This is a genomic window from Brevibacillus sp. SYP-B805 (genome assembly GCF_011059135.1).
Taxonomy (GTDB): domain Bacteria; phylum Bacillota; class Bacilli; order Brevibacillales; family Brevibacillaceae; genus Brevibacillus_F.
The window spans coordinates 57,327-114,997 of sequence record NZ_JAALGD010000015.1 but is presented as its reverse complement, the minus strand read 5'-3'; the positions used below and the strand labels follow the sequence as shown (position 1 = coordinate 114,997).

The 57,671-nt window shown below is 58.2% G+C and carries 54 protein-coding genes (2 of these 54 cut by a window edge); 42 read left to right on the top strand and 12 right to left on the bottom strand.

The window, feature by feature from the left end; all coding sequences use genetic code 11:
* From G3578_RS17215 to G3578_RS17165, 11 genes are all read left to right on the top strand, one after another.
* On the top strand, positions 1–1,270 hold the 3' portion of the coding sequence (locus G3578_RS17215; RefSeq protein ID WP_165214207.1) for an IucA/IucC family protein. The gene continues 617 nt to the left of window position 1, outside the view; only the last 1,270 of its 1,887 coding nucleotides appear in the window; its start codon lies off the left edge, out of view; its stop codon occupies positions 1,268–1,270.
* Entirely contained in the window at positions 1,267–2,373 is a 1,107-nt protein-coding gene (locus G3578_RS17210) for an alanine/ornithine racemase family PLP-dependent enzyme (protein WP_165214206.1), read from the top strand. Before G3578_RS17215 ends, G3578_RS17210 begins: the two co-directional genes overlap by 4 nt.
* A 118-nt stretch (positions 2,374–2,491) precedes the next feature.
* On the top strand, positions 2,492–3,520 hold the full coding sequence (locus tag G3578_RS17205; RefSeq protein WP_165214205.1) for an ABC transporter substrate-binding protein: 1,029 nt from the start codon (positions 2,492–2,494) through the stop codon (positions 3,518–3,520).
* Between the two features lie 20 nt (positions 3,521–3,540).
* Complete coding sequence (locus G3578_RS17200; RefSeq protein WP_165214204.1) at positions 3,541–4,578, top strand: FecCD family ABC transporter permease; 1,038 nt, start codon at positions 3,541–3,543, stop codon at positions 4,576–4,578.
* Complete coding sequence (locus tag G3578_RS17195; RefSeq protein WP_165214203.1) at positions 4,575–5,561, top strand: FecCD family ABC transporter permease; 987 nt, start codon at positions 4,575–4,577, stop codon at positions 5,559–5,561. The genes G3578_RS17200 and G3578_RS17195 overlap by 4 nt, the downstream gene beginning before the upstream one ends.
* A 34-nt stretch (positions 5,562–5,595) precedes the next feature.
* A complete protein-coding gene (locus tag G3578_RS17190) occupies positions 5,596–6,165 on the top strand; it encodes a nitroreductase family protein (RefSeq protein WP_165214202.1) in 570 nt (189 codons plus the stop codon).
* Positions 6,153–7,406, top strand: a complete 1,254-nt coding sequence (locus tag G3578_RS17185) for an MFS transporter (RefSeq protein ID WP_346774029.1) — start codon at positions 6,153–6,155, stop codon at positions 7,404–7,406. Before G3578_RS17190 ends, G3578_RS17185 begins: the two co-directional genes overlap by 13 nt.
* A 102-nt stretch (positions 7,407–7,508) precedes the next feature.
* Positions 7,509–8,354: an ABC transporter ATP-binding protein gene (locus G3578_RS17180; protein ID WP_165214201.1), complete on the top strand. Its 846-nt coding sequence runs from the start codon at positions 7,509–7,511 to the stop codon at positions 8,352–8,354.
* A gap of 77 nt (positions 8,355–8,431) precedes the next feature.
* The gene (locus G3578_RS17175) at positions 8,432–8,953 is read left to right on the top strand and encodes a type 1 glutamine amidotransferase domain-containing protein (protein WP_165214200.1); all 522 of its coding nucleotides are present in this window, start codon (positions 8,432–8,434) and stop codon (positions 8,951–8,953) included.
* 150 nt (positions 8,954–9,103) lie between these two features.
* Entirely contained in the window at positions 9,104–10,741 is a 1,638-nt protein-coding gene (locus G3578_RS17170) for a dynamin family protein (RefSeq protein WP_165214199.1), read from the top strand.
* A gap of 6 nt (positions 10,742–10,747) precedes the next feature.
* Positions 10,748–12,718, top strand: coding sequence for a dynamin family protein (locus G3578_RS17165; RefSeq protein WP_165214198.1), 1,971 nt, complete (start codon positions 10,748–10,750; stop codon positions 12,716–12,718).
* A gap of 76 nt (positions 12,719–12,794) precedes the next feature.
* On the opposite strand, the gene G3578_RS17160 is transcribed toward G3578_RS17165, so the two are convergent.
* Positions 12,795–13,253, bottom strand: coding sequence for a hypothetical protein (locus G3578_RS17160; RefSeq protein ID WP_165214197.1), 459 nt, complete (start codon positions 13,251–13,253; stop codon positions 12,795–12,797).
* A 171-nt stretch (positions 13,254–13,424) separates the two neighbouring features.
* Between G3578_RS17160 and G3578_RS17155 the strand changes: the two genes are divergently transcribed.
* On the top strand, positions 13,425–13,625 hold the full coding sequence (locus tag G3578_RS17155; protein WP_165214196.1) for a cold-shock protein: 201 nt from the start codon (positions 13,425–13,427) through the stop codon (positions 13,623–13,625).
* A 23-nt stretch (positions 13,626–13,648) separates the two neighbouring features.
* On the opposite strand, the gene G3578_RS17150 is transcribed toward G3578_RS17155, so the two are convergent.
* Positions 13,649–14,167 carry an NUDIX hydrolase gene (locus tag G3578_RS17150; RefSeq protein ID WP_346774028.1) on the bottom strand — a complete coding sequence of 173 codons (519 nt, stop codon included), beginning with the start codon at positions 14,165–14,167 and terminating at the stop codon, positions 13,649–13,651.
* 229 nt (positions 14,168–14,396) lie between these two features.
* On the opposite strand from G3578_RS17150, the gene G3578_RS17145 reads away from it, so the two are divergent.
* Positions 14,397–15,050, top strand: a complete 654-nt coding sequence (locus tag G3578_RS17145; RefSeq protein ID WP_165214194.1) for a response regulator transcription factor — start codon at positions 14,397–14,399, stop codon at positions 15,048–15,050.
* A 42-nt stretch (positions 15,051–15,092) separates the two neighbouring features.
* On the opposite strand, the gene G3578_RS17140 is transcribed toward G3578_RS17145, so the two are convergent.
* Positions 15,093–15,581 (bottom strand): MarR family winged helix-turn-helix transcriptional regulator, encoded by a 489-nt coding sequence (locus G3578_RS17140; RefSeq protein WP_165214193.1) that lies wholly within the window; start codon positions 15,579–15,581, stop codon positions 15,093–15,095.
* A gap of 261 nt (positions 15,582–15,842) precedes the next feature.
* On the opposite strand from G3578_RS17140, the gene G3578_RS17135 reads away from it, so the two are divergent.
* The 8 genes from G3578_RS17135 to G3578_RS17100 all read left to right on the top strand — a co-directional run bounded on the left by G3578_RS17135 (position 15,843) and on the right by G3578_RS17100 (position 25,559).
* Entirely contained in the window at positions 15,843–17,066 is a 1,224-nt protein-coding gene (locus G3578_RS17135; protein WP_165214192.1) for an FAD-dependent oxidoreductase, read from the top strand.
* Positions 17,050–19,119, top strand: coding sequence for a multicopper oxidase family protein (locus tag G3578_RS17130; protein WP_165214191.1), 2,070 nt, complete (start codon positions 17,050–17,052; stop codon positions 19,117–19,119). The genes G3578_RS17135 and G3578_RS17130 overlap by 17 nt, the downstream gene beginning before the upstream one ends.
* Positions 19,120–19,223: 104 nt before the next feature.
* Positions 19,224–19,901 carry an FCD domain-containing protein gene (locus G3578_RS17125; RefSeq protein WP_165214190.1) on the top strand — a complete coding sequence of 226 codons (678 nt, stop codon included), beginning with the start codon at positions 19,224–19,226 and terminating at the stop codon, positions 19,899–19,901.
* A gap of 47 nt (positions 19,902–19,948) precedes the next feature.
* The gene (locus G3578_RS17120; RefSeq protein WP_165214189.1) at positions 19,949–20,692 is read left to right on the top strand and encodes a (Fe-S)-binding protein; all 744 of its coding nucleotides are present in this window, start codon (positions 19,949–19,951) and stop codon (positions 20,690–20,692) included.
* Positions 20,679–22,184, top strand: a complete 1,506-nt coding sequence (locus tag G3578_RS17115) for a LutB/LldF family L-lactate oxidation iron-sulfur protein (RefSeq protein ID WP_165214188.1) — start codon at positions 20,679–20,681, stop codon at positions 22,182–22,184. Before G3578_RS17120 ends, G3578_RS17115 begins: the two co-directional genes overlap by 14 nt.
* Positions 22,174–22,911 (top strand): LutC/YkgG family protein, encoded by a 738-nt coding sequence (locus G3578_RS17110; protein ID WP_165214187.1) that lies wholly within the window; start codon positions 22,174–22,176, stop codon positions 22,909–22,911. Before G3578_RS17115 ends, G3578_RS17110 begins: the two co-directional genes overlap by 11 nt.
* A 206-nt stretch (positions 22,912–23,117) precedes the next feature.
* Positions 23,118–24,260: a M20 family metallopeptidase gene (locus G3578_RS17105; RefSeq protein ID WP_165214215.1), complete on the top strand. Its 1,143-nt coding sequence runs from the start codon at positions 23,118–23,120 to the stop codon at positions 24,258–24,260.
* 105 nt (positions 24,261–24,365) lie between these two features.
* A complete protein-coding gene (locus G3578_RS17100) occupies positions 24,366–25,559 on the top strand; it encodes a YheC/YheD family protein (RefSeq protein ID WP_165214186.1) in 1,194 nt (397 codons plus the stop codon).
* 11 nt (positions 25,560–25,570) lie between these two features.
* On the opposite strand, the gene G3578_RS20735 is transcribed toward G3578_RS17100, so the two are convergent.
* A complete protein-coding gene (locus G3578_RS20735) occupies positions 25,571–26,875 on the bottom strand; it encodes an HD-GYP domain-containing protein (RefSeq protein ID WP_206529782.1) in 1,305 nt (434 codons plus the stop codon).
* Positions 26,876–26,950: 75 nt separating this feature from the next.
* Between G3578_RS20735 and G3578_RS17090 the strand changes: the two genes are divergently transcribed.
* The 4 genes from G3578_RS17090 (at position 26,951) to G3578_RS17075 (ending at position 30,627) form a co-directional block, all read left to right on the top strand.
* Complete coding sequence (locus G3578_RS17090) at positions 26,951–27,787, top strand: alpha/beta hydrolase (RefSeq protein ID WP_165214185.1); 837 nt, start codon at positions 26,951–26,953, stop codon at positions 27,785–27,787.
* Between the two features lie 143 nt (positions 27,788–27,930).
* Positions 27,931–29,556, top strand: a complete 1,626-nt coding sequence (gene cimA / locus G3578_RS17085; protein ID WP_165214184.1) for a citramalate synthase — start codon at positions 27,931–27,933, stop codon at positions 29,554–29,556.
* A gap of 89 nt (positions 29,557–29,645) precedes the next feature.
* Positions 29,646–29,885 (top strand): hypothetical protein, encoded by a 240-nt coding sequence (locus G3578_RS17080; protein ID WP_165214183.1) that lies wholly within the window; start codon positions 29,646–29,648, stop codon positions 29,883–29,885.
* A 151-nt stretch (positions 29,886–30,036) separates the two neighbouring features.
* Positions 30,037–30,627, top strand: a complete 591-nt coding sequence (locus G3578_RS17075) for a hypothetical protein (protein ID WP_165214182.1) — start codon at positions 30,037–30,039, stop codon at positions 30,625–30,627.
* Between the two features lie 131 nt (positions 30,628–30,758).
* Here the strand turns inward: G3578_RS17075 and G3578_RS17070 are convergent, their stop codons facing one another.
* A complete protein-coding gene (locus tag G3578_RS17070) occupies positions 30,759–31,178 on the bottom strand; it encodes an Hsp20/alpha crystallin family protein (protein ID WP_165214181.1) in 420 nt (139 codons plus the stop codon).
* Positions 31,179–31,338: 160 nt separating this feature from the next.
* Here G3578_RS17070 and G3578_RS17065 point away from each other — a divergent pair, with 160 nt between their 5' ends.
* Together G3578_RS17065 and G3578_RS17060 are read left to right on the top strand one after the other, a co-directional pair.
* Positions 31,339–32,598, top strand: coding sequence for an MFS transporter (locus G3578_RS17065; RefSeq protein ID WP_165214180.1), 1,260 nt, complete (start codon positions 31,339–31,341; stop codon positions 32,596–32,598).
* A 304-nt stretch (positions 32,599–32,902) separates the two neighbouring features.
* On the top strand, positions 32,903–35,686 hold the full coding sequence (locus G3578_RS17060; protein ID WP_165214179.1) for a WG repeat-containing protein: 2,784 nt from the start codon (positions 32,903–32,905) through the stop codon (positions 35,684–35,686).
* Between the two features lie 47 nt (positions 35,687–35,733).
* Here the strand turns inward: G3578_RS17060 and G3578_RS17055 are convergent, their stop codons facing one another.
* Together G3578_RS17055 and G3578_RS17050 are read right to left on the bottom strand one after the other, a co-directional pair.
* Complete coding sequence (locus G3578_RS17055) at positions 35,734–35,964, bottom strand: DUF1128 domain-containing protein (RefSeq protein ID WP_165214178.1); 231 nt, start codon at positions 35,962–35,964, stop codon at positions 35,734–35,736.
* Between the two features lie 20 nt (positions 35,965–35,984).
* A complete protein-coding gene (locus tag G3578_RS17050; RefSeq protein ID WP_165214177.1) occupies positions 35,985–38,477 on the bottom strand; it encodes a U32 family peptidase in 2,493 nt (830 codons plus the stop codon).
* Between the two features lie 162 nt (positions 38,478–38,639).
* On the opposite strand from G3578_RS17050, the gene G3578_RS17045 reads away from it, so the two are divergent.
* Positions 38,640–39,920: an ATP-binding protein gene (locus G3578_RS17045; protein ID WP_165214176.1), complete on the top strand. Its 1,281-nt coding sequence runs from the start codon at positions 38,640–38,642 to the stop codon at positions 39,918–39,920.
* A gap of 44 nt (positions 39,921–39,964) precedes the next feature.
* On the opposite strand, the gene G3578_RS17040 is transcribed toward G3578_RS17045, so the two are convergent.
* Positions 39,965–40,558: a TetR/AcrR family transcriptional regulator gene (locus G3578_RS17040; RefSeq protein WP_165214175.1), complete on the bottom strand. Its 594-nt coding sequence runs from the start codon at positions 40,556–40,558 to the stop codon at positions 39,965–39,967.
* 149 nt (positions 40,559–40,707) lie between these two features.
* Here G3578_RS17040 and G3578_RS17035 point away from each other — a divergent pair, with 149 nt between their 5' ends.
* From G3578_RS17035 to G3578_RS17010, 6 genes are all read left to right on the top strand, one after another.
* The gene (locus tag G3578_RS17035) at positions 40,708–41,181 is read left to right on the top strand and encodes an N-acetyltransferase (RefSeq protein ID WP_165214174.1); all 474 of its coding nucleotides are present in this window, start codon (positions 40,708–40,710) and stop codon (positions 41,179–41,181) included.
* A 222-nt stretch (positions 41,182–41,403) separates the two neighbouring features.
* On the top strand, positions 41,404–42,135 hold the full coding sequence (locus tag G3578_RS17030) for a GTP pyrophosphokinase family protein (RefSeq protein WP_165214173.1): 732 nt from the start codon (positions 41,404–41,406) through the stop codon (positions 42,133–42,135).
* A gap of 3 nt (positions 42,136–42,138) precedes the next feature.
* Positions 42,139–43,581 carry a dipeptidase PepV gene (pepV, locus tag G3578_RS17025; protein WP_165214172.1) on the top strand — a complete coding sequence of 481 codons (1,443 nt, stop codon included), beginning with the start codon at positions 42,139–42,141 and terminating at the stop codon, positions 43,579–43,581.
* A gap of 126 nt (positions 43,582–43,707) precedes the next feature.
* Positions 43,708–45,117, top strand: coding sequence for a DEAD/DEAH box helicase (locus G3578_RS17020; protein WP_165214171.1), 1,410 nt, complete (start codon positions 43,708–43,710; stop codon positions 45,115–45,117).
* A 200-nt stretch (positions 45,118–45,317) separates the two neighbouring features.
* Positions 45,318–45,560 (top strand): hypothetical protein, encoded by a 243-nt coding sequence (locus G3578_RS17015; protein WP_165214170.1) that lies wholly within the window; start codon positions 45,318–45,320, stop codon positions 45,558–45,560.
* 89 nt (positions 45,561–45,649) lie between these two features.
* Positions 45,650–46,414 (top strand): EcsC family protein, encoded by a 765-nt coding sequence (locus G3578_RS17010; RefSeq protein ID WP_241254683.1) that lies wholly within the window; start codon positions 45,650–45,652, stop codon positions 46,412–46,414.
* On the opposite strand, the gene G3578_RS17005 is transcribed toward G3578_RS17010, so the two are convergent.
* Positions 46,387–47,802, bottom strand: coding sequence for an RsmF rRNA methyltransferase first C-terminal domain-containing protein (locus G3578_RS17005; RefSeq protein WP_165214168.1), 1,416 nt, complete (start codon positions 47,800–47,802; stop codon positions 46,387–46,389). The genes G3578_RS17010 and G3578_RS17005 overlap by 28 nt on opposite strands.
* Before the next feature lie 87 nt (positions 47,803–47,889).
* Between G3578_RS17005 and G3578_RS17000 the strand changes: the two genes are divergently transcribed.
* The 3 genes from G3578_RS17000 to G3578_RS16990 all read left to right on the top strand — a co-directional run bounded on the left by G3578_RS17000 (position 47,890) and on the right by G3578_RS16990 (position 50,328).
* Positions 47,890–48,651: a hypothetical protein gene (locus G3578_RS17000; protein ID WP_165214167.1), complete on the top strand. Its 762-nt coding sequence runs from the start codon at positions 47,890–47,892 to the stop codon at positions 48,649–48,651.
* A gap of 20 nt (positions 48,652–48,671) precedes the next feature.
* Positions 48,672–49,616 carry a methyl-accepting chemotaxis protein gene (locus tag G3578_RS21190; RefSeq protein ID WP_165214166.1) on the top strand — a complete coding sequence of 315 codons (945 nt, stop codon included), beginning with the start codon at positions 48,672–48,674 and terminating at the stop codon, positions 49,614–49,616.
* An 88-nt stretch (positions 49,617–49,704) separates the two neighbouring features.
* Positions 49,705–50,328: a LysE family translocator gene (locus tag G3578_RS16990; RefSeq protein ID WP_165214165.1), complete on the top strand. Its 624-nt coding sequence runs from the start codon at positions 49,705–49,707 to the stop codon at positions 50,326–50,328.
* Positions 50,329–50,393: 65 nt separating this feature from the next.
* Here the strand turns inward: G3578_RS16990 and G3578_RS16985 are convergent, their stop codons facing one another.
* Positions 50,394–51,083: a class I SAM-dependent methyltransferase gene (locus G3578_RS16985; RefSeq protein WP_165214164.1), complete on the bottom strand. Its 690-nt coding sequence runs from the start codon at positions 51,081–51,083 to the stop codon at positions 50,394–50,396.
* A gap of 41 nt (positions 51,084–51,124) precedes the next feature.
* On the bottom strand, positions 51,125–52,054 hold the full coding sequence (locus G3578_RS16980; protein WP_165214163.1) for a bifunctional helix-turn-helix transcriptional regulator/GNAT family N-acetyltransferase: 930 nt from the start codon (positions 52,052–52,054) through the stop codon (positions 51,125–51,127).
* Positions 52,055–52,245: 191 nt separating this feature from the next.
* Here G3578_RS16980 and G3578_RS16975 point away from each other — a divergent pair, with 191 nt between their 5' ends.
* The gene (locus tag G3578_RS16975; RefSeq protein ID WP_165214162.1) at positions 52,246–52,608 is read left to right on the top strand and encodes a hypothetical protein; all 363 of its coding nucleotides are present in this window, start codon (positions 52,246–52,248) and stop codon (positions 52,606–52,608) included.
* Between the two features lie 139 nt (positions 52,609–52,747).
* On the opposite strand, the gene G3578_RS16970 is transcribed toward G3578_RS16975, so the two are convergent.
* A complete protein-coding gene (locus tag G3578_RS16970; RefSeq protein WP_165214161.1) occupies positions 52,748–53,113 on the bottom strand; it encodes a hypothetical protein in 366 nt (121 codons plus the stop codon).
* A gap of 209 nt (positions 53,114–53,322) precedes the next feature.
* On the opposite strand from G3578_RS16970, the gene hppD reads away from it, so the two are divergent.
* The 4 genes from hppD to G3578_RS16950 form a co-directional block, all read left to right on the top strand.
* Positions 53,323–54,411 carry a 4-hydroxyphenylpyruvate dioxygenase gene (gene hppD, locus G3578_RS16965; protein ID WP_165214160.1) on the top strand — a complete coding sequence of 363 codons (1,089 nt, stop codon included), beginning with the start codon at positions 53,323–53,325 and terminating at the stop codon, positions 54,409–54,411.
* A gap of 139 nt (positions 54,412–54,550) precedes the next feature.
* Positions 54,551–56,281, top strand: a complete 1,731-nt coding sequence (locus G3578_RS16960) for a sensor histidine kinase (RefSeq protein WP_165214159.1) — start codon at positions 54,551–54,553, stop codon at positions 56,279–56,281.
* Positions 56,256–57,038 (top strand): LytR/AlgR family response regulator transcription factor, encoded by a 783-nt coding sequence (locus G3578_RS16955; RefSeq protein ID WP_165214158.1) that lies wholly within the window; start codon positions 56,256–56,258, stop codon positions 57,036–57,038. Before G3578_RS16960 ends, G3578_RS16955 begins: the two co-directional genes overlap by 26 nt.
* Before the next feature lie 187 nt (positions 57,039–57,225).
* Positions 57,226–57,671, top strand: the beginning of a protein-coding gene (locus G3578_RS16950; protein ID WP_165214157.1) for a carbon starvation CstA family protein. The gene runs 1,642 nt beyond the window's last position; only the first 446 of its 2,088 coding nucleotides appear in the window; its start codon is at positions 57,226–57,228; its stop codon lies beyond the right edge, outside the window.

The window sequence follows — 57,671 nt, the reverse complement described above, 5'->3', positions numbered from 1 at the left end:
GAAGCTCGGCATGTCCCCGTCCGATGTGCGGCGGTATGCACCCGAATTCGAACAGCGGATTTTCCTGAAAACGGTGTTGGTTCGCAAAGAGCGGGTGAAAGCGACGCTGTTGCAGCCAACTGATTGGGAAAAAACGCTTTTTGCGGACGCGGACGCGTTTCTGCAGCACAGAGAGGCGCTTTGCCGGCACTATCGCGTGGATCCGGCGGATTACATACCTTTTCCGGTACATCCGTGGCAATATGACCATGTACTGCCGGAGCTGTTTCAACAACATGTGCAAAACCGCGATCTGATCCCGCTTCCTTGTCTGGTGGACTCCCGGGCAACCCTGTCGTTTCGCACCCTGGCTGTCACAGGGGCGGATGTTCACGTGAAGCTTCCGGTTCGCGTGCGGGCAACGAGCGCGATCCGAACCGTTTCCCCTGCCATTACGGTAAACGGACCGCTGCTATCCCACGTGATAAAAACCTTGTGGCAGGATGAACGCCTGGTGATTGTGGGCGAACTGGGCGGGGCTTACTTTTCTTCAGAAGATTCTCTTCACGAGGAAAAGGCCCGGAATCTGTCGTTTGTTGTGCGGCAAAACCCGGCCCGTTTGCTTCGCCCGGGCGAAACGGCTTTGGTGGCGGCCAGTTTAACCGCGCAAAGTCCGCTCAGGGAACGCCCCGTCTTTGTGGATGCGATGGAACAGTTTTTTGGCACCTCCCAATTGGGGGAACAGCATGCGCTTGCATATATCAGGCATTATGCCGGTGTTCTGCTGCCGCCGCTTGTGCGATTGCTGCAGAAGTACGGGATCGCTTTGGAGGCGCATATGCAAAATACGATTGTGTGCCTCGAAGAAGGAGCCGTCACCCGTTTTCTGGTGCGCGATCTGGGCGGCGCCCGCATCAGTTTGCCCCGATTGCAGCGGCATCTCCATGATCAGAACGTCGTGGACCGGCTGGCGGGCTCATCCATTTTTGCAGACGACGAAAACGAACTCTACCATAAATTCATCCATGCCGTCATGCAAAATCATGTGGGTGAACTGATTTATCAGATGTCTCTGTACTTTGATGCTGACGAAGCCGGGTTGTGGCGAGCGGTGAAGGACGTGCTTCAATCCTCGCTTTGCCCCTCTTTTCCGCAATACGCAGAGGATTGTCGGGCGCTGTTTCAGCGTGAGGTATTGACGAAAGCGCTGTTCACGATGCGGCTTCAGGATGCTTCGGGGTCCTATTTATACACCCGCCTGCCCAACCCTTTGGCGGTGGAGCCGTCATGAAATTCCCGGCGATGTATATCGATCTCGCCAAAATCCGTCATAATGCGCAGTTGCTCAACCGATACTGCGGGTTGCGCGGCGTGCGCATCGCCGTTGTAACCAAGGGGATTTCCGCGCAGGAACGGATTGTGCGCACGCTCTATGACGCGGGGATTCGGGAGTATGCCGATTCCCGCCTCTCCCAATTGCGCAGGATGCGGCATTGGTTTGGCAAGGAGTGCAGGCTGATGCTGCTGCGCATTCCGTCTCCGAGCGAAGTGCATGAAGTTTTGCAGTACTGCGACGTCAGCCTCAATTCTGATATCGAAACGATCGCACGGCTGGATCAGGCCGCCCGGGCGTATGGCATATTTCATGAAATTCTCCTTATGGTAGAAATGGGCGATCTTCGGGAAGGGATTCTTCCGCATAAACTTGACGCTGTCCTGAAGCAGCTCACGTCCTTCCCGAGAATCCGTCTCGCCGGGATCGGGGCCAATTTTACGTGTTATGGCGGGGTGATTCCCACGGCGGAAACCATGGGGGAACTCTCCCGCTTGGCTCAGCATACGGAGCGGATCGTCGGCTATCCGCTGACCTGCGTTTCCGGAGGCAATTCCAGCAGCCTGCCTTTGATAATGCAGCGGTGCGAGCTGGGAAGAGTCAATCACCTTCGCATCGGGGAGGCGGTTTTCCTGGGCCGGGAGACTGCATATGGACAACGCATCAGCGGTTTGTATCAGGACGCGTTTGAGTTTGCTGCGGAAATCGTGGAGCTGCATGAAAAACCCTCCGTGCCGCAAGGGCCAATTTCCCGGAACGCTTTCGGTCAAATTCCCCGCTTCGAAGACAGGGGCATCCGGTTGAAAGCGATTTTGTCAGCAGGGCGGCTGGACGTGTGCGCGGAGGATTTGAAGCCCTCTGATGCGGAATATGCCATCCTGGGTTCCAGCAGCGATCATCTGATCGTGGACGTGACGGACGGGCCGCCCGTGAAAGTGGGGGAGAGCATAAGGTTTCAACTGACGTACGGAGCCTTGGCCCGTTTGATGAACGGCCGGGGCATTCATAAATATTTTCGATGCGATCCGCTGCTGGAGCTGCTGAGCGCCGTTGAGGCATAAGGCGGAGGGAGTTTGCAGGGCTGCTGGACAAAGGACTTGCAAATTTTGGAGACAGAAGATATTATATTGTTGAAAATGAATATCATTATCGATTATACCAGTCGTTGGGGGGATTTCCATGTCAATACCGTTTTTGGGGGTTCACAGGAGGAAGCGAGCAGCTGGATGGCTGGTCGTTCTTGCCATGATGCTGTTGCTGGCTGGCTGCGGGCAGTCCGCTCCCGGCCCATCCGCTTCGGCCGATACGTCCGCAGGTGCATCAGCCGCTTCCTCCACGTCGGCTTCCGCGCCTTCTTCGTCGGACGCCGCGAATGACGGGAAGAAAACCGTGAAACACGTCTGGGGGGAAACCCCGATTCAAGGCATTCCGCAAAAGGTCGTGGCGCTTGATTTTTACATTGTCGACACGCTGGTCTCCCTGGGCGTTCAGCCTGCAGGGATTGCCGGCACGGGCGATACCCGCGTACCGGCGTACATCAAAGATCAGGTCGGAACATTTACCGATTTGGGGGAACGGAAAGAACCCAATCTGGAAGTGATCCGTTCGCTTGGGCCGGATCTGATCATCGCCAATCCGGAACGCGCCAAAATGATTCGGGGAGAATTGGAGAAAATTGGCCCCACCATTGCGCTAAGCGACGTCAGTTACCAAACGATTCTGGAAAATGTTGATCTGCTGGCTGACGTGTTTGGAAAACCGGATCAGGCGAAGAAAGTCAGAGCGGATCTGGAAGCGAAAATCAAGCAGGCGAAGGAAAAGATCGGCAAACCTTCATCGGTGCTGGTCGTGGGCGTGTTTGAGGATGACATGAGCGTATGGGTGAAAAACTCGTTTATTGCCAGCCTGATGACCGATATCGGCCTGAACTACGTGTTCGAAGGGGAAAAGGAAAAAACGGAAGGCAACGCGGATATTGCTACCTTGACGGTGGAACGGCTGGCCGAACTGAATCCCGATGTGCTGTTCCTGTATGGGGACGGCATCGCCAAACTGAAAGAAAACCCGCTGTTTGCCCAACTGAAGGCGGCGAAGGAACAGCATGTGTACGAAGTGGACCGGGATCTTTGGTCGCGTTCGCGCGGCCCGATTGCGGCAGGGCTGATTGTGGAGGAAGCCGAAGCGCTTCTGAACGGCAAGGGGAAATAGGGAAGGGAGTATAAGCGAAGATGATCATGTCGGGAGCAACAAGACCGAACGGACAAAGGGAAACGCGCTCCCTTCCCTTCCTTCTTTTATATGGCGGTCTCTTCGCATTATTGATTGCGGCGGCAGCAGCGGCCCTGTTTTGGCGGGTCAAGGGGTTGACGTTCGAGCATTGGCTTCGGTTATTCGAGGGCGAAACCGACAGTTTGGTGGCCTATACCGTATGGAGCGTCCGTCTGCCGCGGGTGCTGCTGGCGCTGTTCCTCGGCGCAGTTCTTGCCGTTGCCGGATGCCTGCTGCAGGGAATGACGCGCAACGATATGGCGGACCCCGAGGTGATCGGGGTGAACCAGGGGGCCTCCCTGTTTGTGGTGCTTGGTCTCCTTTTTTTCGATACGGAAAACGTTTCGTTGCTGATCCTGCTGTGCGCGTTCTTCGGAGCTCTCCTGGGAGGCGGCGTCGTCTATATCCTCTCTTTGCAGGGGCGATATACACCCGCTCGCCTGGTATTGGCGGGGCTTGCCGTCTCTTTCTTTTTCGGTTCGCTGACCACAGGGCTGCTGCTGATGTATGACACCACCTTGTCCGACCTTCTTTTCTGGATGGCGGGGAAATTGTCCGGCGCCAGCTGGACGGACGTTCGCGTCGCGCTGTGCGTGTTGTTCCCGGCCGTGCTGTGCAGCTGGGGGTTCGGGCCGCAGCTGAATGTGCTGGCATTGGGCGATGAGGTGGCGGGCGGTCTCGGGCAGCGGATCGTGTTCATCCGCCGGATGTCGATGCTGCTGGCGTCCGTATTGGTGGGCGGCTCTGTCGCCCTGGCGGGACCAATCGGTTATGTGGGATTGATGGTGCCGCATATGGCGCGTCTGCTGACAGGGCCTGATTACCGCGTGCTGATTCCGCTGTCCGCCTTGTTGGGAGCCGATGTGCTGCTGTTGGCGGATTTGGCGGGACAGATGTTGTTTTATCCCGTGGAAATACCGGTCGGGATCATGACGGCCTTGACGGGAACCCCGTTTTTTCTGTTCCTTCTGCAGCGGAAAAGGGGGGAGAGCGCATGAGGCCGCGTCGACAAAGCAGGCGATGCCGTTTTCTGTTCCTGTTGCTGACCGGATGCGGGCTTTTGCTCGTTTGCGCGGCGCTCAGCCTGCGGTTCGGGGCGGTTTCCGTCTCCTGGAACCAGCTCATTGAACAGTGGCGCACGGGACAAGGCATCGTGGTTGAATATCGCCTGCCTAGGCTGTTGGCGGCGATGCTGGTGGGGATGAACATGGCCGTGGCCGGTTCTGTCATCCAGGGGGTGAGCCGCAATCCGATGGCGGCTCCCGATTTGATCGGCCTCAATGCGGGCGGCGGTCTGGCCATCGCCGTCCTGCTGCTTATGATTCCGGATTTTCCGGCCTACACCCTGCCTGTAGCGGCGTTTTGCGGCGCGGCGGCTGCCGGGGGACTGGTGTTTCTGCTGGCGTACCGGAAAGGGGGCATCGCTCCCGTCCGGCTGGTGCTGAGCGGAGTGGCTGTAGGCAGCGGACTGCAGGCGCTCATTACGCTGCTGTTGGTCAAATATGCGCCCAATGCCGCGCAAGCCCTGGTTTTTCTGAAGGGAAGCCTCTACGCCCGCACGTGGCAGCATGTGGAAATGATTGCGCCATGGGCGCTGATCGGCATCCCGCTGGCCTTTTTCGCTTGCCGGTATTTGTCGATTTTGCAGCTGGACGAAGAAAGTATCAAAGGGTTGGGGCTGCGCGTGAATCTCGTCCGCCTGCTTCTGCTCGTCCTGGTCGTCGCTTTGGCCGGCAGCGCGGTAGCCGTGGCGGGCACGATCGGCTTTGTCGGATTGATGGTGCCGCATCTGGTGAAATACCGGATCGGTCCGGATTTTCGCTTCGTGATCCCGCTGTCCGCCCTGTTCGGGGCGCTGCTGGTCGTGATTGCGGATCTGCTAGGACGCGTGATCATGCCGCCTGCGGAAATTCCTGCGGGGATCATTACAGCCCTGCTTGGCGCACCGTATTTTTTGTATTTGCTGGTCATGCGGAAATAAGCCCGTTTCCGTCCGTCGAAGGAGTGATGTTTTCATGGACGTGTGGCAAGCCATTCGCACCCGGAGAAGCATCGGCAAAGTAAAACCGGATCCCGTTGAGCGCCATTTGATCGAACAATTGCTGGATGCGGCCGTGCGGGCTCCCGATCATTTCGGCTCCGAGCCGTGGCGCTTTTTTGTCATAACCGGGGAGGGGCGCAGGGTGCTCGGCAACGTTTTGGCGGAGATCGTTTTGGAAAAAGCGGGGGACCTGGCGGAAGAGGAAAAAGAGCGGCTTCGCAGGCAGCAGGAGGCCAGGGCATTGCGGGCTCCGGTCGTGATTGCCGTGGCGGCGGTGTTGTCGGAGGAGCCGCCCATCAAACGGAAAGAGGAGCTGGCGGCGACCCATGCCGCCGTACAAAATATGCTGCTTGCAGCCCACGGGTTGGGGCTGGGCACCATCTGGCGAACCGGCGAACCCCTCTATCACCCAAGGATGCTGGAAGCCTTCGGATTGCGCCCGCCTGCCGAAATGGTCGCCCTCGTATATGTGGGCTATCCCGATATGCCGCCGCCTTCGTTCAAGCGGATCTCTTACGCGGAAAAGACGGTGTGGTTGAGTTGAAAGCCAGAGCGGATTGTGCCTCACAACACCTTTTGCCTCGTTCGGCCTTCTTGAACGCCTGGCGCAGCAAGCCGTTTCTCCATTTCATGTGGGGATCGCTGATTTCCCGCGTCGGCGACTGGATGGATCTCACGGCGATGAATTGGGCGATTCTCCAATGGACCCATTCCCCCCTTGCCCTGGGAGCCGTCAACGCCTGCCGATTGCTTCCCGCTTTGCTCTGCGGCCTTCCGGCGGGTGTGCTGGCAGACCGCATGAATCGCCGCCAACTGCTGCTCCTGCTGCAGACGGGGATCATGCTGCTTTCCCTGCTCCTTTTTTTCCTGTTCCTGCAGCAGGTTCATCTGGGGGCTGTTCTGGTGGGGATTGCGGCCCGATCCGCCCTGCAGACGATGGAGCCGATTGTCCGCAACGCGCTGTTTCCCAACCTGGTGACGAAGGAAGCGGTACCCAGCGCCATCGCTGCCAACGTGGCTGTCCTGAACCTGTCGCGCATCATCGGGCCCGCCGTGGCCGGAACGCTGATGCTGTACATGGAGCCCGAGATGCTGATCCTGCTGAACGGCCTGAGTACACCGGTTGTCCTCTGGTCGCTCTTGCTTCTCCCCCGGACCGCGGATGCATCCGCGAGCCGCATGGCGCAAGAAACATCGTCCGGGCTCGGGGAAGCGTTTCGTTATATCCGGTCTCATCCCGTCGTATTATCGTTATTATGGCTTGCGGTGGTTCCGATGGTTTTTCTCTTTCCATACACTTCCATGCTGCCGGTCTTTGCGCGCGACTTGCTGAAAGTGGGGCCGGAATCGTTCGGGGCGCTGCTTTCCATGTCTGCCGCAGGGGCGCTGACGGGGTCGTTGTGGCTGTCTTTCGGTAGACCGATCCGCCGCACCGGCCTGTGGCTGCTTGGCTCCATTGTGATGTGCGGATTGGGTTTGCTTTGCTTTTTGTTTTCCTCCTTCTTTTGGCAGGCTTTGGCTTCCATGTATGCCGTAGGATTGTTCAGCCAAATTTACCGCACCATGAGCCGCATCACGCTGCAGATGCAGGTGGATGACCGATTGCGCGGCAGACTTTTAAGCATTGCGCTGATGGACAGAGGATTCATCCCCTTGGGAGCCCTGTTGTTCGGCGCGGTTGCCGAATGGGCCAACGCCCTCGCTGCCGGCCTGGCCATGGCCGCAGGATGCATTGTGGTTACGCTTTTGGTTGGGGGGGTTCATCGGGAAATCCGAACGATGTAGCGATACCTGATCGGCACGCCTTTTATTCCGCACCCGCTTGGCAAACCGAGCGGCTGTGCCAATCCATGGTTTCCATTACGCCAGAAAGGAAAGTGAACACGAATGGAACGTCTGTACACCCGCCAGCTCGATATTGGCTATACGGATGCCGTGATTGTCCAAAATCTGAATTTGTCCGTCCCTACCGGCAAAATCACCGCCCTCGTCGGCGCGAACGGTTCGGGAAAATCCACGATCCTGAAAACCATGGCGCGGATCATGAAGCCAAAGGCGGGGGGCGTCATCTTGGACGGCAAAGCGATTCACGAGCAGCCAACCAAGGCCGTCGCCAAGCAGTTGGCCATTTTGCCGCAAAATCCGACGGCGCCGGCCGGATTGACCGTATCCGAGCTAATCAGCTATGGCCGCTTCCCGCATCAGAAAGGATTCAGCGCTTTCACCCGGGAAGACAAGGAAGTCGTCCGGTGGGCACTTCACGTGACCGGCATGGAACCGTTTGCCGAACGGCCGGTTGATCAGCTGTCCGGCGGGCAGCGTCAGCGGGCGTGGATCGCCATGACGCTTGCCCAGCAGACGGATATCTTGTTTCTGGATGAGCCCACCACCTTTCTGGACATGGCACATCAATTGGAAGTGCTGCATCTGCTGCAAAGGTTGAACCGCGAAGAGGGGCGAACGATCGTGATGGTGGTCCACGATCTGAACCATGCCTCCCGGTACGCCCATTACATCGTCGCGATCAAATCGGGAACCGTCGTCAGCGAAGGAGCGCCCCGGGACGTGATCACCAAGGAAGTGCTTCGCGAGGTATTTGCCATCGAGGCAGACATCCTGTACGATCCGCGAACGGGAGTGCCCTTGTGTCTGCCTTACGCATTGTTCACGGGTGAGGCAGACCATGAGTGGGAATGGGCAAAAGAGGGTGTCCTGGCGGCTGCCGAAACATGAGCCGGCTCCTGCAACCGCGAAGTGCTGGAAGTGGTGAAAGCGATCCTGCTACAATAAAGGATAAGGAGGGATCGGAGATGCGTTTGCAAGGCAAGCGAGTCCTTTGTTTCGTCGAACACGAATTTGAAGATCTGGAACTGTGGTACCCGGTGCTGAGGCTGCGGGAGGAAGGCGCCACCGTGGAGCTTGCCGGACCGGAGGCTCGCACCAAATATATCGGAAAATACGGCGTGCCCTGCGAGACGGACAAGTCGCTGGATGAGATCCGGCCGCAGGATTACGACGGGGTGCTGGTGCCGGGAGGATGGGCACCGGATAAACTGCGCCGCTACCCGCAGGTTCTTTCGTTCATCCAGGCGATGGATCAAGCCAAAAAGCCGATCGGCCATATCTGCCATGCGGGATGGGTATTGATTTCGGCCAGAATCCTGCAGGGCGTAAAAACCACCTCCACCCCGGGCATCAAGGACGACATGGAGAACGCCGGGGCGATTTGGGTGGATGAAGAGGTGGTCGTGGACGGCCACATCGTCGGATCGCGCCGCCCGCCGGATCTGCCGGCCTATGCCAAGGCCTTTGCCGATCTGTTGGCGCAATAAAATAATGGGAAGACAGCCTTCAGTCACATGGGACTGAAGGTTGCTTTTTTCCTGATGGAAATCATACCATTGTAGCAAGCTTTTCAATTCTGTTACAATTGCGAAGTGAGACTGTATACGAGCGTGAGGAAAAGATGGAGATGATTGACCATGAGTGCGATTGACATACACCAGCAAGAGGAGAGCCTGACTGCGCGGGCGGCCCGCATGGAAGAGGCGGCGCAGACCATGGCGGCTGCCGGGGACGGGAAGAATGCGGCCAAGCTGCAGCAGCTGGCGGAGAAAGTGCGCCGGGGCGAGATGAACATCGCCTTCTGCGGCCACTTCTCGGCCGGGAAATCGACGATGATCAACACCTTGTTGGGGGTGAATCTTCTCCCTTCCAATCCGATTCCCACCAGCGCCAATGTGGTGAAGATTCGCGGCGGGGAGAAGGCGGCCCGCGTCTACACCCGCAATGGCTCCGTACTTGCCTTTGATCCGGATACGCAGATGGACGAACTGAAAAAGTGTGCGGTTGACGGCGATGCGGTCGAGTGGGTGGAGATCGCGTATCCCGGCACCTTTTTGACCGCAGAGACAAGCTTGCTGGATACGCCGGGCATCGACTCGACCGACGCGGCCCACAAGATCGCCACCGAGTCGGCGCTGCACCTGGCTGACGCGGTCATCTACATGATGGACTACAATCATGTGCAGGCGGAGGAGAACTTCCACTTCACCAAGATGCTGAAGGATCGGGGCAAGCCGGTCTATCTGGTGATCAACATGATCGACAAGCATATCGACTTCGAGCTGGACTTCGACAGCTACAAGGAGAGCGTGGAAGAGGCGTTTGCCACCTGGCACATCAAGCCGGACGGCATCTTCTACACGTCCCTGGCCGAACCGGATCACCCGGAGAACCAGTATGACGCGTTCCGGGACCGGCTGATGCAGCTCATGGCCCAACGGGAAACGGTGATCCGGGAGAGCGCGGTCCATGCCGCCCATACGCTTATCGAGGAGCATGTGCGCCATCTGTCCCGGCAGCATGCCGACGAGCGGCAGGCGCTGGAGGAGAAGCGGGACTCTCTCGGGGAGGAAGTCGGGTGCAGCGATCGGGATCAGGTGATGGCGGCCCTGCAGGAAACGAAGGCGCAGCTTGAAGCGGCAGCCGCCCAGACCCGGACGGCCCAAGCGCACATGGAAAAAGAACTGAACCAGCTGCTCGAAAATGCGCGGCTTACCTACTACACCACGAATGAAGCGGCGGAACGCTACCTGGAGAGCCGCAAGCCCGGCTTCAAGGTAGGCTTGCTGTTCACCGCCAGGAAGACGGAAGAAGAACGGGCGCAGCGTCTGGCTGCCCTTCTCGCCGATTTCCGGGAGAAGGTCTCCGCCAATCTCGATTTCCACTTCAAGGAGCTGATGGCCCGCCTGCCGCAGGAATACGGGATTCGCGATGAAGCCTACCATGCCGATGTGCATGCCTGCGAGATCCCGGTCACGGGTGAGTTTCTCGCCGCCCAGGTGAAGGAAGGGGCGGGGACGCGCGAGTACGTGCTCAATTACTGTCAGGATATCTCCAACGGGATCAAGACCGAATACCGGCGGGCGGGGCTCGCCTTTATCGAGCGCGTCTGCGGGCAGCTGCGGCAGCGCGCGGAGGCCGAACAAACCGGGCTGACGGAGCGGCAGAACCGGCTCCAGGCCTTGGCTGCCGTGTACGAAGAGCTTGAGCGGCTGGACAAACGGGAACAGGAAGCGGCCAACCGGCTGCAGGCGATTTTAGGAGAAGGGGTTTAACGACGGATGAACCAACTGAAGCAAACGCTGCTTGCAGCGGCAGAGAAACTGATCAAAACAAGCGAGGCGATCAGCGGCGTCCCCGGGATGCAGGGGCAGGCGAAAGCCTTGCGGGAGCGGGCGGAACGGCTGCGGGAGAACCGTTTCACGGTCGCGCTGTTCGGCGCATTCAGCGCGGGCAAGTCATCCTTCGCCAATGCGCTGATGGGGGATCTGGTGCTGCCGGTCTCTCCCAACCCGACGACGGCGGCGATCAACAAGATCATGCCGCCGGACGAGCAGCATGCCCACGGGACGGTGCGCGTGGTCTTGAAATCGCGCGAGGTGCTGGAACAGGACGTCCTGCGCTCGCTGGCGGTGTTCGAAATCGAGGCCGCAGACATGGAGAGCGCGCTCGCGGCGGTGGACCAGATCGATGTCGCCCAGATCGCAGCCACGGTCAAACCGCATTACACGTTTATCAGAGCGGTGAAAAAGGGGATGCCGGAGATGGCTCCCCATATCGGCGGCGAGCTGGTCGTCGACATGCAGGCATTCAAAGGCTTCGTCGCCAAGGAAGAGAAAGCCTGCTTTGCCGAATTCATCGAACTTTACTACGCCTGTCCGCTGACCGATCAGGGCATCGTGCTGGTGGATACGCCTGGGGCGGACTCCATCAACGCCCGCCACACCGGAGTCGCCTTTGAATACATGAAAAATGCGGATGCGGTGCTGTTCGTTACCTATTACAACCATGCGTTCGCCCAGGCCGACCGCGAATTTCTGCTGCAAATGGGGCGCGTGAAAGAGACCTTTGAGCTGGACAAGATGTTTTTCCTGGTGAATGCCGCCGACCTGGCCGCCTCTCCCGAAGAGCTGGCGGGGGTCGTCGCCCACGTGGAGAAAAACCTGCTCGCCTGCGGCATCCGGTTCCCCCGCATTTATCCGGTATCCAGCCAGACCGCCCTGCTGGCAAGGATGCACGGGGCGGGCAAATTGAGCGCCTCGGCGGAAAAACTGTACCGGGAGCGCACCCATCGTACCGCCGGCGAAGCGCTGATGCCGGAGGAAGAGGCGTTGGAGTTGTCCGGTCTGTCGGCGTTTGAGAGAGACTTCCGGCGTTTTACGCTGGAGGAGCTGACCCAAATGGCCGTGGATGCGGCTCTGGGCGAGATCAGGCGGGCCCACGATACGTTGGGCGAGTGGATCGCGCTTGCGGAAGAAGGGGAAAGCGTCCGGCAGGAACGGAGAAAAGCGGCCGAGGCGATGCGCCAGGAGGCCCTGCAGCTGGTTGCCGGGATCTCCGTCGCCCCGGAGGAACGGGATCTGGCGAAGGAGCGGGAAGAACTGCTTTATTATGTGAAACAGCGGCTGTTTTTCCGCTTCCCTGAACTGTTCAGCCATGCGTTTAATCCGGCCGTGCTGAAAGAGGACGGCCGCAACATGAAGCAGGCGCTCCAACAATGTCTTCAGGAACTGCTGCGGGCTGTCAGCTATGATCTGGGGCAGGAGCTGCGGGCCACATCCCTGCGGCTGGAGAAATTCCTGAACAAGACAGGGGCGGCGCTGGTGAAACGGTGGGAAACGGATTTGGCCCGCTATCTGCAGGGCGCCACCCTGGCACCGTATGCCAACCGGCAGGTGGAGACACCGGCGTTTGCCGAGGAACTGCCGGGGACAGGGACGGCTGAGCTGCAGGCGGCGCTGAAGCTGTTCAAGAATGCGAAAGACTTTTTTGAGCTGGACGGGAAGTCTGCCATGCGGGATGCGTTGGAGAAAGCCCTTCAGCAGCCGGTCGCCCACTACCTGGCGCAGGGCGGACAGCTGCTGGAAGACCGCTTCGCCGCTGCGTTTGCCGAGATGGTGGCCGATGAACGCCAGCGCGTAACCGAGCAGGTGGAAGAATATTTCACCGGCGTCTTTGCTGCCTTGGAGATGCAGGTGGACATCGGCGACCTGCTGACCAGGCAAAAGACGGTCGCATCCCTTCTGGCGTAACGCGGATGAAAACAGGCAGGCGATGCTCCCTGCGAAAGGAAGCATCGCCTGTTTTTTTCCATGATGACGGGCGGTGTCACTGCACCTGAATCTGTCCGTTTTGATCGAGAATGACATTGAATTCCTTGATCACGGCGGGAGCTTCGTTCGGGTTGGTCAAGCTGTAGCGCAGGACCTGAAAGGTGCCGTCGGCGGTCAGTTTCCCCCTGAATTCGATGCCAAACAGCTCCGACCGGTAAAAGCTGAAGTTGGCGAGCTCCGTTTTTTTCAATTCTTCGGTCAGCAGCTTGCCGTCCCCGGAGAACATCGCCTTGCGCAGGGCTTCGGACGAATCGTATTTTTGCTGCAAATAGGCTTTCAGCTGCTGGGCGACTTCCGATTCGGCGAACTGTTTTCCCTGCTGAACCACTTCTTTGCCCGCTTCGATGGCTTGTTTGCCCGCTTCCACGGCCTGCTGGGCATTCTGCACCCCCTGGGTGAGATCGGAACAGCCGGCCAACAGCATCATGGACAGCAATATCGGAGCGTAACGCATGGTTTCTTCTCCTTTCAATCTGAGAGGTTGTCTCGACTTCCCTTATTTATTGTAGCGGAAGGGAACGCCGGTTAGAATATTTTTTTGTCCGGGGCGGCTCCTCTTCCCGGGACTCCGCATATGATGGTACTCAGAGCGGAACCGCTTGATCGATGCAAGGGAGGAAGATGGATGCAGGGAAAGGTAAAATGGTTTAACAAGGAAAAAGGGTATGGATTTATTGAAAGAGAAGGCGGTCCTGATATTTTCGTTCATTATACAGCAATCGACGGAGCAGGCTACCGTAATCTGGAAGAGGGAGAATGGGTCACATTCGAGGTGATTACGGGCCAGCGCGGCCTGCAGGCGGCCAACGTCGTCCGCAGCGGGTAAACGAAAAAGGGAGAGCATCCGGGTCACCGAGGGTGGCCCGTTTTTTTGTACGGCGCAATCCCGCATTCGCGTGCATGGTCGGCGGTAATGGTGTCAAACCGCTTGATGAGCGCGTTGGCAATGGGTATGACGGGCGGGCTGAGATCGGCAGGCAGCTGATCGATCGCAAAAAAGCCGTAGGCCCGGCTCTCTTCGTTGATGCTGATTTCCCCCTCATACCGGTTCGCGGTAAAGACGACATCCACCACGTACACTTCATCGCCATGCGGATAGACATAATGCAGCTCTTCACCGGAAAAAACCCCGAACAGGGAAAGGTCATGGAGGGTCAGTCCCGTCTCCTCAAACACTTCCCTTCTGGCCGTCTGCTCAATCTTCTCCCCGAGTTCGTGGGCTCCTCCGGGAAAACACCAGCCGTTATTGTCACTTCGCTGCAGCATCAGGACATGGCGGTTCCGGTCAAAAATGATGACGCTTGCCCCGCAGATGAGCAGGGGCCTCGTGCCGATGATTTTTCGCATCTCCTTGACATAGTCGTCCACGGGTATCCCACCATTCCATTGCAAGATTTGGAAAGATCGCATCTCTCGCAACATCATAGTATTCCAGACAAGTCGGGAGGAACAGGCAAATAGACGGCAAGGCCCCCATTTTGCTCACAATTGTGCATGGAAACATAAAATTCAAACAAACTCTTTTCTGTCTTAAAAAATGATTAAACATTCGTCGCTATACTCAACTGGTAACGAAGGGTATCGCGAGGGAAGGGAAATGACCAAGGGACTTTATGTAACCGAGCAGTCTTCGGGCTTTACATACCGCTACCAGCAGCTGGAGCGGCATGAGCTGCAGCTGCTGGATCACACGGAGACCATTTCCCGGGAGATGATCCGGTACGTGATTCTTGACTGCAAGCAGTCTCCTGCCGCGCCGCTGGTCAAGAGTTACCGGCTGCAATATCCCGGGGCATGCCTGCTGGTGCTGGCGATGAGGCGGGACGAAACGGACATGCTGCAGGCGTTTGCCATGGGGGCTGACGATTATCAGGTGAAACCGTGCTCGGAGCGGGAGGTGGCGGCCCGGCTGCGCGTCATGCTGAAGCGGAGGGAATGGGCTTTCGCGGATTCCGGCAGCATGCACCCTCGAGGCGCTGCTGCTCCCGTTGATTGGGACTGGCTGAAAGGGCAGCTGACCAAAACGGAAAGCAGGCTGCTTCATTTCCTGCTGCTGCACAGCAATGCGCTTGCCACCAGGCACCAAATCATCCAGGCGGTCTGGGGGGATGAGTTGTCATTGTCCAGCAAGGCGCTTGATGTGCATCTCTTTCATCTGCGCCGGAAATTGCACGATGCCACCAACGGGCGGATTACGATCAGGAGCGTGACCAACAGGGGGGTTTACCTGGTTGACAACGGGAAGCCGTAGCGTACGCTCCTGCTTGCCAACCACACTTGCTGCTGTTTTTTCTCATATCGTATCTGGTTTGTTTCTTTTTCTCAGGTGATCCGCTTGACGGTTCAGGACCTGAATGGATCGTTCCATGTAATCAAGAATGATTCGAAGTTCGTCCGGGCTGTAACGGGAATGGAGCTCGGTCATGGCGTCGTTCAAAGGGGCAAAAACCTCCTTGATCCGGTGCAAATGATCGTAGACCGGTTCCACAATGACAAAGCGCAGGTCATGCGGATCTTTCACCCGGCGAACATACCCCGCCTTTTCCAAACGGTTCAGCGCGCTTGTGATGGCACCTGTCGTAAGTCCTGTCAGTTCGGCCAGCTGACCGGCCGTTGCTTTCCCCATGCCGAGAACAAGATCCAGGCATTTGTGATCGGTAATGTTCAGACCCAGATAGCTGGCCACGGCTTGGTGAAACATCACGGTTTGGGTGGAAAGCCGCCTGGAAGCATCAAGAAGAGACTGGTTGAGATCCTGTCGGGCCGATCGTTTGTGATCCATGGTTATTTCCCCCGATCCTTCCTCAAACTTGTTGTTTGCGCATGGAATGTATACCGCATTATAACATAGCCGCAGTGCAGCCAACCGGTTGTGATGGTCGATCCGCCGAGAGACGGAGAGAAAAATCGGTCGCACGCCGCTGTAGGGAAAGAAAACACCGCAGTATGATGGATGGAGAGGATCAACCGGGAATGATATCTTAATTTTTAAGATACTAGAACGAAATATGAAAAACAGCGATTACGCTGGGGAGGCTGCGACATGGGAAGAAAAAAGAGGGCGTTGATCATCGGCTGCGGGATTGCCGGCCCCGCCGCCGCCCTATTCCTGAAAAGAGCCGGCTGTGAGCCGCTGATTTACGAAGCGATGCCGGTGCATGACGATTATGCGGGATTGTTCCTGAATGTGGGACGCAACGGCATGCGCATCCTCCAGGAACTGGGAATGGACGGCTTCATTCGCAGGGAAGGCTTCGAAATGCGCATCATGAGCTTTCGCAGCGGCAGCGGCAAATGGTTGGGCAGGGTGGGCCAGCCATTGGGCGAACCTCAGGGCTTTACGGTGAAAAGAGGCTTGCTGCACAGCGCGCTGCGGGAAGAAGCAGAGCGGCAGGGCATCCCGGTCGTGTTTGGCAAAAAGCTCGTCGATTTGCACATGGCTGGCGGCATGGTGACCGCCTGCTTTGATGACGGGACATCCGCCACCGGAGATTTTCTGGTCGGCTGCGACGGCATTCACTCGAGAGCGCGGAACATCATCCTGCCGAACGCGCCGGAGCCTGCTTATACGGGACTGATCAGCTTTGGCGGATTTGCGCACAGCACAACCATTCCGCATGAGCCCGGCGTACAGCATATGGTTTTTGGCAAAAAAGCGTTTTTTGGCTATCTGGTCAGGGAAAACGGCGAGATTTACTGGTTCGGGAATATGGATTATCCCGGCACGCCGACGCGAAGGGATTTGCAGGCTTTCCCGGCTGCGGAATGGCGGCAGCGCATCACCGCTTTGTATCGGGATGATGTGGAGCCGGTTCCGGAGATCATTCGACTGACAGAAGGGGAAATCGGGGTCTATCCGATCTACGATATGCCCGCTCAAACGGTTTGGCACAGCGGTTCTGCCGTTCTTGTCGGCGATGCGATCCACGCCACATCGCCCAATGCCGGGCAGGGCGCTTCCCTGGCGCTGGAAGACGCCATGATGCTCGCCAAGTGCGTACGGGACATCGACAACGTGGAGCAAGCCTTTGCCGCGTTTCAAGCGCTCCGGCAGGAACGGGTGGAGCGGATCGTTCGGTATTCCCGCAGCCTTGGACAGCGCAAACATGCGACCCACCCCGTTCAGGTGTTTTTCCGCGACCTGATGCTCCCCTTCTTTTTGAAGGCGGCGAACAGGCACTCGCACGCATGGATGTACGATTACCGCATCGATTGGAACGAACCGGTTCATGGCGAGGAGGCGCTGTCCCATGTTCGAACTGTTTAATGCCGTGGAATTTCTCGTACTGCTGGCGCTCGTGTTCGTATGGGGGTTGACCGGGTTTGCGGCGAATCGCTTCAAATATGCGGCATGCCACAACGGCAATGTCAAGCGATGGAGCCGGCTTGCAAGGATCGGCATTTGGGCGGGGGAGGTCCTCTTCTGCCTGTGGTTCGTCAATATGCTCCTTGTGCTGTGGTTGTTTGGATGGCTCTTTGTGTGGGATCGCCTCCTCGTCGTTCTGCCGGTCATGGCACTGCCGGCTTTGTGGGTGATGAGGACATCCATGCCAAAGCTGAAACAAGCCGATTCCGGTCACCCGGCGTCCCTGGTCTCCATCGTGGCGCCTATCCACACCATGCTGATCGGTACGATGCTGGCCGCTTATCTGGTGATGTTCGCCGTTCCGGCCATTCCGGATGCAACGGAATCCACGATCTATCCGGGCATCCTGCTCGCCTGCGCCGGTTTGCTCTGGTGGTACCAGCAGCGGCGCGTGGAAAAAATCTTTCACCGTCAACCGGGGCTTGCCGCCCGGCTCTTGAGAGGCACAGGAATTGCAGCCGTGCTGTTGACGGTGGCGTTGAGCGGCTATACGTGGTCGCTTGCAGCCAGCAAATTTCCCGACACGATGGAGATGGTCAACCATGACGCGGTCGATTTTGGCGGGGGCACCGCATTCGCGCATGCTTCCCTGCATCAAGGGGGCGGTCATAGCCCCGTGACGCAGGGAAACGAAGCCGTGAGCGTCGCGGAATTAACAGGTCCCAGGACCGGAGTTCCCGACAAACGGTTTACGCTGCATGCAAAAAAGCAGCAGATCAGGCTCGGTTCAGGCAGGATGATCGAAGCGTGGACGTTCAACGGCCAGTTTCCGGGTCCGCCGCTTGTTGTCAACAAGGGAGATCTGGTGGAAGTAAAACTGGTGAACATCGATATTAATCAAGGCGTTACGCTTCATTGGCATGGCGTGGATGTCCCGAATGCCGAGGATGGCGTGGCAGGGATGACCCAGGATGCCGTCATGCCGGGAGAGTCCCATACGTACCGCTTTGTCGTGAATGAAACGGGAAGCCACTGGTACCATTCCCATCAGCTTTCGTCCATCCAGGTCCAAAAAGGTCTTGTTGGTCCGTTCATCATTCTGCCGGAGAATCAGAAGAGAAGCGGCAGTACCTTGGATCTCACGACGTTTGCGCATGATTGGGCAACGCCTGAAGGTACGGTTACCACGCTGGATGCTGCAGACACGCTCCAGCGAAAGGCCGTGAAACCCGGTACGGAAGTCAGGCTCCGTCTGGTGAACGCAAGCAGCGAAACGAAGATGTTCACGTTGAACGGAACGGCTTACAAGGTTGCCGCGATCGATGGCAATGACATTCATGAGCCGGGCGCGCTGACAGACAGCTTGCTGAGAATCGGGGGCGGCGGACGCTTCGATGTGATCTTCACCATGCCGGAAACGCCTGTCACGCTTGCCCTTTACGATGAAAACACCGAAGTCGGCATCGTGTTCAGCAAAGACGGGCAGGGAAAAGCGGAACCCCTGAAAAAGGGCACCGTCTTCGATCCCACTTCCTACGGCACCCCCGCCCCTTCGCCGTTCGGCCCTTTGACAGTGTTTGACCGGCAATTTACCCTCATCCTGGATCAATTGTATGTGGGCAATTACGATGGAAAAACCGCCCAATTGTGGGCGATCAACGGAGAAGTTTTCCCGGATACGCCTACGCTCATGGTGGAGAAAGGGGATATCGTGAAGACAACCTTTGTCAACCGCAGTTGGGCGGACCACCCCCTCCATCTTCACGGACACCATCTTCATGTCTTGCGCAAGAACGGCAAACCCATCAGCGGCAGCCCTCTTGTGCTGGACACCCTGCTGATTGATCCGGGAGAGATGTATGAGGTGGCGTTTGCGGCGAACAATCCGGGATTATGGATGGATCATTGCCACAACCTGGAGCATGCTTCGTTGGGAATGACGATGCATCTGGCCTACCGGAACGTTACGACACCCTTTGTATTGGGCGGCAAGTCGGGAAATCATCCGGAATAATCCGGATCACGCCCCTTGATTGACAGCCTTTTCCTCCATCCGGTACACTGATGGTGTCAGAGAAGCAAAAGAGGTGTTATCCGATCAAAGGGCCCACTTTTCACGTGAAAAAAACATACGAAGAAGTTGCGGATTACTTGAAAAACCAGATTCTGACCGGCGTCTACAAGCCGGGGGACCGGCTTCCGTCCATCCGGGAGCTGGGCGAGACGCTCGGCGTCGGGCAGTCTACCGTGCGGGAAGCGATCAGTGCGCTGAAGACGCTCGGCCTCGTCACGATGCGGCAGGGAGAAGGCACGTTTGTGACCCGTCTGGAACCGGAGGAAGTATGGGCTTCCTTTGAACCGATCCGGCCGATGTCCACCGAAGATGTGATCTCCCTCCTGGAAGTGCGCAAGATCATCGAAGCCGGGATCGTCCGTCTGGCGGCCGAGCGAAGAAGCGACGAGGACCTGCGGCTGATCGAACGCTCCCTGGATGACATGGCGGCAGCCATCAAGACGAAGAGCCTGGGCGAGAAGGCGGACTGGGCGTTTCACTACGCGCTGGCGGTCGCCAGCCACAATCCGATCCTGACGTCCATCATGCAGTCGCTGGCGGAGACGATCAGCAAGTCGCTGGCTGCCGCCCGGGTAAAGATGTATCAGGAAAAGAAGAGTGCGGAGCGCCTCCTCGCCGAACACCGGGCCATTTACACGGCTGTGGCGGAGAAAGATCCGGGGAAGGCTGAGGAAGCGATGCTTGCCCATTTGCGCGGCGTCGAACAAGCGATGCTGGCGTAATTTTTTCGGACAAGTCATAAGATGACCAGATGAATGGAGGAGTCCAGATGAAGATTTCGTTGTTTGCCACCTGTCTGTCAGATGCCTTTTTTCCTCGGGTGTCCGAAGCGATGGCGCGCTTGCTGGCCCGTTACGGCATTAGGCTGACCTTTCCCGAGGGGCAAACCTGCTGCGGCCAGCCGGCCTTCAACAGCGGCTACTGGGTGGAGGCGAAAGAGGCGGCAAGGCGGCTGATCGATGCCTTTCGGGACAGCGATTACGTGATCGCGCCCTCCGGTTCCTGCATCAGCATGATCCATCATCATTATCCCGCGCTGTTCCGGGATGATCCGGCGGAGCTGCGCATGGCACGGGAGCTGGCGGAGAAAAGTTATGAATTTTCCCAATTTCTCGTCGGGGTGCTGGGGGTGAGCGATGTGGGGGCCCGTTTTCCGCATCGGGTCACCTATCATCCTTCCTGTCACGGCAGCAGGCTGCTGGGCGTCAAGGATGAGCCGCTTACCCTGCTCTCCCATGTGCGGGACCTTGATTTCGTGCCGCTGCCGTTCGCGGAGGATTGCTGCGGCTTCGGCGGCACGTTTGCGGTCAAGATGGCGGACATCTCGGCGGCGATGGTGACGGAGAAGGCGGATCACGTGCGGGAGACCGAGGCGGAAGTGCTGGTGGGCCTCGACATGGGATGCCTGATGAACATCGGCGGACGGATGCGCCACAGGGGGCAGGCGGTGCGGGTCATGCATCTGGCGGAACTATTGTATGAGGGGGTGCGGATGGCGGATGAGCGGGCATAATCCAACCAGCACGCTGGCAGAACGGGTCAGGATCGCGCTGAACAACGACTTCCTGCGCAATGCCGTCAGGTTTACCACGGAGCGGCTGCGCACGAACAAGCAGGCGGCGGCCGAGCAGATCGGCAACTGGGAGGAGTGGCGGGAGCGCGGACGGCAGATCCGTCTTCACACCATCGCCCATCTGGACTATTATCTGGCGCAGTTCGCGGAGAATCTGCGCAGGGCCGGGGGGTATGTGCACTTTGCCTCCACGGCGGAGGAAGCGGTGGCAATCACGCTGCAGATCATGGCAGCCAAGCAGGCGAAATCCGTGGTCAAATCCAAGTCGATGGTGTCGGAAGAGGTGCACATCAATCAGGCGCTGGAGGAGCAGGGAATCGAGACGGTGGAGACCGACCTGGGGGAATATATCATCCAGCTGGCCGGGGAAACCCCGTCGCACATCATCATTCCGGCCATTCACAAAAACAAGGCGCAGGTGGCGGAGCTGTTCTCGGAAGTGGCGGGCGAACCGCTGCCGGCGGATACGGCGGTGCTGGCCGCGTTTGCAAGGTCCAAGCTGCGCGGGAAGTTCCTGGAGGCCGATATCGGCATGACCGGGTGCAACTTCGCCATCGCCGAATCGGGTTCGATCGTGCTGTTTTCCAATGAAGGCAACGCGCGGATGGTCAGCACGGTGCCGCGGACCCAAATCACGATGATGGGGATGGAGCGCATCCTTCCGTCGTGGGAAGATCTGGAGGTGATGGCGACCCTGCTGCCCCGCTCCGCTACCGGCCAGAAGCTGACGGTCTACATGTCGGCCATCAACGGTCCCCGGCGGACGGCAGACGGCGACGGGCCGGATGAACTGCACGTGATCATCATCGACAACGGCCGTTCCCGGCAGCTGGGCGATCCCGAGTTTCAGGAGGTGCTCAACTGCATCCGCTGCGGGGCCTGCCTCAACGCCTGTCCGGTATACCGGCACATCGGGGGCCATGCGTACGGCTGGGTCTACAGCGGTCCCATCGGGGCGGTGCTCACCCCTGTGCTGAACGAGGAGAAGGAGAAATGGGCGGAGGTAGCCAATGCGTCCACGCTGTGCGGCGCGTGCTATGAAGCATGTCCGGTGAAAATCCCCCTCCACGATATGCTGGTCTACATTCGCCGCCGCAATGTAGAGGAAGGCCGCACCAAACGGACGGAGCGGCTCGGGATGAAAACATACAAGGTGGCCGTCTCTTCCCACCGTTTCTATCAGCTGGCGCTCAAGCTCGGCCGCATCGGACAGAAGCCGCTGGTGCGGGACGGGCAGATTCCGACCAGGTTGGGGCCGCTGAAAGGGTGGAACAACGTCCGGACGGCGCCGGCGCTGGCGGAACGCTCCTTCCGCGAATCCTGGCAGGCGCTTGAGCGCGAACTGCAGCAGGAAATGGCGGAGATGAGCCCGCAGGTCAAGGCGCGCTTGGAAGAGTTGGCAGGAAAGCGGGGGGATCGGCATGAACAATGAGCGCAATCCGATTATCGAAAGGCTGCACCGGCAGTCGCTGCAGCAGCAGGAAGCCTTCCTGGATCATATCGCCCATCGGCTGGGGCGGGAGAGGATTACGACACCCCCGGCCCGGCCGTTTGCGGGGGCGCCCGATTTCTGGCGGGGATTCACCTTGGAGGCGGAGGAGCGCATCTCCCTGTTTCTCAGCAATTGGGAGAGCCTGGGGGGCGTGGCGAAACGGGTGCGCAGCATGGACGATGCCCGGGCCTATATCGCCGACCTGACGGACAGGATGCAGGCGAAACGGCTGGTGTGCGAGGAGCATCCGCTGCTGGCCGATCTCCTGCCGGAAGGGGATAAAGAGCGGGAGGTGACGGTCTGGGGAGGGGGCGACCCGGCGCATTTGCTGAAAAAGGCGGCCGAAGCGGACATCGGGGTGGCCGTCGCCGACTTCGCCATCGCCTATACCGGCACCCTGGTGCTCACTTCCTCTCCGGCACGCGGCCGCTCCATCAGCCTGCTTCCCGCCGTCTTTATCGGAATCGTGAGGGCGGCCGACATCAGGACGAAGATGGGAGAGGTGCTGTCCGTGATCCGTACGTGGGATGGCGGCCGGATGCCGGCGGGGATCCACTTCGTCACGGGTCCCAGCCGCTCCGCCGATATCGAGAACGACCTGACGATCGGGGTGCACGGCCCCGGCAGCGTGCATGCCCTTGTCGTGGATGAGGTGGATGGGCGATAGCGGCAGCCGGCTGGGGAGCAGCGTCTCCCCCTCTTTCTCTCCCGGTGCTGCGGCTTCCGCCCAGGCCGGCGCCACCGCTGCAAAGGCTTGGGCAGATGCCCCGCCTTTATGCTATGATGAAAGGAAATGCAGGCGGAGAGGGGTAGAAGAACGTGACGGCTTTGGCAAACAGACTGAGCGATCTGCTGAAGGAATTGGAACCGCAGATGGTGGCATGGCGGCGCCATTTGCATCAATATCCCGAATTGTCTTTCCAGGAAGAGAAGACGCCCGCGATGATCGCAGGGCTGCTGCGGGAATGGGGCATGGATGAGGTGCGTACAGGCGTGGGAGGCCGAGGCGTCGTGGCCACCCTGCGCGGCGGGGCGCCGGGCCCGACCGTGGCGATTCGGGCCGATTTTGACGCGCTGCCGATCCAGGATCAGAAGGATGTGCCTTACCGGTCAAAAGTTCCGGGCGTGATGCATGCCTGCGGCCACGATGCGCACACGGCGGAGCTGCTGGGGCTTGCCGCCGTATTGGCCAGGCATCGGGAGGAGATCCCGGGGAGCATCCGGTTCATCTTCCAGCATGCGGAAGAAGAGCTGCCGGGCGGCGCTGTCGCGATGGTGGAGGATGGTGCTGTTGACGGGGTGGATGCCATCTTTGGCGCCCATCTCTGGTCAATGGCACCGGTGGGACGGGTATGGATCGGAGCAGGCCCGATCATGGCCAACGCCGATGATTTTGTGATTGAAGTCAAGGGAAAAGGCGGACACGGGGCCATTCCGCAGGAGACGGTGGACTCGATCGTGATCGGGGCGCAGATTGTCACCAACCTGCAGACCATCGCCAGCCGCAACGTCAGCCCGCTCGACAGCGTGGTCGTGACGATCGGAACCTTTCATGCCGGGGATAATGCCAACGTGATCGCCGACTCCTGCCGGATGACCGGAACCGTGCGTACCTTTCTGCCGCATGTGCGCGACCGGGCGGAGCAGCGGTTGAAGGAGATTGCGGAGGGCGTGGCCGGGATGCTCGGCGGCAGCGCCGAAGTGACCTACCTGCGAGGCTATCCGGCGGTCATCAATACCGAGGCGGAAGCGGAGATCGCCCGCGAAGCCGCCATTGCCGCGTGCGGAGAAGCGCATGTGGAGCGGATGCAGCCGCTGATGGGCGGGGAGGATTTCTCCTATTATCTGGAAAAAGTGCCGGGCGCCTTTCTCTTTGTCGGGGCGGGAAATCCGGAGAAAGGGGCGGTTTGGCCGCACCACCATCCCCGCTTTGATCTTGACGAGCGCGCGATGCTGATCGCCGGGGAAGTCCTGGGAAGAGCAGCGCTGTCTTGGTTGAGCAGACATCGTCCATAACTCCGCAACCGCCCGGTTCTGTAGGAACCGGGCGCTTTTTTCCTCACGTTTCGCCCTGACCGTTACATAAGTTGATAGGGGGAAACAAAGAGAGGGTGTCAATCCGTGACAAAACCGCTCATTGGAATCTTGACGTACCGAAACGGCACGCGTTTCGCGGAAGCGGCCTACTTCCGCGCGCTGATCCGGCATGGACGCCGCTTGGGAGCCGATGTCTTCCTGTTTTCTCCCCGGGACGTGAACACGGCCCGGCAGGAGGTGAACGGGTTCGTGCCGGATGTGCGGAAGGGATGGAAGGAGAAGCGCTTCCGCTGGCCGGATGTGGTGATTGATCGCTACCGGTGGTATCCGCTGGCGAAACACGATGATTACCTGCCGTTTCGCAGACGGGAGCTTTTCCGGTATGCCAGCAGCCGTTTCGCCAACAAGTGGCGGGTGTACCACGTCCTCGCGGCGGATGAGACGGCCCGCCGCTGGCTGCCGGAAGCCAGAATCTACAGCCGCCGCAACGTCGCGTACATGCTGAAGGCGTACGGGAACGTCTACATCAAGCCGACCCACGGCTCCGGCGGCCGCAGCATCGTCAAGCTGGAGCGCAGGAAAAACGGATACGCGTTTCTGGGCAGAACCCGGCTGCAGGGGAAGCGGGTCCTGATCCTGCCGACGCTCCCGGCCCTGCTCAGACGGCTGGATCGCTGGGTGGAAAGGGAAAAGCAGGGGAATGAGGCGTTTTTTGTCCAGCAGGGGCTTCATCTTGAGCTGCTGCCGGGCCGTCATGTTGATATGCGCCTGCTCATCCAGAAGGACGGGGAGGGCATCTGGCGGGTTACCGGCATGGGCGCCCGCATCGGCGACGTGAAAAGCTCCACCACCAATCTGCACGGCGGCGGTTCAGCCGTGTCGGCAGCCGGTTTTCTGCTGGAGCGCTTCGGCGAGGAGAAAGCCGAGATGATCGTCCGCGAGTGCATGCGGCTGGCCCGCCGGATCGTCGATGTGCTCGAGCATCATTACGGCCCCATGATGGAGTTTGGCATCGATATTGGCGTGGATGTGGCGGGAAACGTCTGGTTGATCGAAGTGAACCCCAAGCCGGGGCGGGAGATATTCCGCAAGATCGGTCAGATGGAGCGGTACCGCCTGGCAATGCAGAGGCCGCTCGAATATGCGCTCTACCTGGCGCGCACAGAGGAACATGGAACGGATCATCCGGCCGTTCAAGGAGAGGTTGATGACGGGGAGGATGCTGCGGAAAGAATGGCTGCCGAGTTGGAGAAGCTGATGCAGGATCCGACCGCCTGACGGGGGAGCCATCAGGCGATGTGTCCTGCGTCATGGGTGAGGCGCAGAAGGAGGTCGTAGTGATTCTTCGCCCGATGCTGGCTGCGGGCAAGCTGCGCGATTTTCAACCACTCTTCCTGCGGGATGCGGAGGAACGCTTCCACCACGGCGGGATCAAACTGGGTGCCCGCCATCCGCTGAATCTCGTCACAAGCTTCCTGGTGGGACCGTCCCTTCCGGTAGGGACGATCGGAGGTAATCGCATCATAGGTGTCACAGAGCGAGAAGATCCGGGCGGCCAGCGGGATCTTCTCCCCCGCGATCCCATGGGGGTAGCCGGTGCCGTCCCATTTCTCATGATGGTACCGGACGATCTCCAGGGCAGGGGCCAGAAACGGAATATGCTTGAGCATCTCATAGCCGACCGATACATGGCTTTGCATCACGATCCACTCTTCCTTGGAGAGCGGACCCTGCTTGAGCAGAATGGAATCGGGGACGCCGATTTTGCCTACGTCATGAAGAAGGGAGCCCCGGATGATGTCGGGAAGCTGTTCTTCCCCCACGCCCATTTGGCGGGCGAGGCGCAGCGTATAGGCGGTCACGCGGAAGGCGTGGCCGTTTGTTTCATTGTCACGGGAGTCCAGGGCATTGGAAAGGGCCTGCAGCAGCGCGGCGTTGGCCTGCTCCGTTTCCGCCAGCATGCGCCGCACCGTAGCGGCCTGCTCGGCGATTTGATCCGTCGAGCGGTCGTATACCCGTTTCAGCAGCAGGAAGAGAAGCAGGGCACCCAGCGCGATGGCCCCCATGCAGAGAAGGATAACCCCTCGGGTGTGAGCCGCTTCCACCGCAATGTTCCGTTCAACATGCACGAAGCCTTCGAGATGTCCGTTCTCTTCCATGATGGGAAACCAGAGGGACAAGTTCGTGCCGTTTGTCCGGGAAACGGCTTGATTGCCCGTGCTGATCGTGGAGAGGATCGCCCTTTCCTCCTCCGTCGCCCGCTGGCCGATCCGGCTTCCCGTATAGCTGAAGACAACGGTTCCGTCCGGCGTGAAAAAATCGGTATGGGTGATATGGTAGAGATTGAAGTGCATCTTCGCCACATGTTCGAGCTGGTAATTGGCGGAGGTATCTGTTTTCGAAAAGAGATCGCGAAACAAATAGTTGATGTGCTCCTGCACCGCTTCCCGCGTGATGGTCTCCGTCTCGTTCACCGTGTAGCGGGTGAGGGAGAAGGAGAGCGTTCCCCCGAGAAGAATGGCGAAGAGAAGAATGGCACCGGCCAGCAGCGAGCGGAAGCGGACGGCAGGCGTGAGTGAATGCCACCAGGTCAAATGAAAACACCTCTTTTTCCCATAGGCTTTTCCCTGCATAATAAAAGCGAGAAACCGTCATGTGAGGTGAATGTCATGATCATCCCGTTTCAGATCCCCGTCGGCGATACGCTGGTCATACGCGGCGATATCCATGCGCCGGAAGCGGACGGCCGGAAGCAGCCGCTCCTGCTCTTTTGCCACGGGTTTAAAGGGTTCAAGGATTGGGGGTGCTTCCCATACGCCGCAGAAGCATGGGCCAGGCGCGGGATTGCGACCATCCGTTTTAACTTCTCCTGCAACGGCGTCGGGGAAAGCCTGACCCAATTCGACGAGCTGGAAAAGTTTGCGGTGAATACGTATGCTCGGGAACTGGCCGATCTGGCCGCACTGGTAAACTGGATTTCTGAACATAGCTTACCGATTCCGGGAAATATTGACAAGTCTCAACTTTTTATCGCCGGCCACAGCAAGGGCGGCGGCGATACCATTCTCTTCGGCGCCGGCCATCCGCAGGTGAAGGGCGTGATCACCTGGAACGGCATCGCCGATGTCAACCTGTTCGATGACACCCTGCGCAAAGAGATCGCCGAGAACGGCGTGGGCTACATCCCCAATGCCCGGACCGGCCAGATGATGCCGATCAGCCGGGCCGTGATCGACGATGTTGACCGGAACCGGGAAGCGTATGATCTGGTGGCCAAAGTGGCGCAGATGGAGCAGCCGCTGTTGATCGTGCAGGGCAAAAAGGACGCGCAGCGGCTGGTAAAAGGGGCAGAGCGGCTCCATGCTGCCGCGCGCAACAGCAGGCTGCACTGGATTGCGGACGGGGATCATACCTGGAACACGAAGCATCCCTTTGCCGGCACCACCCCGCAGCTGGAGGAAGCCATCGAGGTAACGGCCCGTTTCATCCATGAACATGCCGGATAATCATGAGCATGCGCTCGGCAAAAAGAGTGGCCTCCACTCTTTTTTTTGCTTGTCATCCTTGGTATACTGATAGGCAATACACCCGTAAATCCATCGAACATTCTGAACATTTTATGGCAAATGGCGGTTTGGAGTGGAGGAACATGAACAGAGAAAAGATCCATCTGTATGACACGACATTGCGTGACGGCACGCAGGGAGAAGGCATCAGCCTCTCTGTGGAGGACAAGGTGAAAATTGCGATCCGTCTCGATCAGTTTGGCATCGACTGGATCGAGGGCGGTTGGCCGGGAAGCAATCCGAAAGATATGGCCTTTTTTGAACGGATCAAAGACGTGCCGCTTTCCCATGCGAAAGTGGCCGCTTTTGGGAGCACCTGTCGGCAGGGGGTGGCTGCCGATCAGGACGAGAATTTGCGGGCAATTCTGGCAAGCGGCGTCTCTGTCGCCACGATTTTCGGCAAATCGTGGGACCTGCATGTGACGGAGGCGTTGAAAACATCGCTGGAAGAGAACCTGCGGATGGTGGGCGATTCCGTCCGCTTCCTGAAAGCGCAGGGATTGACCGTCATCTTTGATGCGGAGCATTTTTTTGACGGCTACAAACGGAACCCGGTCTATGCCCTCCGCGTGCTGGAGGCGGCGGAAGCGGCCGGAGCCGACTGGCTGGTTCTCTGCGATACCAATGGCGGCAGCCTCCCCCATGAGGTGTATGAGACGGTGAAAACCGTGCGGTCGAGCGTTTCCACGCCGATCGGCATCCATACGCACAACGACGGCGAGCTGGCGGTGGCCAACGCGCTGGCGGCCGTTCAGGCGGGGGCGCGCCAGGTGCAGGGGACGATCAACGGCATCGGCGAGCGCTGCGGCAACGCCAACCTGATCTCCACCATCGCCAACCTGCAGCTGAAACTGGGTTTCGATTGCGTGGCACCGGAAAAGCTGCAGCAGCTGACGAAGCTCTCCCGGTACGTGGCGGAGATCGCCAACATGACGATGCCCAACAACCAGCCGTTCGTCGGCAACAGCGCCTTTGCGCACAAGGGCGGCATCCACGTCAGCGCGGTGCTGAAAAATCCGCAGACATACGAGCATATCGCCCCGGAGGCGATCGGCAACCAGCGCCGGGTGCTGGTTTCGGAACTGGCGGGCCAGAGCAATCTGTTTGCCAAAGTGGAAGAGCTGCAGCTGCCCTTTGACAGGGAAAGCGCCGACGCCAAGGCGGTCATGAAAGAGATCAAGGAGCGGGAGTATCAGGGCTACCAGTATGAGGGCGCGGAAGCGTCGCTGTCGCTCCTCCTGCTTGAGGCATCCGGCGAACTGCACGAACTGTTTACGCTGGAATCCTTCAAAATCCTGATGGAGAAAACGGCGGACAAGGCGATTCTCTCGGAGGCCGTCGTGAAGCTGAAGGTGAACGGCCAGGTGGTACATACGGCTGCGGAAGGCAACGGCCCGGTGAACGCGCTGGACAATGCGCTGCGCAAGGCGCTGGAGAGCCATTTCCCGGCGCTTGCCCAGATGCACTTGACCGACTACAAGGTGCGCGTGCTGGATGAAAGCGAAGCCACCGCTGCCAAGGTGCGCGTGTTGATCGAATCGGCTGCGGGCGGGGAGAAGTGGAGCACGGTCGGCGTCTCCACCAATGTGATCGAGGCCAGCTGGGAAGCATTGGCCGACAGCATCCGCTACCTGTTGTGGAAAGAGGGATATCAGGCGGATGACCGCCAAAACCAGGCGGAGATGCGCGTCGGCATCGTCAACCACTAAGCGGCCGGGGTGCTGCGCATGCGCATGAACGGGCGGCGGGGGAGCCATGCTAGTAGGGAATACAGCAACCGCCAAACGAGGTGAAGCGCATGCGCAGTGCTGACGCGAAACAACATCCGTCTCCCTCTCCCTATGAGGTGGACATCCGCCTCTCGTTTGACCAGCGCATCCAGGAAGAAGTCCTCTGCTCGCTGCTGGAGGATATCCGTCTTGCGCTGCAGACCAATTATCCGGTGATGCAGATCCGGATCATCGGGGATGACGCCGTCTGCCCGGCGAAGACGGCTTCAGCCGCCAGCGAGCACAGGGCACAGGTTGTCCCCACGTAACATAAAGGAGCTCGCTTGGCCCCATCACGCCATTCCTCTCGCTTTTCCGCAGCTTCGGTTGATCGATCGGCAGTGATCCGGCCTGTAGAAACCTCTTTTTCTTCGATGAAATCGGTTTGTCGCATGACGGCAGAGGCAGCGAGGTGCCGATATGGGCGAGCGATTGCAGCGGGCGCAGGAGCGTCTGAACAGGGCAAGAAAAATCATGGCGGACCTGGGACTGTTGGAACGCTGGGCGGAAGTTGGCCGGCCGCTGTTGGTCGGTGCTGTGGCGTACGGGTTGGTGGTGAACCCGGACATCGATATGGAGATTTATTGCGAGGACCCGACGCCGGAAGCAGGGTTTCGGGTGATCGGCAAACTGGCCCAGCATCCGAACGTGACGGACGCCAGGTTTTCCAACCAATTGAACGGACCGGACCGAGGGCTCTATTTTCAGTTGAAATACAAATGCAAGGACGGCGAGGGCTGGAAGATCGACATGTGGCTGCTGCCGGAGGATCATCCGGGGCCTTGTGCGCGTGATTTGGTCGAACCGTTGAACGCAGCGCTGACGGAGGAAACCCGCGAGGCGATCTTGGCGATCAAAGAGGATATGCAGAAAACCGGGTACGTTGCCTCCTCGATTCGCATCTATGAGGCGGTGGTCGATGGCGGCGTGCGGACACCCGAGGCGTTTTATCGGTGGCATGAAGGAAACCGTCCGAACGGGCTGACGTTTTGGAAGCCGTTTCAGACATAGTGATTGCACGGTGACCGTGCCCGGAAAATGAGCAAAAGCCCCTTTTGCATCAAGTGGTGCAAAGGGGCTTTTGGCGTGTAAGAGCGGCCTGTTCACTTATTTATAGAAAAAAGAGAAGAGCCTTTCCTTTGTCAGTGAAATTCCACGTCGATTCGCTTCTTTGCGGCCGTTTGCCGTTTGGGCAGCCGCACTTCAAGAACCCCGTTTTTGTATGAGGCTTTGATCCCCTCTTCCGACACCTGTGCGGGCAGAGACACCGACCGCTGGAAGCGGCCGACAAACCGCTCCTGTCTGTACATCTGTTCGCCTTTGGTTTCCGAGGCCCGGTTGATGGTGCCGCTGATCGTCAACACGTTGCGATCTACGTCTATGTGGACATCTTCCTTCTTTTCCAGACCGGGAAGATCACAGGTGGCGATCACTTCTTTCTCCGTTTCCCGAATGTCGATGCGGGGCATGCCGAAGGACTGTTCGAAATGCGGGAAGAAGCGATCCCACTCTTTTCTCATCTGGTCCAAGAAGCGAAACGGCTCGTAAGGCATGAGATTCATGGCGCATACCTCCTGTGAATGGATCCAAGAGATATTGTTTTCCTTCTCTTCTCTGCATATGCAAGACGAATTTGGATTGTTCCCGGAAGCCGAATATGGTATAAAATGGGATGTAACCAACATATTTTAATTTGGGAGTTACATAAGGGGAGGAGACAGGATGACAAGGATGCGATGGGGGCTTTTGAACAATCCTGATTTTCGGAAGCTCTGGCTGGCCGAGACGATTTCCCTGTTCGGCTCGCAGATTACGGTGCTGGCGCTTCCGCTGACGGCGGTGCTGACGCTGCAAGCCACACCGATGCAGATGGGCTATTTGCGGACGGCGGAATTTTTGCCGTTCCTCCTGTTTACCCTGATGGCGGGGGTGTGGGTAGACCGGCGAACCAAACGGCCGCTGCTGATCTTCAGCAATGTCGGCCGCGCGCTCCTGCTCTTGCTGGTTCCGCTGCTGGCGCTGGGCGGCCTCTTGCGGATGGAATGCTTGTACGCCATCAGTTTTCTCGTGGGCGCTTTGACGGTACTGTTCCAATTGGCGTATCAGGCGTATCTCCCTTCGCTGGTTGCACCCAATGAGCTGATGGAAGGGAACAGCAAGCTGCTGGCGAGCGCCTCCATGGCGGATGTGGGAGGCCCGGGACTGGCGGGGCTGATCATCGGTTGGTTGACAGCGCCGCTGGCCATCCTTTTAGATGCCTGCTCCTTTCTCGTCGCTGCCGCAAGCCTGGGGATGATTCGCAGGCGGGAGCCGGAACCGGCCAGGGTTCAGAGGGGGGAGGGGCTTTGGATGCAGATCGGGCAGGGGTTCCGCCTGGTGTTTGTCAACCCGCTGCTGCGGGCGATTGTCGCGCAAGCCGCCATGTATAACCTCTTCAATATGGTGATCTGGGCGCTTCTCGTCCTTTATGCCGTCAAGGAGCTGCGGATCGGGGAGGTTGCCCTCGGATTCATCATGGCGGCAGGGAGCATCGGGTCGCTGGTCGGTTCTCTGCTGGCCAAAAGGATGGCGGAGCGTGTCGGAGTGGGGGCAGCGCTCGTCGGGGGCATGACCGTAGGCTGCGCAGCGCCGCTGATCCTGCTGATGGCGGAAGGAGGGACGCCGCTTGCACCCGTTATCCTGACCGTCTATCTTTTCGTGGCCGGGTGCGGGGTAGCCATGTCCAATGTGCATGTGATCAGCCTGCGTCAGTCCGTCACGCCGGCTCATTTGTTCGGCAGGATGAATGCGTCGTACCGTTTTATCGTGACGGGGACGATCCCGATCGGTTCGTTTCTCGGCGGCTATCTGGGAGATCTGTTCGGAATGAAAACGGCTTTGATCATTGGGGCGGCGGGTCTGCTGCTGGCTCCCTTATGGGTGGTGTTTTCGCCGGTGCCTGGACTGAAATCGCTGCCTGTGGAAGCGCCTGCCGGCAGGTAACAAGAGACCGCGGGCTTGCCTGCGGTCTCTTCTTGTCTGCTGATCCATTGAACCTACCACGGATATTTGGTGGATCTCCTCCGCTTGTTGTCCAATCTCCTGCAGTTCAAGCTCGTCGCGCATAGTCGTCCTCCTTTTCCACAAAAACGTGTTGTTTCCATAAAGACGAAAACGACCCTTCTTTTTATACGCGCGGCATGTTACTTTGTTAAAAGATGACAGAGAAATGTTGGAAACAAATTGATCCGTGCCATCGTCCAACTGTCACGGAAGAGAATGTTGCCCTTCATGGAGGAGAGGAATCGTGCATAAGCGTATCGCCAAAACGGCTCTGGCCGTCTGCCTGCTATTTTCCTGCGTCACGGGAGCCGCCGCGGAAGAGGGGAAAAAGCCCGTGCCTGTGTTTCCCGTCGAACAAGATTTCAAATGGGGGCTGATGGATCAAAACGGTAAGGTTCTCCTGTCGCCCCGGTTTGATCTCATTGAAGATTTCTTTTTATATGATGACATTGCGCGAGTGCGGACAGGAGACAAATGGGGAGTTGTCGACCGCCTGGGACACCTCCTGCTCGAACCCGAGTATGAAGACGTGAGGGTGGAAGATGAGTTTGTGGCCGCCCGCCTTCAGCAAAAATGGGGATTTCTCGACAAGAAAGGAAAGTGGCTGTTTTCGCCGCAGTTTGACGCGTATGATCGCTACGCCAATCTGACCCTGCACAAAATGGTGTATACCGTCAAAAAGAACGGAAAATGGGGAACGTTCGATCCCGCTGCCAGCAGGATCGTCATCCCGCCCCTCTACGATGAAATGGATTATGATGACGTGAACGACACCTTCCGGGTGAGAAAAGGAACGCTGTGGGGAGCGGTGACCGCCAACGGCACCATGATCGTCCCGGCTGCCTATTCGTCGATCGAGCCATTCCAAGACGGGGTGGCGGCGGTCGAGAAGAACGGCAAGTGGGGGTATATCAACCGGCAGGGGAAACTGGTGATTCCCCTGCAATTCCAGTATGGATACGGCTTTGCCAACGGGAGCGCCATCGTGAAAAAAAACAACCGTTGGGGCGTGATCGATAAAAACGGCAAGGTCGTGATCCCCTTCATCTATAACAACCTTGTGAAGCTTTCCTTCGGGCTGGCCGCCACCCGAATCAAAGACAAATGGGTGGTGGTGCAGAAGGGGGGACAACCAATCTCCGATACACTCTTTGATGATGTGCGGGATGAGGACGGACTGGTCAAAGTCACAGCTGGCGGCCAGGCTGCCTATCTCCTGCCGCAGAACAACCGCTACACGGTAGGGCCGATGTTTGATGAAATTAAATATTCCTACGCGTCTCCCATTCGCAAGGTGAGGAAGGGCGCATTCTGGGGATGGATGGACAACAGCGGGAAAGTGGTTGTTCAGCCGGTCTATGATGCGGTGAATGAGCCGAGCGAAGGATTGGTCGCCGTGAACAAGGACGGCAAGTGGGGGTATTGCAGTCTGCAGGGAACCGTCGTGATCCCTTTGCGCTATGACGAGGTCAGACCCGTTTCGAAAGGACGGGCCCGCATAAACATCGATGGCAAATGGGGGATGATTCGGGCGGACGGCAGTCTGTTGATCCCCAACGACTACGATCAGCTCTCTGAAGATGATGAGACGGGTCTTTTTGTGGTGGAGAAGGACGGAAAGACGGGAGTCCTGGATCAGCACGGGAAGCCCATTGTGCCGCCGGTGTACGATGACGTGATGATCAGTAAAGAGCTGGTGAAACTCACGTTGGGCAGCAAGGTTGGTTTTTATGATGTCAACAGCAAAACGACAACAGAGCCGCAGTTCGACGGCCTGCTGTTCACCGGCTATCCGGACGTGCTTACGTTTCAGAAGGGTGACAAATGGGGAGCGATCACGGTCGCCGGGAAGGTGATCATCCCGCCCGTCTACGATGAGATCGCGTTTGATTGGCGGCAGGAGGAGAGCCGCGTTGCCCGGGTACGCCTCCAGCAGAAGTGGGGCTATGTCGATACCGAAGGGAAAGAGATCGCACCGCCGATCTATGAGGAGGTAGGCCCGTTTCGAGAGGGAATCGGCCCGGTGAAGCAAAACGGCAAATGGGGCTATATCAGCGGGGACGGGCAGCTGATGACGGGACTGATCTTCGACGAGGCAGAGCCCTTTGAAGACGGCCTGGGAAAGGTAAGATGGAACGGGCACGTCACGTATGTCAACAGGCAGGGAGCCATCGTCTATCAGCCGGTCGACTCCGTCACGACCTACCGGTTTACCTATGAACCGTTTGAGATGAAATATCCGGCCATCCTGAGCATCCTGCCCGATTTGACGGAGAATACCGATCCCGCTTACCAGGCTGCCAGGCCGCGTGTCCAGGAGATCAGGGATGCGTACTATACGGCAAACGGCCCATTTACCCGGGGATTCCAGATCGACTCCTATAGCTTGGCGCCGGAAACCCTGCTGCTGGAGATCTACACCATGCTCGGCACATTGGAGCCTGTGCCTTCGGACAATGTGGCAGGCGGCGAAACCTTTGTGGACGCGCTGGTCAACGCCGGGTATGTCAACCGGGAGGAAATGGCGAAGGGCATCAGCAGCCAGTTTGTCGCCCATGTGCTGTACAACATCTTCCACGAGGCCAATCCGTCAAAAGGGTTGGTGAAACTTGCCGACACGAAGGATCCGGCGCTGCTGTGGGCCGTGGAGAAAGGGATCCCGGGATTTGCGAAGGACAGCCGGAACCGCTTGGTCACGACGGGCGGCAGTTATGCCTCCGAATACCGGGATGCCCTCACCTTCTGCGCCCAGATGTTCAAATTTCCGCAAGCCCACGGCGAGCCGCGCTATTATCCGTACAAGATTCGCGATGCGGCCGATTTTCAAGCATCGGATAATCTCATCCATCGCCAACTGTTGGTCAACGGCATCCGCTACGAGATCATCCTGCGGACACGGCCGGAATTGGAACAGAACCCGGCGTTTCTGGCAGCGCGGGAGAAGGCAAAAGAGAAGCTGCTGCAGGAGACGGAAGCCAGCTATCAGCGCTGGTTGGCCGCACAGCGGCTGCAGGTTGCCGCCCGATAGCAGAAGGGACCGCGTACGGTTCAGCGTACCCGGTCCCTCTTGTTTTTCTATTTCTGCCTGCGCAGGCTGCCCAGCTCTTCCACGATGGCCGTCATTTCGTTGATGCTGAAAGCGCCTTTTCGCTGCACCATGTTATACAGATACAACAGATCGTCGTAGCTCTCCAGATCAAAATCCTCCGGCCGCATGACAGCCGTATTGACCATGTTCAGCTTCGTTTTGATCCCCTCGATCAGAATCGCCAGGTTCTCCCGTGTCGCCTGTGTGAGATCAGCCATCTTCCTACTCCCCCTGTCCTTTATTTGGTCAACTGACCGCGGGTTACGCCAAGCTGGTTGGTTGCCTTCAGCGTCCGCCATACATGCGTGCCGCTCACTTCGCCGCGCAGCGCCTGGCGGTAGAGGCGGATCACTTCCTGCACGCGGGCGGGCTCTTCTTCCAGGAATTCAATCCGGTAGCTGCCGACCCCGAGCTTTAGAAATTCCGGCAGATATTCCGCCCCCGATTGGTCAATCGCGTTGTATACGGTATTGCGGCAGCCCGTATCGACCCGCACCGGGTGGGAAAAGCCGACCCGATCCTTCAGGGAGATGCGCGATTTCTCGCAGGGGGTTCCGCAGTTGGTATGATCCGTCCCTTCGCTCAAAAACGTACAGTAGACGCAGTGTTCGGTGTGAAACATCGGCAGGTGCTGGTGGATCACCAGCTCCAGCTTCGAATTGTCCGTATGCCGCATGAGGTCGATCATCTGCTGCACGTTTAAATCATACGAAGGGGTGACCCGTTTCAGACCGCATTCCAGGAACAGTTCCACCGCCTTGTGATTGGCGATGTTCAGGGAGAAATCGCCGAGCAAGGTGATCCCGTGCTGTTCCCGGCGGGCCATGTAATAGTAGAGCGCCCCGGTGTTGCGCACCAGAATGGCATCGGGCGCGCTTTTGGCGATCAGGGCGAGCACGCCGTTTTCATCCGGCATGTGAATCCGCATGGTGGCGAGACCGATCGGTTTGCCGTAGCGGCGCGCCAGACGGACGGCCTCCGGATACTGTTTGACGAATTCGAAATCGGCATACAGGTAATCGACGTCGGTCTGGGCGGCGGCCTCCAGCTGTTCCAGCGAACGGCAGAGGACGGTCAACATCGGTTGTGCCGCCGGCTGGGTGGGTTTCACATCCGCATACACATCCACCTGCCGCTTCCGGTAAACAGGCGGCTTGCGGCGAAGTGCCACCAACTGCTCCACCGCTTCCCGGCGCATGCGGTTCAATTCGCTGACCGCCACGATCACGTCGCCTTCCAGATCCACCGTCAAACGCGCAGGCTCCAGATGAAACAGGGTGCCGCCCAGACGGCCCAGCTGTTCATGCAGCAGCGCATGGGTGAGGGGGCGTTTCAGAGCGGCTTCCAGCGTGCTTTCCGATTTGACGGTAACCGCGTGATTCGCCTGCTCGTCCACCCACGTGGTCGTGAGCGGTTCCCCGACGCGGCCGCTCACATGGACGGCCAGCGGGAACGTCCGGTACGGCTTGTCCGTTTCAAACGTTTTGCGCAGGCGCTTGTTCAGTTCGGGATCGTTTGTTTTCCAGACGCGGTCGCCCGGATGGATCCGGTTCAGGTTGACATCATGGCGGCCCATCACGATCTCGTACAAGCCCCGCTCCACTTCGCCTTCCACCTTGCGCCCCCGGGACAGGATGTCGTAGACGCGGCCCCCTTCTTCTTCCTGCTTGGGATCGCCCGCATCGAACACAATGCCGTCGCCCCGTTTCAGCGGTGACTGCAGGTCGATGAGGACCGCATGCTTCAGCACCTGTTTCACCGTGCCAAGGAATACCCCCCGGCTTTTGGGAAAGGTGCCGTCGAGGAGCGTCTTGTTGTTCGTGCCCTCGAGGAAGCCGTGGGTGAAGCCGCGGGAGAAGCTCTGCTGCAGCTCGCGGATCTCCGCTGCGCTCGGTTTGGTGTCCTGCCCGGCGAAGTAGCGGTCGATGGCGGCGCGGTATTTGCTCACCACATTGGCCACGTATTCCGGCGATTTTAACCGGCCTTCGATCTTAAACGAGGTAACCCCGGCCTCGATCAACTCCGGCACGAGGTCGATGGCGGCCAGATCTTTCGGGGAGAGCAGATACGCCACATTCCCCATCTCTTTCTGCACGCCGTCGACGATCAGGTCGTACGGCAGGCGGCATGCCTGGGCGCATTCCCCGCGGTTTGCGGAGCGGCCGCCCCACATTTCGGAGGTCAGGCACTGGCCGGAATAAGAGACGCAGAGTGCGCCGTGCACGAACACCTCCATCGGCAGTTTCGCCTTCTCGCCGATGATCTTGATCTCCTTCAGGGAATTCTCCCGTCCAAGGACGACGCGTTCCAGGTTGAACGGTTTTGTGAACTCCACAGCCTCCGGGGAGGTGATGGTCATCTGAGTGGAACCGTGGATGGGGAAGTCGGGAGAGATCTCCCGGATCAGCTTCACCAGCCCCAGATCCTGCACGATCACGGCATCAACGCCGGCATCGATGCACGCTTCGATCAGTTCCTTCGCTTCGTTCAGCTCCTGCTCGAAGACGAGGATGTTAAAGGTTAAAAACCCTTTCACCCCGTACATATGCAAATACGCCATGATCTCCGGCAGTTCGTCCATGTGGAAATTCTGGGCGCGGGCCCGCGCGTTGAATTTTTCGACGCCGAAGTAGACGGCATCGGCACCGTTGGCGACGGCGGCCTTGAGGCAGTCCCAGTTGCCGGCGGGTGCCAACAGTTCGATATCTTCACGTTTGATGGTTGTATGCACGTACGTGTTCCCTCCGAATAGATTTCATCCTCCATCATAGGGAAAGCAGACACGGGAAGCAAGGGGAAGAATAGGCTGGAAATCATTCTTCCTTCCGTTTTCCGAAAATGGTATTCTTTAGGAAAAGTGAAAATTGCCCAAAAAGTGAAGTGAGAACCGTTCATGATTGTAATCAAGGATATCTTGCTTCAGTTCTGCTTGATCATCTTGCCCATTCTGCTCTTCCAAGGCGGCCTATCTGGCAGAAGCGGAGAGAAGGAGCGCATGTCGGCCCGGATTCTGTTTGCGGCGGTCAGCGCTTTGTCCGTCGTCCTGTGCATGAGTTTTCCCATCACGGTGGATGGCGGTCTGGTGTACGACGTGCGTACCGTCCCGGTCGTCATGGCTTTTTTGTATGGCGGATACGCGCCGGGCATTTTCGTGGCGCTGGTCATGCTGGGATACAGAGGCTATCTCGGCGGAGAAGGGGTTTGGGTTACCTTGTTCAGTTCGGGTTATTTGGTCCTCCTCTTCTATTATGCTGCGCGGTGGAACGCGCTCTCCCGCATGCAGCGCATCCTTCTCGCACTGATCATCGGCCTCGTGAAGCATGCGATCTCCTTCATTGTCCTGATTGCGGTGTCGCTTTTGCACGGGTGTTCGCTTCCGGAAATCGTGGAGCGCTTGGACCTGTTTATGGCGGTCGGTCTGATCGGCATCTCCTTGTTGGGGATTACGGTTTTCCTGGCGGAGTACCTGCGGGAAAACGCGATGATGAAAAACCAGCTGCAGCGCTCGGAAAAGCTGATGCTGATCAGCGAGCTGGCTGCCAGCGTGGCCCACGAAGTGCGCAATCCGCTGACGGTGGTGCGCGGCTTTGTGCAGCTGCTCAGGGACAGCGTCGATTCCCAGAATCGGGAATACATCCGCCTTGTGTTAAGCGAATTGGATCGTGCGGAGTATATCATTTCCGATTATCTGAGTCTCGCCAGACCGGAGGCGGAGCTGGTGGAGGAATTTGAAGCCGGTGAGTGTTTGCGGCAGGTGGCGGTGATCATGTACTCCTATGCCCTGATGAACCGCGTGCAGATCAAGATTCAGGTGGAAGAACGGCTGGCGATTCGGGGTGATCCGCTGAAGTTCAAGCAGGTGGTGATGAACCTGATCAAAAACGGGATCGAAGCGATGCCGACGGGCGGTGTGATTGACCTGATCGCCCGGCATGACGGCCATCACGTCGTCATCACGATTCGCGATACCGGACTGGGCATGAGCAAGGAACAGCTGACGCAGGTGGGTCAGCCGTTCTTTACGACCAAGGAAAAGGGAACCGGTCTGGGGCTTTTGGTCAGCTGCCGGATCATTGAAGCGATGGGGGGAAGCATTCAGTTTGCCAGCGAAAAAAACAAGGGGACGGAGGCAACCATCACCCTGCCGAGGCTGGGCCAATCCCCGAGCGCATAGGAAAGACAGGAAAACCGCCTGCGTGCCGGCAGGCGGTTACGTGTCTATGTCGCATCAAGACCCTCGAAGACGATCGATACCTTTTCTTCCATGATTTCCTCAAGCGGCCATGCCCCTTCGGAGCGTACCCAATCATAGAGCGCATTGTAATAGATGTTTTCCAGCATGTTGGCGGCCACCAGCGGATTAAATTTCGTTTTCAGCCGTCCTTTCTCCTGGGCGTCCTCGATCAGATCGGCAAACAGTTCCCGCAGTTCGAAGTAAATGTTCTTTTCCGATTCCAGCACTTTCCGGTGCTTCATCGACGATTCGACCAGCACCTTGATGAAATCGTAGTTTTGAATATTGACTTCGTTCAAAATCTTGTAGATGCGCAGGACGCGCTGCTTGCAGCTGTCGCCGTAATCCCACTCTTCCCGGCGCTCCTCGATTTCCTGGATCCGTTCGTATCCCCAGTTGGCCAGGATCGCTTCTTTGGAGGGGAAATGGAGGAAAATGGTGCCGCGGGCCACATCCGCCTCTTCCGAGATCATGTCGATGGTCGTCGCCTCAAATCCGTGCTGCTTGAACAGCTTGATGGCGGCGTCGAAAATCTTCTGCCGGGTCTCCCGCTTTTTCCGTTCGCGTCTCGTGGTCAAGATATCCACCTCCGTTCCATCATTATAACATATCTTTGGCAGTGCACGAAAAAAGGATAGACGAAGCAGCGTCAGGTATGTATATTTATATATTATGATGAATATTTATTCTAAACCAGGCAGAAGTGCATGGAGTGGGGGAATGAACCATGAGCGTCGCGAAGGTCATAACCATCCGTCGGGCGACGATGAAGGACGTCGATCAGATGCTGGAGATCATCAATCAATACGCCCAGCAGGGGTTGATGCTGCCGCGTACGAAATTGTCCATCTGCGAAAATCTGCAATCGTTTGTTGTCGCCTTTGACGGCCAGGATGTGATCGGGGTGGCCGGCCTGCATATTTTGTGGGAAGATTTGGCGGAAATCCGCTCTCTTGCCATCGCCGAATCGGCCAAGGGCTTGGGGGTCGGCAAGCGGCTGGTTCTCCATCTGGTGGACCAATGCAGGGAGCTGGGGATCAACCGGGTGCTGGCGCTCACCTACCAGAAGGACTTTTTCGAAAAGTGCGGGTTCTACGTGGTGCCCAAGGAAACCCTGCCCCAAAAGGTGTGGAAGGACTGCATCAACTGCTCCAAGCTGCCGATGTGCGACGAGATCGCGATGATCAGGGAAAGCGCCTGAATCCGCGTTTTTTCACCGGAGATGCATCCATGCGTTTGGGGAAGTCAATCTCCCCCTGTCATTTTCATGCTTGATACGAACTGACCCAAGGCCCGGAGCGTCGCTTCGGGTTTTTTCGTGCGCACGCGGGCCCAGGGAAGAAGCGTTTCATTCGGCCGCTGGCAGGATATTGCAGGCGAATTGTTGAATCATAAGGACGTGTAGATTCTAGCGAGAGAGAGCGTGCAGAAGATGGACTGGGAGTTGTACCTGTTGCCCTTTGAGCAGGCAGTGGAAGAGATCAAGGTAAAACTGAAAAATATCCGCAACGAGCTGCGCAAGCGGAAAGAGCATTCCCCGATCGAATTCGTGATGGGCCGCGTGAAAACGGTGGCCAGCATCTATGCCAAGGCAAACCGGCTGCAGTTCCCGATCAATGAGCAGATTGCCTGGGAATTGCGCGACATCGCCGGGTTGCGCGTGATCTGCCAGTTTATTGACGATATTCCCGCTGTCGTTGAAATGATCAGGCAGCGGAACGATATGAAAATCTTTTTGGAGAAAGATTATGTGACCAGGCCGAAAGAGAGCGGCTACCGCGGCTATCACCTGGCGGTAGAGTATCCGCTCATGACTGCGCGGGGACAGGTGACCATTCCGGTGGAGATCCAGATCCGGACGTTGGGGATGAACTTTTGGGCCACCATTGAACACTCCCTCAATTACAAGTACGAGGGAATCATCCCGGCCGACATCCGCCAGCGACTGATCGAGGCAGCCAAGGCTTCCTACAAACTGGACAGCGAGATGAACAACATTCGCGAGGAAATCAAGGAAGCGCAGATGGCGTTCAAGCGGAAGAAGGAGCTGCCGATGGAATCGCTTCTCTCCATGGTGGAAATCGATCTGGACGAAGATTCGCTGGAGATGGGCGAGGCGGCGACAGGCGAAAAAGAGACGGAAGGGATGGAGTAACGGATGAGCGAGACAACGATCAACTGGCTGGCGGAAGTGGAGAAACGAAAAGAAGAGCTGGTCCGCACGACGCAGGAGTTTTTGCGCATCAAGAGCGTGCTGGACGAGTCGACGGTCCGGGAGGGCGCGCCGTTCGGCGAAGGGATACGGCGGGCGCTTGATTTTGCCCTGCAGGTCTGCGCCGATGCCGGCATGGCGACCAAGGTGGTGGAAGGGTATGCCGGACATGCCGAGTTTGGCGCAGGCGAGGAACTGATCGGCATTCTCAGCCACGTGGACGTAGTGCCCGAGGGAGATGGCTGGTCTTCCCCGCCGTATGCGGCCGAGATCGTGGATGGCAGGATCGTGGCCAGAGGGGCGCTTGACGACAAAGGGCCCGCCATGGCGGCCATCTTCGCCGCCAGGATCGTCAAGGAACTGGGGCTGCCCCTCTCCAAGCGGGTGCGGCTGATTTTCGGGACGGACGAGGAAACGCTCTGGCGCTGCATGAAGCGCTATTTTGAGACGGAAGAGATGCCGGCCATGGGCTTTTCGCCGGATGCCGATTTTCCCTTGATCTATGCGGAAAAGGGGCTGACGCATCTGGTCTGGCGACAGACCAGGGACGCGTTCCTGCAGCAGGGGCTGCCCGCCCGTCCCCATCCGGACGCCCGCCTGCTTCGTCTGAACGCCGGCCTGCGGATGAACATGGTTCCCGATCGCGCACGCGCTGAGCTTCAGGCAGCCGGCAGACCGGCAGCCGGGATCGCGGAGCAATACCGGTGTTTTCTGCGGGAGCAGGGTAGGATTGGCGAAGCCACCGTGGAGGGGGATCGCGTGGTTCTTGCCATGGAAGGGGTGTCCGTTCACGGCATGGACCCGTCCAAAGGCGTGAACGCAGGAACCTGGCTGGTTCATTTCCTGGCGCAGCTCGATCTGGATGAGCGGGCCGCGCAGTTCGTCCGCTTCACGGAGACGTATCTGCATGAGGAGCATTACGGCGAGGCGCTGGGCATCGCCCACACCGATCCCGAGATGGGGCCGCTTACGGTGAACACCGGGGTGATCCGCTATGAAGCGGAGGGCGATGCGGCGTTCGATATCAATATCCGTTATCCCCATTCGCAGCCGTTTGAGAAGTGGGAGCCGATCGTGCTCGGCCGGCTGAAGGAAGCGGGGTTTGTCCAGGAAATAGAAGATCACATGACGCCGCATCGGGTCGATCCGTCCCATCCGTTGGTGACGACGCTGCAGCGCGTCTATGCGAAACAGACGGGCGAGGAAGCGACGCTCATCGCCATCGGCGGAGCCACTTACGGCCGTTCGCTGCATGTGGGAGTCGCATTCGGACCGCTGTTCCCCGGGCGGGCGGATTGTGCGCACCAGCGGGACGAGCACATCCTGATCGAGGATCTCGTGCGGGCCACGGCGATCTATGCGGAGGCCATCTACGAACTGGCCAAATAAATAAAGAGGGAAGAAACGGGTGTTCCGGCTGCTCGGACCGCCCGTTTTCCGTGGAAGGCGCTCCATTGTTTTTTTCGGGAGACTGGCATACTATAGAGAGACGTGCAAACAAAGGAAGTGAGTATGATGAGCCAATCGTTTGAGGCATTCGGGTTTCGACCGGAACTGCTGCAGGGAATCAAAGACCTTTATTATAAAGAGCCGACGCCGATTCAGGCGGAGGCGATCCCGCTGATCCTGGCAGGAAAGGACGTGATCGGGCAGGCGCAGACAGGAACAGGGAAGACCGCCGCGTTTGTGCTGCCGATTCTGCAGCGGCTACAGCCGCAAAAGCGTGACATTCAGGCATTGATCTTGACCCCCACCCGCGAGCTTTCCATCCAGATCGCGGACGATATCGCGAAGCTGGGCAAACACCTCGATGTCAGCGTGCTGTCCCTGCACGGCGGAACGGATATCGAGCGGCAGCTGGCCAAGCTGAAGCAGAAGGTACATATCGTTGTCGGCACGCCCGGACGCGTGCTGGATCATTTACAGCGGGAGTCCCTTCATTTCGGTCGCATTTCCACGCTGGTGCTGGATGAAGCGGACAAGATGCTTGAGATGGGCTTTCTGGAAGAGGTGGTGCAGCTGCTTGCTTCCACGCCCCAGCATCGGCAGGTGCTGCTCTTCTCCGCCACCATGCCCGATCAGGTGAAGAAGCTGGCGCAGCAGTTCATGAAGCAGCCGCCTCATATCAAGATCGAAAACAAGCAGAAAACGGTCGAACAGATCGAGCAGATTTACTACGTGGTGAATCAAAGCGACAAGATGGATGCGCTGCTGGACCTGTTGGAAAGCACCAATCCGTATCTGGCGATCATCTTCGCCAACACCCAGCAGCGCGTGCAGATCCTGACCGCCAAGCTGCAGGAGCTGGGCTACGCCGCAGAGGCGCTGTACGGGGATCTCTCGCAGAAGAAACGGGAACAGCTGATGCGGCAGTTCCGCGAGATCAAGTTCCAGTACCTGGTGGCCACCGACATCGCCGCGCGCGGCCTGGACGTGGAAGGCGTCACCCATGTGTTCAACTACGATCTGCCCAATGACGTGGAAAGCTACATCCACCGCGTCGGCCGCACCGGGCGAGCCGGTCAGGCCGGCACCGCCATTTCGCTGATCTCGCCGCGGCAGAAAGCCATCATGCAGCGGATCGCCAAAGCGACCAAAGCGACGGTGGAGGAAAAGCTGCTGACCGCCGGCCGCCATCTCGAAGCGGGCCGCCGCGAGCGGGCCAAGGAACGGGAAGCCCATTTTGCCGCGCTGCGCGAGGAGAAGGCACGCGAGCAGGCGGAGGAAAAGAAGAAAAAGGAAGCGCCGCTCGCCGCCGCCTTGAAAAAGGCAGCGAAGGTAAAGCCGGGCTACAAGAAAAAGCTGCAAAAAGAGATCGAGCATTGGCAGTCAACCTATGAGCAGAAGCGGAAACGGGAAGAAGCCAAGGCCGCGCGCAAGGCGGGCATGAAGAAGAAGCCGTCCGCCGCAAAGGAGAAACGCTAGCACATGAGGACATCCGGGCTCTATTTGCAGATATCGCCCATCATGCCATGGATTCCATCTCGTGACGAAAATGCCCGGATTTTGTAAAAAGAAGTGTTTCTCTTCTCCGGCAATATGGGTAAAATGGGTGTTAGAAAGGACAGCCCGGTGGCGGAGAACGGTGGCAGGAAGCCCTGCCCGGAGGGAGGAGAGACCATTTCATGACCCAGTTTTGCAAGGAATGCGGGAGCGCGCTGCAGCCAGGAGAGGTTTTCTGCAAGACGTGCTACAGCCATGAGAGGGACGAATACCGCATCGTGAAGGAGTACCTGCGGACCCATCCCAACTCCAATGCCATGCAGATTGCCAACGAAACCGGGATATCCATCTCCAAAATCATGAAATATATCCGCAACGGTTCCCTCACGGTGGTAACCAACGACGGACAGCGCAGATCGCGTTAACGGGATCCGGTCATACAACAGCCCTCCGGTGGATGGATTTGTCCACCGGAGGGTTTTCCTGTTCCGCGGAACGAAAGGAGGATATCGTCTTGTACAGCTATGAAGAGCAGATACGGCGGGAACTGCGGCTGTGGAAGCGGGACCTGCTGAAACCGCCGGGGCTTCTCGAACGGGCCGCGAAAGGCATGCAGACCAAGGTAAACGACCTGATTCCCGAAAAGGTGCATCAAACCATAACCGCCGTGATCAAAGGGATTGTCCGAACAACCCTGTCCGGCCTGGAATACGTGCCGGCCGGAAAACCGCTCCGGGAGTTGACGCTGTATGAGCGGGACGAACGGGCGAAGCAGCTTCTTGCCACGTACAAAAAAATCGCCGCAGCCGAAGGAGCAGGGACAGGGGCGGGAGGCATCCTGCTCGGCATGGTGGATTTTCCCGCCCTGATCGCGATCAAGATGAAGTTTCTCTTTGAACTGGCTCATGTGTACGGCTACGATACCCATGACGCGCGGGAACGGCTCTATCTGCTCCATGTCTTTCAGCTGGCCTTCTCCAGCCAGGCGGTTCGTCCCGCGCTGTTTGCCCGGTTGGAAAACTGGGAACAGACGCACGGGATCCGGGTTCCGTCCGCCGACGGGTTCGCCGAGCAGATCGATTGGGAGCAGTTTCAGCGCGAATACCGGGACGCCATCGACTTTCGCAAAATGCTGCAGCTGATTCCGGGACTGGGGGCCGTGATCGGGGCATGGGCCAATTACGGCCTGCTGGATGATCTCGGCAGGACAGGGATCAACTGTTTCCGGATGCGGTGGCTGGGGCAGGCGGATCAGAGCCAACGAAGCCCTTTGGGATAATGGTTTTTCAACTGCCCATCCACCTGCTTGCCCCACCCGAGCCCAACCCCCTCGATACATACCAGCGTCCAGCCGTTTTCCCCCTGGCGGCTGATGGTTTCGCCACGCAGGTAGCGCAGGAGATCCGGATGATCGGGCTCAAAGTCGGCGCTGCGGACGACCTCATCGGCGGAAAGGGAGAGGGCGAGCGCATGGGAGGGTTCGAAACGGTTTTTTTTCACCGTTCCCAGATGCCAGCCGGGGCGGGTCACCTTCAAGCCGGCCAGATTGGGGGCCTGGTCAGGCACATGGTACAGCTGCTCGCCAAACAGCAGATAGGCGGATGGGTCTTCCGTCTCTTCCGCAACCCCGGGCATGGTTTCCCGGGCAAAAGACTGCCAGGCCGCGATAGCCTCCTTTACCCCGGAGGAGAGGCGGCTTGGTTTTCCTTTTTTCGGGCGGTCGCCTGTTCGGCCAAGCGCTTCCGCTGCGCCGTTATCCTTGCGCAGTTTGGCGATATAGTGCCCTTCCCCGGACAGCTTGTGCGGCCACAGGCGGGCGGTCAGGGAGAGCGCTGCGGCCGCCGGCACGGCCCAATCGGCGCGTCCCTGGCTGAAAAAGTCGGCAAAGGGCACCGGCTCCGGGGTAAATTCGGGATGTTCGCGGAGAAACCGGGCGACCGTCTGCTCGTTCTCCAGCGGCGCAAACGTGCACGTAGAATAAACCAGGGTGCCGCCGGGCTTCAGCATGACCGCTGCCGCAGCCAGGATATCCGCCTGCAGCCGGTGGCATTCCTGCACTTTCTCTTCCGACCAATCGGCAATCGCTTCCGGCAGCTTGCGGAACATCCCTTCTCCCGAACAGGGGGCGTCGACAAGAACCCGGTCGAAATATTGCGGGAAACGGTCGGCGAGCCGCTCGGGGGTTTCATGGGTGACGATCGCATTGCGGATGCCCAGCCGTTCCACGTTTTCCGACAGGGCTTTGACGCGGACCGGATGAGGTTCGTTGGCGATCAGCAGCCCTTCCCCGTTCAGCGCGGCCGCCAGCTGTGTCGATTTGCCGCCGGGTGCCGCGCACAGATCAAGAATCCGTTCGCCGGGTTGGGCTTCCACGGCGGCCGCGACCGCCATCGCGCTCGGCTCCTGGATATAATAGAGCCCTGCCGCGTGATACGGATGCTTGCCCGGCCGATCCTCCTCGGCATAATAGAACCCATCCGGGCACCAGGGAACGGGATGCAGGCGGAAGGGACTGCGGGCAAGAAAAGCTTGCCTGTCCGTCTTTAGCGGATTGAGGCGCAGCCCCTGCCGGGCATTCTCCTCATAGGCTTTCAGGAAGGCAGGATATTCGTCCTGCAACAGCTCTTGCATGCGGTTGGCAAATGCTGCCGGAAGTTGTCGTTTCATGTTGACCTCCATGGATATTTTCATGCGATGGCGAGAGGAATCGGGCGAAAAATGGCGAATCATTCAAGACAGTGAGGTGGAAAAAAGTTGAAAGTATCCCGTGCGGAACGGTATCGCACACAGCGGCGAATCGATAGCGACGTCAGCCGGTTTTGGATTCTGGGACTGCTGTTCTCACTGCTTGTCCTGGCCTTTGAATTTTTGATCGACATCCCGGTGGATGCTGCGTGGCTGCAGGAAATGGAGATGGCGCTGTTCAGCGCCAGCTTTACGCTGCTGGCTTTCTATCTGCTGGGGTTGACCTTTGTCTTTTCCCGTCAGGAAGAGGCGGGGAAAGTCAACCACCATGTCATCATCTACGTCTGGCTGGGAGCCATTCTGTTCCATTTGTTCCTGCTGATCAGCAATGTCGCCAATCAGCACGTGTACAAGGCCGGGATCATCCTCTTTCTGGGGCCGCTGTTTCTGACCATTTACCATTTTATCACGTATTTGGGCGCGCTGCGCGAGGCGCGGCGGGCTGCCAAACAGGCAACGGAGGCTTCCTATGAGAGAATGGCGTATCAGTTGATTCTGGAGGGGACAAGGGTTTACGGCGAGATTCACCGCCTGAAAGCGCAGTTTCCGGAAGTGGACCAAATGCTTCGGGCGAACGATTTCCACGTCAAGCTCGAACGCTTCATACTGGAAATGCAGCAGTACCTGCAGGTAAACACGTTTGGCCGCAAGGAGATCGAACTGTTGGAAGGGCATTATTATTTTATGGAAAATTTGCTGACGTTGGCCAAGCAGCACCCCGGCGTGATGGAATCGCGCCTCTTTTCCCATCGTGATGAAACATTGTCGTAGCAGACAAGGAGGAGACATAGATGTTCTGGAAGAAGAAAAGAAACGAAGCCAGTCAGGAGATGGCTGCAACCGCCCTGGTAATGGAACCGGAGGAGGACGCAAAAGCCGCATGGATGGAGGAGATCCGCGCGCTTTACGAGCGCATGGGGGCGATCATCAACCAGCATCGGCTCGTCAATGCGCAGCATGATGAGCTGGCGAAGCTGGCTGCACGGATGAAGGGGTTCGTAGACGAAATCCAGGCGATCAGCGAATCGTCCGATCAGTCCGCCAACCGCCTGGAGCAGCGCGGGGAGCGGTTGACGCAGATTTGCGATCAATCCGTCCAGCGTTCCGATGAAGGGAAAAACGCCATCTCCCATCTCGTGGAAGTGATGTCGCTTTTGGAGCAGGAATCGACCAACACCTCCGCGTCGATGAGCCGTCTGGAGGAGCGTTCCTCCGAGATTACGAGCATTGTGAAGGTGATCAGCGAAATCGCCAATCAGACCAACCTGTTGGCGCTGAACGCGGCCATCGAGGCGGCGCGCGCCGGGGAGCAGGGCAGAGGGTTTGCCGTCGTGGCGGATGAAGTGCGCAAGCTGGCGGAAATGACGGCCAACTCGACGAAACATATCGCGGAGCTGATCGGCAAAATCCAGGAAGAGACCAAGGAAGCGCTGGCCAACAGCGCCAAAAGCACGGAGGCGATTCGCAACGGCCTGGCGACCAGCAAAGAGGCTTCGGAGAAGATGGATGGCATCGTGCAGGCTTTCCACGCGGTGCGCAGCGAAATGAAAGAGGTCATGGAAATCATTCAGCAGCAGAAAAGGTTCGCCGACAACATCGCCGCACAGGTCAACCAGGCGAAAGGGTTCCTGGACAAGATGGACGAAGCGTACGCCGCCCATATCAACGAGGCGGACGCGGTCGATCGGGAGCTGGAAGCAAGCTACGACAGCCTGAAAAAATGGCTGGAAAAGTAAGAAGTGTTTGAAAAGCGGACCGGAAGACAGGTTCGCTTTTCTCTAATTTTAATATGATTGATAAAAAACGACGCGAGGGAGTGGGCGGATGGATCACTTCGGGGTATTTATGACGATGGCCATGATTCTGATCGTCACGCCGGGGGCGGATGTGGCGCTGGTGACAAAGAACACGCTGACCCATGGCAGGAGGGGAGGCATGGCAACCGCCTTGGGCATTTCCACAGGGGTGCTGGTGCATACGCTGGCGGCCGCCTTGGGTCTTTCCGCAATACTTGCCCAATCGGCCCAACTGTTTGAACTGGTAAAATTTGCGGGGGCCGCTTATCTCATCTATCTGGGCATCCAGGCCCTGCTGACCGCCAGGAAAACGATGCCGCCGGACGGAACTAGAGAGGAGGCTTCGTCACACTCGGCGCGCTCAACGTTTTTTCAGGGCGTCCTGTCCAACGTGTTTAACCCGAAGGTCGCCATCTTTTTCCTCACCTTCCTCCCGCAGTTCGTCTCGCCCAAGGGGCCGGTGTTCGGACAGATCGTCGGGATGGGGGTCACCTACGCCGTGATGGGGACGCTCTGGCTGTTCTTTTATACCGTGCTTCTCCAATCGCTGCGCGGATTCTTTCAACGGCGCGAAACGTATCAAGCGCTGCAAGGGATCACCGGAACCGCGATGATCGGGTTGGGGATCAAGCTGGCGCTGGAAAAGAGATAAAGTGCGGAGAAAGGTTTGGGGCCCCGCCGACACAGCATGTGCAGAGGCCCCAAAAGGTGCGCGGATTACCCTTCCGGCTTCCGCAGCGCAAACAGCGTCAGAAAGCTGAGCGCTTGCCGCAGCTCGCTCGTCAGGGAGTTGGCCAGCTCCAAAGACACCCCTTCCCGGTAGACGGGCGCTTCCTCCACAAGTTGAAAGCCGTTTTCCGCCGCCAGCTGCTTCGCTTCCCACGGCATCATGGTATTCTGGATGACGGCTTCCCCATACAGCCGGCGGTAGCTGAACTGGCGCGGACCGGCCGTCGGACCGAGAATGCCGAGCAGCAGGATTCCACTTGGCCGAAGCACGCGGTGAAACTCCCGCAGCACATCCAGCGGCGACTCCGCAAACTCGACCACATTGATCGCCAGGACGCCGGCGAAATGGTCATCCGCAAAAGGCAGTTCCGCCACATTCCCCTGCTGAAAGCGGACCGGAAGCGCATCCGCCGTGCGCTCTTGGGCCAGCGCGATCATCTCCGCAGAAAGATCGAGCCCTTCCACCCGATAGCCGGCGGCCGCCAGTTTCCGGCTGGCGTAGCCATCGCCGCAGCCCGCATCCAGAACAGGCCCGTCCTGGGGAAGAACCAGGCGGGTAAACAGCGGCAGGATGGTTTTGCGGCTTCCCTTTTCCCACATCTCTGCGCTGCGCGAATGCCAGTTGGCGGCATGCTCGTTCCAGGCTTGCGCCACGTGTTCCGTCCAGTTGTTTGACATGCGGTTCGCTCCTCTTTCCTTTGCCATCTTTCCTTATTGTACTAAAGCTTCCGTTCCCATGTCTCGCCGATCAGGTCATGGCCAAAGCTGTGATGTTTCTCTTCCGCGACAAGTTCAAACCCTGTTTTTTTATAGATATGACGTGCTTCTTTCAATACGCTGTTCGTCCATAACACCAGCTTCTTGTATCCCGCGCGTCTGGCAAAACGGATACATTCCTCAACAAGTCTAGTACCCAGCCCCATTCCGCGAGCTTTTGGGTCAACCAAGAGCAGGCGAAGTTTCGCAACCGTTTCGCTTTCTTGCACGACAAGGACGGAACCGACGTTTTCCCCATCCATTTCCGCGATCCAGCAGCGTTCCTTATGGGGTTTGTAGTTGTTAATAAAATCTGCGACGATTTGGGAAACCAATGCTTCAAAACGTTCGTCCCATCCGTATTCTTCGGCGTAGAGAACACCATGTTTATGAACAATCCAGCCCATGTCGCCCGGTTCATGCTGTCTCAGGAAATACGGCTCCGAATATTTGAACCCCTTCCCCTCCAAGATTTCCTCGATGGTGTGCATCGCGGCGATCAATCGCTGCTGATCCTTTTCAGATAGTTCGTTCAGCAGCTCGGCAACTTCATCATGCGAACGCTTGTTAAGCAGTTCAAAAGCTTTCCTGCCTTCAGCAGTCAGATACAGAATCCGTTGACGCGAATCCTGTTCCGAGCGAACCTTTTCAATAATTCCCTGCTCTTCCAGCCGGGCCAGGATACGACTGAGATATCCCGCATCCAACCCCAACTCCTTTGCCAAATCGGAAGCGGTGGGGTGATCACGATGGGCAATATCAAAGATGATGCGCGATTCGGTGAGAGAGTAGGGGCTGTGAAGCAAACCCTCCCGCAAAGCGCCAATTCTTCGAGTAATCAGACGATTAAATTTCCGAACCGTGTTTATCCGTTCTTCCAAGATATCAGCCATCATATTCCTCCTTTAGTTGCTTTTGTCATATATCATACAAGAAATGATTGACAAAAGCAATGAAAGAAAGGGGAATGCAGGTCGGGTATCTGAGCAAACTTCAGCATTCGCTTCGAAATAAGTTCAGCAAGGAACGCTATTGATTTGACGTGGTTCCCCCACGAATCATTGATATGTTTGGAGGGTTCGAGATGCAGTGCCCCTGGTGTGACAACCAAGTGTCGCAATTTGAGGCATACTGTTCAAATTGTGGCAAAGAGCTTGTTGATTTCGAAAGGCAAGCGCATTCCGGCTTGCATGCCGATGATGCAGGCAAAGAAATGGTTGCCAAAGCGGAATACTGCCCCAAGTGTCATGGGGAGATGCTGTGTCTGGGCGAACAGGAACTGCAGCGGTCGTCCGTGGTCAGCAATCTGTTTTTTGGCGAACTGGGCGATCTATTTAAAGGGACGCTCCGTTTGCTCATGTTTGTGTGCCCAAATTGCGGGAAGGCTGAATTCTTCGTTACGGAAGATGCTTTGCTGCGATTAAAAGAGTATGGTCAACTCGATTAACCATCCATTACCAAAAAGAAGCCTGCGCATTTCCATAACAGAAACGCGCAGGCTTTTTACGCAGCGATAGTATAGCCGAGTGGATGGAGCGTTGGCTCAAGCCGGGTGGGTTTTTACTCCCCGCAGCGGTTCCGCCTCGCTAGGACTGGCCGAATGGAGGGGTGTTGGCGGCTTGGGGCGAGGCAGCCGCCTGCAGCCCGGCGCTGATGGCGGACCCGTGCAGCGCGGGGGTCACATTGGAGCCGGCGTTGGTTCGCAGCGGTTCGTAGGGCATGGCGGTCGGATAAGCCGGCGGGGTCGCCCTGGACGCTTCGGCGGCCAGCTGGTTGGTCAGGGAGAGAAGCTGCTGCAGCATGGCGGTCGCCTGGTTCTCCGTCGCCGCCAGGTTCTGGAGCTGGCCTGCCAGATTGCGCAGCGTGTTGGCGTTGTTCCGCTCATTTTGCTGCAGCTGGTTCAGGATGCGCTGCACCTCGTTGAGAATGGTATTGGTGTGATACTGATACATGCGTAAATACCTCCCACTCAATCGCAGAATGTCATTCCCTGCATATTCTGTCTCGAGAAAAGGAAAATTATGCAGGCGGCAGCGCCATCCCAATGCGTTAACGTTGAAAAGCGGCTGTGCGTTAGTCGGTGTTCTTGCGAGGGAAAGCGCTTTCATTGTAATCTCAGGGTAATCGAATGGAATCTTCATCAACAAATGGAGGGAACGACATGAGCACTGACTTTTTCCCTATCCAGGACTGGGATCATGTGGAGTTTTACGTGGGCAACGCCAAACAAACCATGCACTACTTCACCAAAGCGTTCGGCTTTCAGGCAGTGGCCTATGCGGGACTGGAAACCGGTTCCCGGGACAAGGTCTCTTACGTGCTGAAGCAAAACCATCTCACCTTTGTCATCAGCGGCAGCTTGACGCCGGAACACCCGATCGCGGCGTTTACCCAGAAGCACGGAGACGGCGTGAAGGACGTGGCCCTGCGTGTGGAGGATTGCGAGCGGGCGTTCCGCGAGGCGGTATCCCGCGGCGCGACGCCGATCATGGAGCCGACCGAATATTCCGATGAGTTCGGCACGGTGAAGAAAGCGACCATCGCCACCTACGGCGACAACGTCCACTCCTTCATCGAGCGGAAACAGTACAGCGGGCCGTTTTTCCCCGGCTATGTCGCGTACGAATCCCCGGTGCAGGGGGAAAGCACCGGCCTCATCGGCATTGACCATATCGTGGGCAACGTCGAAGTGATGGAGGAGTGGGTCTCCTTCTACGAAAAGGTAATGGGCTTCAGCGCGGCCCAAAACTTCAGCGAGGACGACATCTCCACGGAATATTCCGCCCTGATGTCCAAGGTGATGACCAATGGCACCGGCCGGATCAAATTCCCCATCAACGAGCCGGCGGAAGGACGCCGCAAATCGCAAATCCAGGAGTTCCTCGAATTTTACCAGGGACCCGGGGTGCAGCATATCGCCCTGTTGACCAACGATATCGTCACCACGGTCTCCAAGCTCCGCGCCAACGGAGTTGACTTCCTGGATGTGCCGGATGCGTATTATGAAGATCTGAAGGCACGCGTCGGCGAAATCGACGAGAACATCGACACGCTCCGCGATCTGCGCATTCTGGTCGACCGCGACGATGAAGGGTATCTGCTGCAATTGTTCAGCAAGCCCATCGTGGACCGCCCCACCCTGTTCGTCGAGATCATCCAGCGCAAAGGCGCGCGCGGCTTCGGCAACGGCAACTTCAAGGCGCTGTTTGAGGCGCTGGAGCGGGAGCAGGAGCGGCGCGGCAACCTGTGAGGACCCAACGCCATGCAATCCCCCGGTCAGACAGCTGACTGCGGGGATTTTCCATTTGGATTCGGCTTGACCGGCGGCGCGTACACTGGCGATAATGAGAAAAAGCACAGATTGCCGGATGCCGCAAGGGGGGATGGGCATGAATCTGTTTAGCCCATTGATGATCACGCTTGCCGAACGGACGGCCGTCCTGGTCGTGGCGGCTTTCCTGCTGACGCGCGTGAAAGCGTTTCGCAACATTCTGAACCAGCACGCTTCTCTTAAGGAGAAGAGTCTGATGGTTCTGATTTTTACCGCCCTTTCGATTTTTGCGACCTACAACGGGATCTGGTACCTGGATGCGATCGCCAATTCGCGGGTGATCGGCGCGGTGGTCGCCGGACTGTTGGCCGGTCCCTGGGTCGGGGGCCTGACAGGCTTGCTCGCCGGCATCCACCGCTATTCGCTGGGCGGTTTCACCGATCTGGCCTGCGCCATCTCCACCACCCTGGAAGGGCTGCTGGCCGGGTTGGTCTATCATGTTCGCAAAAACAAGGAGATTGACTGGAAAACGGCTCTGCTGATCGGCTTTCTCTCCGAATGGATGCAGATGGGGATCATCCTCCTGATCGCCAAGCCGTATGAACAGGCGCTGGAACTGGTCAAAGTGATCAGCATTCCGATGTCGGTTGTCAATTCCCTGGGGATCGCCGTGTTTATGATCATCATCGGCCTTGTCAAGAACGAGGAGGACCGGATCGGCGCCCTGCAGGCACAGCGGACGCTGCAGATTGCGGACAAGACCCTCTCCTTTCTCCGCCAGGGATTGACCCCGGAGTCGGCGGAAAAAGTGGCCCGGGAGATTCTGCGGACGACGCGCGTCGCGGCGGTGGCCATCACGGATACCAGCACGGTGCTGGCTCATGTGGGAGCAGGCGGTTCCCACCATATCGCCGGCCAGCAGATCATCACCAGGGCGACCCGTGAAGTGCTGGAGAACAAAGAGATGAAAATGGCGAGGACCAAGGAAGAGATCGGCTGTCACGTGAAAAACTGTCCGCTGCGCTGCGCCATCCTTGTCCCGCTTCTGCGGAAAAGGGAAGTGGTCGGCGTGCTCAAGCTGTATCAGGATCATTCTCGCAAACTGTCCGCCGTTGATCTGGAGCTTGTGCGCGGCCTGGGCAGCCTGATTTCCACCCAGCTGGAGATCGCGGAGCTGGAGCGGCAGTCCCGCCTGCTGGCCGATGCGGAGATCAGGGCGCTCCACGCGCAGATCAACCCGCACTTTCTCTTTAACGCCATCAACACCATCGTCTCCTTCATCCGCTTCCGGCCGGAGCAGGCGCGGGAGCTGCTGATCAATCTGGGAGAGTATTTCCGGCGCAATCTGCATCACAGCGGGGGATTCGTGACGCTGGCGGAAGAGCTGGAGCACGTGGAAGCGTATCTGTCCATCGAACGGGCCCGCTTTGACGAGAAGCTGCGCGTCGAATATGACATCCAGCCCGGCGTGGAGAAATATGTGGTTCCGGGATTGATCCTGCAGCCGCTGGTGGAGAACGCCATCAAGCACGGTCTTCTGCCGAAGCGGGAAGGCGGTGTGGTGAGAATCGCCGCCCGCCGCAGGGAGGGTTCCACGCTGGAACTGGTCGTCGCGGACAACGGGATCGGGATGGAGGGCAATCCGTTCAGCCGCCCGCCTGCTGCGGGCAGCAGCAAGCAGCGGCGGTTGTCGGGAATCGGTTTGTCCAACGTAAGCGGCCGCCTGCAGTCGCTCTACGGTCAGCCGTACGGCATCGTCATTGAGAGCAGGAAAGGCGAAGGAACCGTCTGCACCATCACGCTGCCGATAGGAGTGAACCCATATGCTGAAAGTGTTTCTCGTGGATGATGAAATGCCGGCGCGAGCGGAGCTGCGCTACCTGCTGGAGCAGTTTCCCGATATCACGGTGATCGGGGAGGCGGCAAGCGGCGAGGAAGCGCTGGAACAAATCCCGGAAGCGGAGCCGGATGCCGTATTCCTGGATATCCATCTGCATGATCGCGATGGCGTCGATGTGGGCCAGGAGATCCTGGAAACCATGGGCAATCCCCCGATGGTGATTTTTGCAAGCGCTTATGACATGTACGCCGTCCGCGCCTTTGAGACGGAGGCGGTCGATTATATTGTCAAACCCTTCAGCCTGCATCGCCTGGAGAAGACCGTCTGCCGCATCCGAAAATGGCAGGGGCAGCGCGCCGCAGATGCCAACCCGCGCTCCGAGCTGGAGGAGCGAATCGCCTCCCTTCTCCAGACGGTGCTGACGGAGAGAGGACCGAGGCGCATCCCGGGCGAGAAAAACGGCAAGATCCTGCTGATTGATCCGGAGGACATCGTTTTCGCCACCGTGGAAGGAAGAAACGCGGTAATTCACACGGAGACGGAGCAGTATGCCACTTCGTTCACCCTGCAGGAACTGGAAAGCCGCCTTCCCGAGCAGCAGTTTTGCCGAACGCACCGGGCGTTTATCGTCAATCTGAACAAGGCGGCGGAGCTGGTGCCGTGGTTTAAAGGGGCGGTTCATCTGGTGATGCAGGACCAGCAAAAAACGGAAATTCCCGTCAGCCGCAATGCGGTAAAAGAGGTAAAGCGCCGGCTGGGGTTCTAGGTGGCGGACGTCGGCGAGGGCAAGATGCACTCAACGAAACCGCTTTCAATTTCGCGCACACATTTCATCCGTTTGTGCGCTTTTTTTTACAGTTTAGACAATTCCCATTTTTCCGTTTGCCCTTCCCTGCTATTTTATAGTCAGGTACTTATCTTTCAATTTCAAGGAAAAAGGAGGAGAAGATCTGATGCAAAAATGGTTTCTTTCTGCCATCATCTGGGGCGGAATCGCCGCATTGGGCGCTGTCGGCTTCGGCACGCTGGCGCTGTCCCGGGGAGAATCCGTCAACTCGTTCTGGCTCTTGACGGCTGCTTTTTGCACTTATGCGGTTGCTTATCGTTTTTACAGCCGGTTCATTGCCAACAAAGTGATGGGACTGGACGACAACCGCGCCACCCCGGCTGAAGTGAACAATGACGGCAAAGATTTCGTACCGACCAACAAATGGATTGTGTTCGGCCACCATTTCGCGGCTATCGCGGGGGCAGGCCCGCTGGTGGGTCCGACGCTGGCGGCCCAAATGGGATATCTGCCGGGCACGATCTGGATCATCGTCGGGGTCGTGCTGGGCGGAGCCGTCCAAGACTTCGTGATCCTGTTCGGTTCCATGCGCCGCAACGGCAAAACCCTGGG

Coding starts and splice junctions, on each gene's coding strand:
- G3578_RS17015 (WP_165214170.1), top strand. CDS start 45,318: ATGACCCAGTTTTGCAAGGAATGCGGGAGCGCGCTGCAGCCAGGAGAG.
- G3578_RS17155 (WP_165214196.1), top strand. CDS start 13,425: ATGCAGGGAAAGGTAAAATGGTTTAACAAGGAAAAAGGGTATGGATTT.
- G3578_RS17175 (WP_165214200.1), top strand. CDS start 8,432: ATGCGTTTGCAAGGCAAGCGAGTCCTTTGTTTCGTCGAACACGAATTT.
- cimA (WP_165214184.1), top strand. CDS start 27,931: ATGAACAGAGAAAAGATCCATCTGTATGACACGACATTGCGTGACGGC.
- G3578_RS17140 (WP_165214193.1), bottom strand. CDS start 15,581: ATGGATCACAAACGATCGGCCCGACAGGATCTCAACCAGTCTCTTCTT.
- G3578_RS17170 (WP_165214199.1), top strand. CDS start 9,104: ATGAGTGCGATTGACATACACCAGCAAGAGGAGAGCCTGACTGCGCGG.
- G3578_RS17080 (WP_165214183.1), top strand. CDS start 29,646: ATGCGCAGTGCTGACGCGAAACAACATCCGTCTCCCTCTCCCTATGAG.
- pepV (WP_165214172.1), top strand. CDS start 42,139: ATGAGCGAGACAACGATCAACTGGCTGGCGGAAGTGGAGAAACGAAAA.
- G3578_RS17180 (WP_165214201.1), top strand. CDS start 7,509: ATGGAACGTCTGTACACCCGCCAGCTCGATATTGGCTATACGGATGCC.
- G3578_RS17195 (WP_165214203.1), top strand. CDS start 4,575: ATGAGGCCGCGTCGACAAAGCAGGCGATGCCGTTTTCTGTTCCTGTTG.
- G3578_RS16970 (WP_165214161.1), bottom strand. CDS start 53,113: ATGTATCAGTATCACACCAATACCATTCTCAACGAGGTGCAGCGCATC.
- G3578_RS17200 (WP_165214204.1), top strand. CDS start 3,541: ATGATCATGTCGGGAGCAACAAGACCGAACGGACAAAGGGAAACGCGC.
- G3578_RS17090 (WP_165214185.1), top strand. CDS start 26,951: ATGATCATCCCGTTTCAGATCCCCGTCGGCGATACGCTGGTCATACGC.
- G3578_RS16955 (WP_165214158.1), top strand. CDS start 56,256: ATGCTGAAAGTGTTTCTCGTGGATGATGAAATGCCGGCGCGAGCGGAG.
- G3578_RS17210 (WP_165214206.1), top strand. CDS start 1,267: ATGAAATTCCCGGCGATGTATATCGATCTCGCCAAAATCCGTCATAAT.
- G3578_RS17035 (WP_165214174.1), top strand. CDS start 40,708: ATGAGCGTCGCGAAGGTCATAACCATCCGTCGGGCGACGATGAAGGAC.
- G3578_RS17205 (WP_165214205.1), top strand. CDS start 2,492: ATGTCAATACCGTTTTTGGGGGTTCACAGGAGGAAGCGAGCAGCTGGA.
- G3578_RS17020 (WP_165214171.1), top strand. CDS start 43,708: ATGAGCCAATCGTTTGAGGCATTCGGGTTTCGACCGGAACTGCTGCAG.
- G3578_RS17145 (WP_165214194.1), top strand. CDS start 14,397: ATGACCAAGGGACTTTATGTAACCGAGCAGTCTTCGGGCTTTACATAC.
- G3578_RS17045 (WP_165214176.1), top strand. CDS start 38,640: ATGATTGTAATCAAGGATATCTTGCTTCAGTTCTGCTTGATCATCTTG.
- G3578_RS17065 (WP_165214180.1), top strand. CDS start 31,339: ATGACAAGGATGCGATGGGGGCTTTTGAACAATCCTGATTTTCGGAAG.
- G3578_RS17190 (WP_165214202.1), top strand. CDS start 5,596: ATGGACGTGTGGCAAGCCATTCGCACCCGGAGAAGCATCGGCAAAGTA.
- G3578_RS16980 (WP_165214163.1), bottom strand. CDS start 52,054: ATGGCTGATATCTTGGAAGAACGGATAAACACGGTTCGGAAATTTAAT.
- G3578_RS17160 (WP_165214197.1), bottom strand. CDS start 13,253: ATGCGTTACGCTCCGATATTGCTGTCCATGATGCTGTTGGCCGGCTGT.
- G3578_RS16985 (WP_165214164.1), bottom strand. CDS start 51,083: ATGTCAAACAACTGGACGGAACACGTGGCGCAAGCCTGGAACGAGCAT.
- G3578_RS16990 (WP_165214165.1), top strand. CDS start 49,705: ATGGATCACTTCGGGGTATTTATGACGATGGCCATGATTCTGATCGTC.
- G3578_RS17130 (WP_165214191.1), top strand. CDS start 17,050: ATGTTCGAACTGTTTAATGCCGTGGAATTTCTCGTACTGCTGGCGCTC.
- G3578_RS16960 (WP_165214159.1), top strand. CDS start 54,551: ATGAATCTGTTTAGCCCATTGATGATCACGCTTGCCGAACGGACGGCC.
- G3578_RS17110 (WP_165214187.1), top strand. CDS start 22,174: ATGAACAATGAGCGCAATCCGATTATCGAAAGGCTGCACCGGCAGTCG.
- G3578_RS17075 (WP_165214182.1), top strand. CDS start 30,037: ATGGGCGAGCGATTGCAGCGGGCGCAGGAGCGTCTGAACAGGGCAAGA.
- G3578_RS17115 (WP_165214188.1), top strand. CDS start 20,679: ATGAGCGGGCATAATCCAACCAGCACGCTGGCAGAACGGGTCAGGATC.
- G3578_RS21190 (WP_165214166.1), top strand. CDS start 48,672: ATGTTCTGGAAGAAGAAAAGAAACGAAGCCAGTCAGGAGATGGCTGCA.
- G3578_RS17055 (WP_165214178.1), bottom strand. CDS start 35,964: ATGGCTGATCTCACACAGGCGACACGGGAGAACCTGGCGATTCTGATC.
- G3578_RS17005 (WP_165214168.1), bottom strand. CDS start 47,802: ATGAAACGACAACTTCCGGCAGCATTTGCCAACCGCATGCAAGAGCTG.
- G3578_RS17120 (WP_165214189.1), top strand. CDS start 19,949: ATGAAGATTTCGTTGTTTGCCACCTGTCTGTCAGATGCCTTTTTTCCT.
- G3578_RS17105 (WP_165214215.1), top strand. CDS start 23,118: ATGGTGGCATGGCGGCGCCATTTGCATCAATATCCCGAATTGTCTTTC.
- G3578_RS17135 (WP_165214192.1), top strand. CDS start 15,843: ATGGGAAGAAAAAAGAGGGCGTTGATCATCGGCTGCGGGATTGCCGGC.
- G3578_RS17070 (WP_165214181.1), bottom strand. CDS start 31,178: ATGAATCTCATGCCTTACGAGCCGTTTCGCTTCTTGGACCAGATGAGA.
- G3578_RS16975 (WP_165214162.1), top strand. CDS start 52,246: ATGCAGTGCCCCTGGTGTGACAACCAAGTGTCGCAATTTGAGGCATAC.
- G3578_RS17165 (WP_165214198.1), top strand. CDS start 10,748: ATGAACCAACTGAAGCAAACGCTGCTTGCAGCGGCAGAGAAACTGATC.
- hppD (WP_165214160.1), top strand. CDS start 53,323: ATGAGCACTGACTTTTTCCCTATCCAGGACTGGGATCATGTGGAGTTT.